Below are 50,954 nucleotides of genomic sequence, written 5' to 3' on the forward strand. Positions count from 1 at the left end.
GGCCAGCCGGTTCGGGGTCGTCATCAAGTCCGGGGCGGCCTTCGAACGCCTCGGCGGGGTCCGCCACCTCGCCGTGGACAAGACCGGCACCCTGACCCGCAATCAGCCCACCGTCACCGCAATCCTCACCATCGATGAGGTCTCTGAGCAGGACGTGCTGAGCTGGGCTGCCGCCCTGGAACGGCATAGCACCCACCCGCTGGCCGCCGCGATCACCGCAGCTGCTCCCACCACGCCTGCGGCCGCCGACATCACTGAGACCGCCGGGCACGGCATCACCGGCCGTCTCGATGGCGCCACGGTCACCGTCGGCAGCCCCCGATGGCTCAGCCCCGGTCCCCTCGCTCAAGACGTCCAGAGCATGGAGGGGCAGGGCATGACCGTCGTTATCGTCCACCGCGACGGGTCGCCGGCCGGAGCGATCGGTGTCCGCGACGAGCTGCGCCCCGAGGTCCCGGATGTCGTGACCACCCTGGCCGGCCAGGGCATCGGGCTGACGATGCTCACCGGCGACAACACCCGCACCGCTCAGGCGATCGCTGCTCAGGCCGGCATCGAGGATGTGCGCGCAGAGCTGCGCCCCGAGGACAAGGCGGCCGCCGTCAATCAGCTCTCCGGTGCCGGGCCGACCGCGATGATCGGCGACGGCATCAACGATGCCCCGGCCCTGGCCGCCGCCGATGTCGGCATCGCCATGGGCGCCTCCGGTTCGGATGCGGCTATCGAGTCTGCCGATGTCGCCTTCACTGGCCATGATCTGCGTCTGATTCCCCAGGCTCTGGCGCACGCCCGCCGCGGCCGTCGAATCATCAACCAGAACATCGTCCTGTCACTGTTGATCATCGCCGTCCTGGTGCCGCTGGCCATCACCGGCGTCCTTGGATTGGCCGCCGTCGTGTTGGTCCACGAGGTCGCCGAGGTCATCGTCATCCTTAACGGCCTTCGCGCTGCCACCGGACGACGCTCCACCCTGGAGCCCCTTACCGACCGGCAGGCTCAGCCCGCCACCGTGGGATGAACCTTCGCTGTGCCTGCCGGACAGAGACTCCGCAGACACGGTGAAGGCCTCCCTGCCAGCGCCCTCCAGTTCCTTTCAATGTCTTCACGCGTCGCGCGGGGGTTCAGCCGATTCACCCTGCGCCGGGAAACGGGCGCACCACGAAAGGTAACGAATGAAAGACCGACGCAGGTATCCCCTCGTGCTCCTGACTGTCGGGATCGGGGTCGGCGTAGCGGTCCTGGACCAGTCGACCAAGTGGTGGGCGGAGCACGCCCTTTCCCTGGGTGAGCGAGTTCCGATCCTAGGAGATCTGCTCGGGCTCCAGTTGATCTATAACCCTGGCGCGGCCTTCTCGCTCGGCACTGACGCGACCTGGATCTTCACCATCATCTCGGCTGTGGCCGTCGGGGTGGCGATCTGGTTCACCCTTCGGGTCCGAACTCTGTCCTGGGCCATTGTGATTGGGTGCCTCGGTGGCGCGGCGGTCTCCCACCTGGGTGACCGGCTCCTGCGCCCACCCTCGGTCGGGCAGGGGCATATCGTGGACTTCATCGCCTATGGAGACTGGTTCATCGGCAACATAGCGGACATCTTCATCGTCGGCGGGGTGGTGGCCGTGCTCATCTTGGCCACCACGGAGCACGACCGCGACACCGCAGAAGCCCCGCAGTAGCTGCCACCAGGACACCTGCGCCGCCTGCGTCGGACGGCAAGCCCTACGGAGCAGCCCGTCGATGCCGGACGGGACCACAGGGATGCAGCGCTGTCTTGCACACGGCGACCAAGATCTTCGCGGTGGCTGCCTGCGGCATATGACTGTCTCTTCGAGGTCGCGATGCCGTTCGATAGCCTGACCTCATGGAGATGTCATGTGCTGATTGTGGATGCATGGTCAAACGGGGCGAAATCGTGCGCGCTTGCAATCGCCATCCGGCTTGTTGTTGCCGGGGTGTGCCGGTCGCGCATCTCAGAGAAGCACGGGGCGAATAGCGCACATCGCGGAAGGATCTCAGGACCCCGTGAGCGCGGCGTAAGCCCAGCTGGCGGTCACCGCGATATCCCGAGTCAGACCCGGAGCTCCTGGTTGGGGCCGATTTCAACGTCAACCGCATCACAACCCGTGACGGCCATGGCCGCGTTGCCCTCGGCCGTTGAAGCATCCGACCTCTGATCTGGTATCAGCCCAGCCCGGCTCGAACCGTTCGCACCGGAGCGGTGAAAACGGCCACGGCACGCGAGGGCCCTATTAGGGCCGAGTACGGGCCGAGACCGGGATGAGTTGATGTGTCCACCACGAGAAGGCGGCAAATATGGAGGGTTTCGTCCTCGTTCTGGCCCTGGCCGCACTGCCGGCGGCCGGCAACTTCCTCGGCGGACTGACCGCCGAGCTGCTCACGGTCTCCGGACGGGCTCTGTCCCTGTCCCTGCACCTGGCCGCGGGCATCGTGATGGCCGTGGTCGGGCTCGAGCTGATGCCCGAGGCGCTGACCGCCTCGGACCCATGGGTGCCGATCCTGGCCTTCATTGGCGGCGGAGCCCTGTTCGTGGGCATCGAGTGGCTCATTGGCTCGATTCGGAAACGCCTCGGCGCCGGTGGCGAGGTCAGCGGGCCGCTGGCGATCTTCACCGGGGTGTCCCTTGACCTGTTCAGCGACGGGGTGATGATCGGCACCGCAACCGTCCTGAACCCCTCTCTGGGCCTGCTGCTGGCCATCGGCCAGGTCCCGGCCGACGTGCCCGAGGGCTTCGCGGCGATCGCCACCTTGCGACGGGCCGGCATCCGCCGCCGCACCCGCATCCTCATGGCGGCCGCCTTCGCGGCCCCCATCCTGATGGGGGCCACTCTGGGCTATTTCGCCCTGCGCCAGGCCCCGGAGATCTTCACCCTGGCCGTACTGGCCCTGACTGGCGGGGCTCTGACCAGCGTGGTGGTCGAGGAAATGATCACCGAAGCCCACGAACACCCCACCAGCAAATGGGAACCTATCGCCCTCACTGGCGGTTTCGCCCTCTTCGCGGCCATCTCCGCCTACACCTAGGCCCGCAACAGCGGGACGGCGGCCAGACACTTTGCCGGCCGTGGTTGGTGCCGGTTCAGCCCATGGCTGTGAGCAGCTCCGCGCAGGTGTGTTCGCACCGCCGGCAGGCCTCGGCGCAGATCCCGCAGTGTTCGTGCATCTGGGCGTGGGAAGCACAGTCGTCCCCGCAGGTCTTGCAGGCGCTCCGGCAGGCCTCCAGCAGCGCCCGGGTGGTCTCGATGTTGGTGCCGGTCTGGCGGGACAGTACCGCCCCGGTGGCGGCACAAATGTCGGCGCAGTCCAGGTTCTTGCGGATGCACTCTCTCAACTCGGCGACGGTGTCCTCGGCCAGGCAGGCATCCGCGCAGGCCGTGCAGGTCTGGGCGCATTCGAGGCAGGCGGCGATGCACTCGGCCAGTTTCTGCCGGTCGATGCTGCCCACCTCCTTCGGGTAGGCCTCCAGCATCTGCTGCACACGGTCGGTCATGACGTTCCCCTTCCTCGGTGGAGCTGTTATGGGGCGCCGGTCGGCTCGGGCCGACCCTGTCACCGACCGTAGGTCGTTGGCGCCGGCCGGATGAAGACCTCACCCGCGGCCACGTCGGCCATTGCTCAGCCAATCTCCCTCGGCGAAAGTTCGTGTAGCTTAACTTTCATGCGGGCACCATCGAGGATGACGACAAGGGCCGAGACCGTCTCAGAAGCGGCGGCCGGGCAGTGCTGGGTCCGGCGCCAGCCGGTGCCCTGGCTGTTGGGGCCGGCCTTCGTGGCGGCGGTGGCCTACGTGGACCCGGGCAATGTGGCGGCCAACCTCACCGCGGGGGCCCAGTACGGGTACCTGCTGGTGTGGGTGCTGGTGGCCGCGAACCTGATGGCCGTGCTGGTGCAGTACCTCTCGGCCAAGCTCGGGCTGGTCACCGGGTCCTCGCTGCCCGAGCTGCTGGGCAAGCGGCTGCCACGGGGCAGGCGGCTGGCCTACTGGGTGCAGGCCGAGGCCGTGGCCGCGGCCACCGACCTGGCCGAGGTGCTGGGCGGGGCGATCGCCCTGCACATCCTCTTCGGGATCCCCCTGCTTCTAGGCGGACTGATCATCGGGGTGGTCTCGATGCTGTTGCTGGTCATCCAGTCCCGGCACGGCCAGCGGCCCTTCGAGTTCGTCGTGATCGGCCTGCTGGTGATCGTGACCCTCGGCTTCGTCGCCGGCCTGTTCTTCGGCCCGGTCTCCTGGGGTGCGGCGGTGGCCGGGATCGTGCCGCGCTTCGAAGGCGTCCAGACCGTGCTGCTGGCCGCCAGCATGCTCGGGGCCACGGTCATGCCGCACGCGATCTACGCACATTCGTCCCTGGCCCGGGACCGGCACGGCAGCCCGCTCCCCACCGCGGCGCTGCCGCGGCTGCTGACCGCGACCCGCTGGGATGTGGTGCTGTCCCTGCTGGTGGCCGGGTCCGTGAATATCGCCATGCTGCTGCTGGCCGCTGGCAACCTGGCCGGGGTTCCCGGCACCGACAGCATCGAGGGCGCCCATGCAGCGATCACCACCGCGCTGGGCCCGGTGGTCGGTATCGCCTTCGGCCTGGGGCTGCTGGCCTCCGGGCTGGCCTCGACCTCGGTGGGCTGCTACGCCGGCTCGACCATCATGGCCGGGCTGCTGCACCGGAACATCCCGCAGGCAGCCCGCCGGGCCATCACCCTGATTCCGGCGCTGGCGGTCATTGCCGCCGGGGTGGAGCCGACGTGGGCGCTCGTGCTTTCCCAGGTGGTGCTGAGCCTGGGCATCCCCTTCGCCCTGATCCCCCTGGTCGCCCTGACCGGCAACCACACGGTGATGGGGTCCTTCACCAATCGGGCGCCGTTGCAAGTGGCGGCCTGGGTGGTCGTGGGCCTGATCGTGGCACTGAATCTGGCCCTGATCGGGCTAATGGCCACCGGCCAAGGCTGATGACCACCGGCAAGGCTGAGACCCCGGGGTTGGGTAGCGTGGCCGGTATGGACCCGAGCGAGCTCACCCCCGTGGCCCAGGACTACCTCAAGGTCATTTGGTCGGCCACCGAATGGGGAGACCCGCCCATCACCACCACCGCCCTGGCCTCCCGCCTCGGCACCACGGCCCCGAACGTCGCCGACACCGTCAAACGTCTGGCCGCCCAGGGGCTGGTGGAGTACCGCCCGTACAAACCGGTCAACCTCACCGCAGCCGGACGGGACTACGCCGTGGCCATGGTCCGCCGCCACCGGCTTCTCGAGACTTTCCTGGTCACCACCCTGGCCTACTCCTGGGACCAGGTCCACGACGAGGCCGATCGGCTCGAACACGCCGCCTCCCAAACGCTCATCGAACGTATCGACGCCCTGCTCGGCCACCCCGACCGCGACCCGCACGGAGACCCCATCCCGACCGTGGAGGGCCACACCCACCGACCGGCCCACGCCATCCGCCTGGCCGACGCCGCCCCCGACATCTACCGCATCGCGAGGGTCTCGGATGCCGATCCCGCCCGCCTGAATCGCTTCAGCGGCCACGGCCTGCGGCCTGGCCAGACGGTCCGGGTGGGTGAGCGTGAGGCCGGTGAACTGACCATCAGCCTCCCGGGCAACGACCAAGCCCCGCTGGTCCTGGCCCCGGAGGAAACCAAAGCGATCTGGGTCAGCCCGGCGGCATCCGCAGGTCTTCGAGGACCTGCGTCCATCTAGGCGGAACCCGGATTACGGGGTCCCGCTCCCGGGCGTGGAAGACTAGGCCGATGACAGCCAAGGCTCCCTGCAACCATGGATGAGGCCGGCATGGACGGACCGGTCTGGATCCCGACGGAGCCCCCCAGCCTGGAGAACTTCCTCGCTCCCACCTTGCAGCCGATCCCGCTGATCCCCGCCATCGCCGTGGTGCTGGGCTTGCTGTATCTGGCCGGGGCGCTGCGGCTCTGGAGCGCCAGACGTCGGTGGCCGGTGTGGAGGACCCTGTGCTTCTTGCTGGGGTGCGCGGTTATCGCGGTGACCATGGGCGCCGGAGTCGAAGGCTACGGGCTGAAGATGTTCTCCGTGTTCATCTTCCAACAACTGACCTTGATGATCGCCATCCCCCCGCTATTGGTGTTGGGCAGCCCGGGCACCCTGTTACTGCGGGCCACCCCTCACCGCGGACCTGGCAGGGCGGTGCTGCGACTGGCCCAAGCCGGCCTGCGCTCCCGGCTGGGCCGGATCGCCCTTCACCCGGGATTCACCATCCCGCTGTTCCTGATCACGTACTACGGGATCTACCTCAGTGGGCTGGACGACCGACTATTGCCCACCTGGTACGGCCACACGGGCCTGGAACTGCTGTTCTTGGCCTCGGGGGTCCTGTTCACCATCCCGCTGCTATCCAGCGACCCCTTGCCAGCCAGGCAGGGCTTTGGCGGCCGCATGTTCGATGTGGCCATCGAGATGCCGCTGCACGCCTTCTTCGGGGTGGTCCTGATGATGGCCACCACCCCGATCGTGGAGTTCTTCGCCACGCCCCCGGCCAGCTGGGGCCTCGATCCGATGGAGGACCAGCAGATCGCCGGTGGCCTGGCCTGGGCCTACGGCGAACTGCCCACCGTGCTGATCCTGGTCTTCATCGCCCACCAGTGGTTCCGCGCGGACACCCGCCAAGCCCGCCGTGCCGATGCCGAAGCCGACCTCAACGGCACCCCGGAGCTTGATGCGTACAACGCCTACCTCGAACAACTCGCCGCCGGAACACCTCCGGGCCCATCGCGGTAAAGCCCTTCTCCGGCCTGGACTATCCGCCGGCCCGCCCTTCGACTCGTGATCGCTCATGCTTTCCGACTCTGGCGCGATCCGTTGGTACGCTAAGGGCGTTTTCTACAGGAGGTAGAAGTTGTTGCGACGACAGGCCGTGCGGCCACTTGGCCCCATCCTGGCCTTCCTGGCAGTGCTGATGCTGGTCCTGCTGGCCCCCCTTTCCCCGGCCTCGGCTCATGATGCTGTGACGGGAACGAATCCTGACGACGGGCAGAATCTGGAGACGGTCCCGGAGGCCATCGACATCGTCTTCACCGATACCCCGCTGTCTCTGGGCTCACAGATCCTGGTCGAGGACGACCAGGGCGAGAACTGGGCTGCCGGGGAAGTGGAGATCTCCGGCAATACGGCTTCTCAGGCACTCAAGCCCGACACCCCCGCCGGTGAGTACACCGTGACCTGGCGTGTGGTGTCCTCGGACTCCCACCCGATCGAAGGCACGTTCAGCTTCACTGCGGCCGGGGCCGCCGCCGACCCATCCTCAACCCCCAGCACGCCGGCCTCGAGCCAGTCGCCGCCTGCCGCCACCACAACCGAGCCCACGACGGCCCCGATGACCGACACGGCGGCACCGGCCTCCGAGGATGCCGGACCGGGCTTCCCGATCGGCTTCGTCATTGCGCTGGGCGTGCTGCTTCTCGCTCTGGCGGTCGTCGTCGTGACTGTCCTGGCCCGTCGAGGTCGAACGGACGGCCCGGGGTCCAGTGAATGACTACCGACACGCCGGCCGGGGTTTCCATGGGTCAACCGTCGAGCGCTGATCATCCGGAATCCGCAGCCCAGCAACGCCGATCGGGACGGGCCTGGATCTGGCTGGTGGCGGCCTTTGTCCTCGCCACGGCCGTCGTCGCCGCCAGCGCCGCGTTTTCCGGGGCCGTCGCCGAACGCGAGACCCTGGACCCGGGCGCCTTCGCCCGGTGGGCCCTGCCGATCGTTCTGACCGTCCATCATCTCGCGGTCGCAGTGGTGGCCGGCTGCCTACTCTTCGCGGTCGCCCTCCTGCCGCCCTGGCGTGACCGGGCAGCAGGCGCTGCCGGTGACCGAGAACAGCGGCAGGATCCCCATCCAGCCTTCACCCGCGCCATGGCCACTGCCTCCGCCGTCTCGATTGTCTGGGTATTTTCTGCGGTGGCCGTCTTCGTGCTGACCTATGCCAATCTCTCCGGGCAGCCGGTGTCCGGCAGCGAGGCGTTCGCCCGCGAGCTGGTCTACTTCGGCACCGACCTGCTCGTCGGCCAGGCTTGGGCCACCGTCGTAGCGATCGCCTTCACCGTCTGTACCCTGACCTTTCTGGTCCGGTCTCCAGTCGCCTTGGTCGCCACCACCTTTCTCGCCCTATCCACGGCCATCCCGATCTCCCTGGTCGGGCACGCAGCCGGCAGCGACGACCACTTTGCCGGCGTCGGCGCCCTGGTTGTGCACTGGCTCGGCGTCCTGGTCTGGGTGGGTGGCGTGGCCGCCCTCGTGGTCGTGGTCCCGGCATTGACCGGTTCCCAGGCCGGGGCCAACACCTCCGGTGGTGTCCCGCTGGCCAGGACGGTGTTGGAACGCTTCTCGACGCTGGCAGGTGTGGCGTTCTTCCTCGTCTTCGCCTCCGGGGTGGTCAACTCCGTGTTGCGCCTGGGGGACTGGGAGGGGCTGTTTACCCGGTACGGCCAACTGATCCTGATCAAAGCCGCCGCGACCCTGCTGCTGGGAGCCATCGGCCTAGCCCACCGCCGATGGGCCATCGGACGGCTCGAGACCGTCTCGGCCGGCCGGACGGCCTGGCGACTGGTCATCGTCGAGCTGGGCATCATGGCCAGCATCATCGGAGTGACCGCGGCCCTGGGCCGGACCGCACCACCGGTGCCCCAGGAGATCGAACCGGCGATCACCCCGGCCGAGGTCCTCACCGGCTACCTGCTGCCCCCCGAACTGAGCTGGGACCGGTGGCTCACCGAGTGGCGCTGGGACTGGCTCTGGGTGGCCTTCGTTGCCGTCGCTGCCGCCGTCTACCTCCTCGGCGTGCGCAAGGCCCAGGTCTGGCCGTGGCAACGAACCGCCAGCTGGATGACGGGACTGGCCGTGCTGCTCTACGTCACCTGCTCGGCACCAACCATCTACGGCATGGTCCTCTTCAGCGCCCACTCCCTCATGCTGCTGGCCCTGGCCGTTCTCGTCCCGCTGCTGCTGGTCCTCGGTGCGCCCCTGCAGCTGATGGCCCGCACGGTCGCCCGTCGCACCGACGGCATCCGGGGCGCCCGCGAATGGGTGGACGTCGTACGCCCAGCGCTGTCATACCCGGCCCTCAATGCCGTCGTGCTGGCTGCCTCGCTCGGGCTGGTCTACTACACCCCACTCTTCCGCCTGGTGCTGGAATACTGGATCGTCCACCAAGTCGCGAACCTGTACTTCCTCGCCGTGGGATTCTGCTTCATGACCTCGGTGATCGCACCCTCCAGCGGGCGTCCGATACCGCGAACCGCTCAGATCCGCACCGCAGCGATCCTGGCCGGTGCGCTGTTGCTCTGGGCCATCGTGCTGGCCGCCGGAGTCCTCCCGGTGCTGGAGCCCGACTGGTTCGTCAACATGGCACGCACGTGGGGGCCACCGGTCACCCTGGACCAGCAACTGGCCGGAATCTCGGTGCTGGTGGCTGGGTTCGCCCCGATGGCTTTCCTGCTGACCGCATTGATCCTGTATCGGGCCCCACGCCATGAAAGCGCACCCAGCTCGACCTCTTGAAGCGACCCGGGTGCATACCGGTCCTGCATCACCATTACAGCGAGAGGTGGCCTTCCCGGTTCTTCCATGGGACCAGCATCCGAAAGCCCCAGAGGTCTGTCGGTTCGGCACGACGATTCCAAGTAACGCCGTACGGGGATATCATCGTCGTATGACGATTTATCCTCTGCATGCCGAGTCTGCGGGCTTGAAGGACCGTGGTGCCTATGCGGCGTTGTTCCACGCCCTGTCTGAGCCGACCCGTCTGGCACTGTTGGAGCACCTGGCCACCGGTGAGCACCGGGTGCGGGACCTCGTGGACCACATGCATCTGGCTCAGTCCACGGTGAGTAAGCACCTGGCCTGCCTGCGGGACTGCGGGTTGGTCACGGTACGCGCAGAGGGGCGGTCCTCGTGGTTCCGCCTGGCCGATCCGGGCCGGCTGGCCGAACTCATGGCGATTGCGGACGAGCTGCTCAGCGCCTCAGGTGTCGCACTATCGCTGCGCGACCATCACGATCACGATGAACTGGCCGCCGGGGAGGGCTGATGGGCGCCGGACACAATCATGGCCAGGTGCCGCAGCGAGCCGACCGGGGGATGCGCCGCCGGCTGCTCGTCGCTTTCGGCCTGACTGCGGTCATCGTGGTGGCCCAGGCCGTCGGCAGCGTGGTCACCGGCAGCCTGGCCCTCCTGACCGACACCGCCCATGCCGTGGGCGACGCCTCCGGGCTGCTGGTGGCCGTCATCGCCGCGACCATGATGCTGCGCCCAGCGAACAGCAACCGGACATGGGGATTCGCCCGGATCGAGGTCGTCGCCGCTCTCGGTCAGGCAGCTTTGCTGCTCGTGGTTGGCACCTATGCCGCCGTCGAAGGCATCCGCCGGCTCTTCGAACCCCAGGAGGTGCCCGGCACCGAACTGCTGGTCTTCGGCATCGTTGGGCTAGTCGCCAACATCGCCGCCATCGCGGTGCTGGCAACCAGCCGGGGTGCGAACTTCAACATGCGCGCCGCGTTCCTAGAGGTCTTCAACGACGCCCTTGGGTCGTTGGGGGTGATCATCGCTGCCATCGTCATCAACACCACCGGATTCCAACAGGCCGACACCATCGCTGCCCTGTTCATCGCCGCCCTGATCGTTCCCCGCGCCTTCATGCTTCTGCGAGAGACCGTGCGGGTGCTCATGGAGTTCACCCCCAAGGGGGTGGACCTGGACGAGGTTCGGACCCACATCCTGGAACTGGACCACGTCCGCGAGGTCCACGATCTGCACGCTTCAATGATCGGCACCGGCCAGCCAGTCATCACTGCCCACGTCGTCGTCGATGACCGGTGTTTCGAATCCGGACATGCCCCGCAGGTCCTGGAAACGATGCAGGCCTGTTTGCGGGAACACTTCCCAGTCTCTTTCGACCACGCCACCATCCAGCTCGAGACCGCCGAGCTGCGAGGACGGGAATCGGGCGCAGTCCAACATGCCTGAAACGAAATAATTACCCCCACGGGGTTCTCACCGACGCGACAATAAGCAGTCGATAATAGTCCGACGCTGACGTCCGCGACAGGCGAATCCGAGTCAAGGCCGGTGGGGTTCCTCGCCTGCTCGGAACACCACAGGCGGGCGGCCGCAAGCGGCCGGCTGTTTTGTCCTGGTCCGCCGGAACGGCGTCGACCAGGACGCCGGCCCTGACGGGCCGGATCTTCTTCGTTTTTTGCTGCTGTCCTTCGGATGATGCGCCCCGGCTCCACCGGCACAAGCCCCTCCTGCGTCGGGGCCGGTTCCCCCGGAAACTTCCGGTCGGCGCTCCCTCGTTCCTCGGTCGCTTCTTTCCTCCCGGAACTTTCCTCCTCCACCGCCCTACGGGTTGATGCCGGCTCCGTCCGGGGCAGCTCACTGCGTTTCGCCAGCAGGCAAAAAAATACGGGGGAACGACGAAGCGCGGGGCTGGCACCGCGACCCCCTTCACCTATCCGTGGAGGAAGAAATGACCACCTTTACCGCTACCACCATCGCTGATGTTCTCGACTACGCCGCCGGAGTTCTCGGCCTACGGCCCACCCATTCGCTGGTCGTGCTGCCGATGCAGGACAACGCCTTGGGCCCGGTGCTCCGCACCGATGCCCCCGGCACTGACGTTCCGGCGCAGACCGTGGCGGACTCGATCATCGAGAACCTGTCTCACGCCCTCGCAGATGGCGCGCTGTTTATCGGGTTCGACGCGGACCCGGCCGTGGTCCAGGCCGTGGCCGAGGCCATGACCAAGCGCGGCCTGCCAATCCACGAAACGATCCACGTGGCTGGCAACCACTACACCGCGTTCCACGGGACCGAGGGGGAATGGAACCCCGGACAGACCGCGATCGGCCTGGAAACCGCCTACAACCGGGACGAACGCGACCAGATCCCCGAGTTGCCCACCCCTGCAGGGTTGGCGGCAGAGCCCGCACTGACCGAGCGGGCCCGGCTGGTGCGCACGGACCATGCGGAAGCCATGACCGAAGTCCGGGGCCTGTGGGCTACCGTCCTGGCCGGAGCCGAGCCGACCCCCGCCCAGATCCGCACCTTGCGGGCCGCGTTCAGCCTCTACGAGTCCCGGGACCGCCTGCACGCAGACACCTACGGGGCCGGAGACGGGCCCGGGTGGGAAGCGATCTTCACCGGCGACCCGGGCGAGCCGGTGGTATGGGGGAAGGTCGAAGCCGGAGAGGCCGCCCTGCGCCTGCTGGTCACGCACGCCGACACCGTTGAGGCCGCACACCTGTTGGCCCTGCTGGCACACATCTACTGGATGCAGGGACGCGGCACCGCCGCCGGACGAACCGCAGATCGAGCCTGCGAATCCGACGCAGACAACACGTTCGCCCGACTGATCTCCCACCTGACGAACGCCGGAAAGCTGGCCCCGGTCGCCCGCGACCGAGACCGGGCATGGTCCACGAACCGGCCCCAGTGATCCCAACCCGGTAACCCGGGGGCGGGGTTATCCACAGGATGACCCCGTCCCCGGGCGCGACCACCGGGAACCTGCCTACGCTGGGAACAGCCCAACAGCAGGAGCACTAGCAGGGACCCCCCGCCCTCCCGGCGGGACTCCCTGCCAAGCGCCACCCACACCAGGAGCCCCCATGAGCGCCACCCCCCACACCATGGCAGGCATGGCCGCCGCCCGCGTCAGCGAGCTGCCCCTGGCGGCCATCACGATCTACCGTGCCGAACTGCGCGAGGCCCGACGCCCCTCCGGGGCACGGGCACGCACCGGCCTAGCGCTACGCCTGGAAGCAACGATCGCAACTCTCTTGGCCGCCGGCTACGCCGCCGCCCACGACCAACCCTGGGCGGCCGTTCCCCTCGGGCTCATCAACCTCGCGATAGTGGCTGGCCCCTTGGCGATCACCGCCCTACCAGACTGGATCGCGTGGACTGACAGTAACGGTCACGCCGTGACGATCACCGACCCCAACGCCAAGCCCATCGGGTACTGGAGTCTCGCTCCAGACCCGAGCGCAACCGGGAGCCAAGTCGAGGCGCACCTAACGGCCATGCTCGAGGGAACGTCACCCGCCGCCGCGACACGGGTGGATCTATTTACCGCCGAGCGGCACACCGCCCCACCATGGGATACCCGCCACCACACGAACTAAACTCAACCCTCCGTACCCCTCCACGGGTACCGGCCCCACAAGGGCCACCACCGGCCCCGGGTTTCGTCGCCCGGGGCCGGCCATGCGATAGACCCGGTGACACTGCGGCCACTCCTTGCAAGACACAGCAGCCACCACGGGGGAGCGCCCCCGGAGTTCCTCGAAGCCGGGGCCTAGGATTCCTCGTCAGGTAACGCGTCCAGAGCGGCGATGAGCTGGTCCTCCGCAGGGACCAGATTCCGGTCGGCCGCCGGCAGTTGATCGTAGGTGTAGGCGGAAACCGCCAGTGGTGACGTTGACCGACCCAAGGCGTATCGGACGGTGTGGTCGTTCTTGCTGCCGCAAATCAGGATCCCCACCGTGGGCGCGTGAGCCTCGCGCTTGAGCAGGTCATCAACCAGGGCGACGTAGAAGTTCAGCTTGCCGGCATACTCCGGTTGGAACTTGCCAGTCTTGAGCTCGATGACGAAGCAACGCAGCTGCTCGACGTGGAAGAACAACAGGTCGATGTAGAAGTCATCTCCGTCCACCTCGAGGTGCACCTGACGCCCCACGAAAGCGAAGCCGTGCCCCAGCTCCCACAACGTCTCGGCGATCCGGTCCATCAGGGCCTGCTCCAGATCACGCTCTGCAACAGCTCCGGACAAGCCCAAGAACTCAAAGGAATACGGGTCCTTGGCGACCTGCTGCGCCAACTCGGAATCCGGGGCCGCCAGATGGGTGCCGAAGTTCGACGGGGCGGTGCCGGAACGCTCCAGGGACCGGTTCATGATCATGTTCATCAACACATTCCGCGACCACCCATGCTCCACGGCCGCGGCAGCATAACGGTCCCGCGCCGACACGGCATCGAGCTTATCCAGCAGGACGCGGACGTGGCCCCACGGCAAATGTCCCACAGGCTGTGGGACATTTGGGTCCCAGTCCGGCCACGCCGCGGCGAAAGCCCGCATGTAGAACAGGTTGCTGCGGGAGAAACCCGTCATCTGGGGGAACTCAGCCCGCAGATCCTGGGCCAACCGGCCAATGACCCCGCTACCCCAGCCCTGGTGTTGTTGCCGGGTCAGGCTGTCCCGCCCGATCCTCCAGTAGAGCCCGAGCAGGTCCGTGTTGACCCGACGCAAAGTTTGTAGACGGGCGCCCCGGACGTGCTACTTCAGCCAGGCTAGAAAGGCCGGGTAATCATCGGGCAGGGCGAGCTCAGCGGGATCAGTCACGGACCGCATCCTATCGACGAAGGCCAGTGCCTAACCGTTGAGCTCCCGCGTAGTGCGATCAACATTTGGAACGCCACGAACAGTCAACAACCTGGACCGCTGCCGCCCACTAGAGGACTGTGGCGATCCCTCTCGAAAGAACGGCCGCTACAGTCCTCCAATGGTCAGCACCAGACAGAAGATGGTCAGGAGAGCAAAAGCTCGAACGCAAATGGACCGAGAAGAAAGATACTCGCCCCAGTCCACGTGACCCATCGGGGGAGAGGTAGGCGCCGGGCCAACATCAGATTGACCCACATGAAGACGGGCACAAGAATCAGCAGCCATGCTGCGCCGATACTCAACCCCAGACCCGGGGAATCCAACTGGCGATAACCGATAGGACCGAAATAGTGAAGCAGGGCGAGATAGGCCATCCCCAACGGAACATAACTCACCAGCCCGAACATCAGTGAATCGCCCTGGGTTTCTTGGAGACTCCTGACCTTGGAAACGAGGATGGGGTTATGCCGAAGGACATCTCGCAGGATCAGCCGACCACGCGTCGGTACAGCGCGGAGGAGAAGGCCGCGGCGGTACGCATGGTCCGTACCCTGCGCGCTGAGCTGGGTACCACTCAGGGCACCGTGAAGCGGGTGGCTGAACAGCTCGGTTACGGGACGGAGTCGGTGCGGACCTGGGTCAAGCAGGCCGACGTCGATGACGGCCACACTCCGGGCGTCACCACCGATGAGGCCGCGAGAATGCTGGCTTTGGAGCAGGAGAATCGCGAGTTGCGCCGCGCCAACGAAATTCTCAAGAGGGCTGCTTCTTTCTTCGGGGCGGAGCTCGACCGCCAACACAAGAGATAGTCGCCTTCATCGACGCCAACCGGCACGAGTTCTTCGATGGCCACAAGCTCGGAGTCGAGCCCATCTGCACCGCCCTGCGCCAAGCAGGAGTGCAGGTGGCTCCGAGCACGTACTACTCCGCGAAGTCCCGTGCACCCTCCGTGCGATCGAAACGGGATGCGGTGATGGCCCCGATCGTGCGGCAGCTGTGGGAGGAGAACTACCGGGTCTACGGGGCTCGGAAGATCTGGAAGGCCGCCCAGCGCGCCGGCCACCAGATCGGACGGGACCAGGTGGCCCGTCTCATGAGTGCCGAGGGAATCGAAGGAGTGCGACGAACCAAGAGGGTACGGACCACCCGCCCGGATCCTGAAGCGCCCCGTCACCCTGACCTGGTGGGCCGACAGTTCACCGCCGAGACGCCAAACCAGCTGTGGGTCACCGACCTGACCTATGTGCCGACCTGGGCCGGCGTCGCCTACGTGTGCTTCATCATCGACGCCTGCTCGCGCGCGATTGTCGGCTGGCGGGTCGCCTCGCACATGCGGACCTCCATGGTCCTGGATGCAATCGAGATGGCCCGCTGGTCCCGCGGCACCACACTGACCGGCTTGCGCTGCCATAGCGATGCAGGATCGCAATTCACATCGATTCGCTACGGGGAGCGGCTGGCCGAGATCGGGGCGGTGCCCTCGATCGGCACCGTCGGCGACAGCTACGATTGTCAGTCTGTTTCTGCCGCGTCCCGCAAGGATGAGGTAGTCCTGGCCGGAGTGTTCTGACCCTTGCTTACGATTGGCCCGTAGGGTGCCTTGGCGTTGATCTGTCGAGCCTCCGGCCGGGCGCAGTACCGCTGCCGCCGGATCGGGCGTGACCTGATAGGAGCCTGGAGCCTCGTCAAAGCGTCCCCATGACAGTCCTGTCCACCCGCCGGCGACAGCGTGAGACCACGCTAACCGGTGAAGGAGACAGCACCCCATGGAACAGATCGAGCCCGCCCGTTCCGGGCACGTCGTGATCGGCGTCGATACCCACAAGCACATTCATGTCGCCGCGGTGATGGACTCGATCGGCGGGGTCCTGGCGACCCTCACGATCGCGACCGACACTGCGGGGTTCAAGCAGTTGCTCGAGTGGGCGTCGTCATTCGGGAAGATCATCGCGTTCGGAATCGAAGGCACCGGCTCCTATGGTGCCGGGCTGACCTCGTTCGTCCGCCGGAACGGACACAAGGTCGTCGAGGTCTCCCGGCCCGATCGGCGGCTGCGCCGGCTGAACGGGAAGTCCGACACGCTCGACGCGGAGAACGCCGCCAGGGCAGTACTTGCCGGGTTCGCGACTGCGGTCCCGAAGACCGCTGACGGGGTGGTGGAGATGATCCGGCAGCTGAAAGTCGCCCACGATACCGCGGTGAAAGACCGCACCGGGGCGATGGTGACGCTCAAGGCGCTGCTCGTCCACTCGGACGAAGAGCTACGGCGCGAGACGGCACGGAAAACGCAGAAGATGATCGCCCGTCACTGCGCCGCGCTCCGCCCACGCGGATTAGAGACGCCAGAGGACGCGAACCGGCACGCACTCCGATCGATCGCCAGACGCTGGATTGCCTTGAACGAGGAGATCAAAGACCTTGAAGCGCAGATCGAGCAACTCGTCGCCCAACGCGCCCCGCACCTGCTGGACGAGTTCGGCATCGGCGTCGATACCGCCGCAGAGATCCTCATCGTCGCCGGGGACAATCCTGAACGGATCCGCAGCGAAGCCGCATTCGCGAAGCTCGCCGGGATCAGCCCCGTGCCGGCAGGTTCCGGGATGACCAGCGGGAAGCACCGCATCAATCACGGCGGGCACCGTCAACTCAATGCCGCGATCTACAGAACCGTGATCGTCAGGATGAGATTCCACGAGCCAACAATCGCCTACGTCACCCGCCGCACAGCCGAGGGCAAAAGCAAACGCGACATCATCCGCTGCCTGAAACGCTACGTGATTCGAGAGGTCTACCACCTCGTCAAAACCGACCCAAGAACGGGCGAAATCGCGAGTTGACAACTATAGGAGCATCAACGCCCTGGCCGAGACCGTGAATGGCTACTACAAGGCCGAACTGATCCGCGGGCCCGCCCGCGAAGGGCGCCCGTGGAAGACCGTCGAGGACGTCGAGCTCGCCACCCTCAGCTGGGTCCACTGGCACAACCAGACCCGCCTGCACGGCTACCTGAATGACGTGCCGCCAACAGAGTTCGAGGAAACGTTCTACGCTACGAAGCGGACCGACCAGACCTTGGTCGGAATCCAATAGAACGAGTCTCCATCAGACCCAGGGCGATTCACAGGTTCGCTGCGACCCACACGAGCGGTGCCCACAACCATGACTGCCACCAAGATGTTCTCAGCGATCCACTAGGTGTTGCTGGGCTTTGATCAGCCATGGTATCTACCTTGCTTTCCGCCTCGACACGTTGGCCAGCTCGCACTCGAGGCATGCCGCACATTCGACACCGGAGAACTGAAAGCTGTACTGCGTGGCTACCAAGCCGGCTACAACGCCAGGGCCAGCGAACTCGGGGACTACGTCGTCCGCTGGATCGAAATCAAATACGGCATCAACGGGGCTGCCGAAGAGGAAGCCCGGATCATCCTGGCCGCGCTATAGACCCCATTGATTGCCAGCATCTCACTGTTAAGATCCAGTCACGCCTTGGTCGTTGCACTCAACTATCGGGAATCGCGCATCAACGACTTTCAGGATTTCTGCAGTGAGTTCGCCTTCAGCTTCGCTCATGTCGCCGTAGCGTACATGTGTGCCATCAAGAGTGGCAGGTATATTCAAGGCATCAAGGATTTGCCAAAACCTACGCATGTACGCTTCGGGAGTTATGGAGTTTTCGACGTCATCAGAGGGTATCTGTAAAGTGACGCGTTTGTATTGTTCCGCCATGGCGCATCCCTCTTTGTGCGGTGTCAATGGACTACGGAGTATCTCGAAGCATGGGGCCCGCATCGCTGCAATAATCCGAGACGGTGGCGATATTTCCATTTGGCGTCGATATTTTCCAGTTGCCTTTGTACTTCCCTGGCGCAGTCTTGAGGTAGTAGTTCCCTGTGCTGTACTGCGTGTCCTGCGGAAGGCCGTTCAACGTCAGGCTAATGGTGCCGGGGGTTGTCATGTATCCGGTCACGATGATTCTCTGATTGGTCGAGGGGCAGGTCAGGGAGCCGGACGCGGACTTGACGGCCGCAGTAGCGGGCGGTGCCCAGAAAAGTAGCGCGAGGATGGTGAATAGAGGAATAAGCGCTTTGCGAAGGGGTGTCATTCTTGTCTCTCCAAGGTGCGTAATGAGTCCCAGGCTGTGTTTGTTTGCGAGTGAGAGTAACCACCTGGTGGTTATCTGGATATTTCCAGTAAGTGAGCTGGATCTCAAGGCCTGACGGACAAGTCCGCCGGCGCAGCGCATGAGCAAAAGGGCCCAGCATGACCCCGAGGTCCCCGGCCAGCTCACCAGCCTCATCAACGTCACCGCCCGAGCCGTTCAGTCCGTTCGAGAACTGCACAGCTGCCCGTGAGGCTGGCGCGGCCCCGGTCCACGCCGATTCGCTTGGGTATGCGCCCCATCTGGATGGCATTGGTGATGGAGTCGGCTGCGAGTAGTGACCGCCCAGGAAGGGTCGCGATTCGATTCAAGCCCAACCCACCATCTAAATGATTCGCGATAAACGATCGATAGACGGGAGTCCCGGCACCGCAGCGATTCCCGCTTCAGCCCATCCCGTCATCCGCGAGTTCTCAGCCCGTGAAATTCCTGAATAACGGGTATCAGTCAGGTTGGCCGCATCAAAGGGTGCCTCTTGGAGTTTTTGGGAGTGACGCGTGGCTCCATTGTGGCGGTGTCAGTTTCAGAAGTCGACGGCACTGATATCAGAAGTGGCCTTCACGGATCGCCATGGTGACGTCGGAGGTGTTCCGTAGGGGGATGCTCCAGCGGGTCTCCGCGGTTCAATTGGTCCAACGTTGCACGATTATTCGATGGACGATATGCAGCTGCTGGTCGCTTCCGTCGGTGTCGCTGGAACACTTGCTGGAGCGCTTTTGAGCCAGCTATTGGCGGGCAGGGCTGAGAAACAGCGACGTGTCGCGGAGAATCAATCTCGGTGGCTGGCCGATTCCCTCCGCGTCAACACCCGGCTTCTAGCCGGGTCGTTGAGCCTCGAACGGGACATGTGGTCCGCTGCTGCGCAGCTTGATCGAGATAATCGACCGGTGCGCATGCCTGCCCACACCACCATCCTGCTAACGCCCGAGCAAGGCATTCCCGGAGTATTCGACCGGGTCACACGCGCCATTCTCGTCGAGGCGGTCGAGGAAGCGTTCGAGCGTCTCGACGTGCTGGAAGAGGTGGCCGCCGAGATTGCTCTCGTCGGCACGGTAGAAGAAGTCAGCTCTGCCCACGCCCTGCACGAGGCGCTGTGGGATGTTGTCGGCGGACTGGAGAGCTATCAAGCATTCGATGTTGTAGCTGACGCCGTCGAGCGTGCTCGGGCGGCGCGCGACAACTTCACGAGAGCGTCGCGGATGGCGCTGCGCTCTAGCGGCGAGTCGATTCAAGTCGACTCGCGTCCTCGCCGTCTCATATGAGGAATCCCCACCGGTAGAACATCAGACCAGTCGATGGGCACGTGATCGAGCGTCCCGCAAGACCCGCCCGGTGGCTCGTCCCACAACGGTGCGCCATACGGGGCACCCATAGACAGGCCTCCCGTCAGGACTCCGCGGTGGTCATCGGCGCTGGGTCAGCACCTTGTTGCCGGCCTCGCGGAGTTCCCCGGTGGGCGAGACGTGACGGTAAAGCGTCTGGCGGGTGATGCCCAGTTCCTTGCACAGCGCGCTGACGTTGGTGTCCTTCTTCCCCATCGACGCCATGGCCAGGCGGATCTTGGCGGGGGTCATCTTGTAGGGCCTGCCGCCCTTGCGACCTCGAGCGCGGGCCGAGGCCAGGCCGGCCTTGGTGCGTTCGGAGATCAGCTCGCGTTCGAACTCGGCCAGGGCGGCGAAGATGCCGAACACGAGCTTGCCCGAGGCGGTGGTGGTGTCGATGGCCGCGCCCTGGCCGGTGAGCACCTTCAGGCCCACACCGCGCTCGGTGAGATCGTGGACGATGTTGACCAGGTGGCGCAGGTCCCGGCCGAGCCGGTCGAGCTTCCACACCAGCAGGGTGTCCCCGTCCCGCAGTGCCTTCAGGCAGGCGGCCAGGTGGGGGCGGTCGTCACTTTTGCCGGATGCCTTGTCCTCATACAGTGCCTCGGGCTCCACCCCGGCTTCAAGCAGGGCATCGCGCTGCAGGTCGGTGGCCTGGGATCCGTCAGCTTTCGACACCCGCATGTACCCGACCAGCACGCCATACCTCCGATGTCATTTATTCGATCGTTTACGTGACAGACGACTCGCAACTCGCGAAGTATTGCAAAGTTGTCACATAACCCGTCATCTATTCTACGTCTCGCAGACGGTGGCGTAGACGATCAATGTGATAGCCAATCCGGGGCAGTTTCAAACTCCTAGCATTTTCTCGCGCGAACCCGTGCGAGCGATCAGATGAGTATTCGGACTCTTCAGAGCCACCGATTATTGCGGTTCACAGGTGCTCGTAGACGAGGGTCAAAACGAAGCGTCAACAAACGGTCGATTGTCGACCGAGGCTGAAGAGCCCAAACTTCGACCTACGTCAGATCCTCAGCGGCTGAGTTCGCGACCTGCTTAGACGTTCAACGAGCGGTGAGTAGCTGTATATAGGATCACAGCTATGGATATGCAGAGGATGCTGAAGGCAACTGCCACGGTATGGATCACATGGGGCACATCCTTTGTTGCACTTCTGATTACGCTCACCCCCCTGATTCCGTCCATTGGGGGACAGATTGTGGCTTGCGTTGTAGTCGCAGCTCTCGCGGCGGTCAGCATCTTCCGAGACTTTCTGGTCCAGCGAGACAGGGACGCCTTGGAATCCTCTGCAACCAAACCGTTTGATGAATGGGAGAGGCAGTTCAATCGTTTGAACGATTCCATCAACGTTCACGACGACAACGTTGAGAAACGGGCGCAAGAATGGAGAAGTGCCGAGGCAACCTGGACCCTCGGGTCGTCGGACATGCGGAAAGTTCAACGCAAACTCGCTGACACGGCCAAGAAGCAGTGGAAAACCGCATTGCGAGACCGCGAGAATGCCCGGGCCGATCTGCGGAAGATGAGAAATAACCTAACGCGATTGACCGGAGTCGCGCTAGAAACTAATAGAAAGACACGACTTTCTGAAGAGGAAGCGTCCCCCGCAGGTGGCAACTAGGGGCGTTTTGCGGACGAAGGAGTGCCTCTCCTGGCACCGGTCAGCGACTCGCACGACGAATGTCATCGTTGCCGTTGTTGCGATACTGAAGTGTCGGCTCGGACCACCCGCGAGCTGGATTCGAGAAGGGAACCCGCACGGTGTCACGACTGACCGACCTTATCCGTCAGGCCAAGGAGAAGGACCCTGCCCTTGGCCAGGACCTTGAAGCTGAGTTCGCGGCGTTGTCGAGCCGTCGGCAGTTTGGCCTGAACTTCGAGCGTCACCAGCCCGAAGCCGTGGAGCTTCCGGGACGCATGCCCCGAAAAGGCGACAAGGTCCGGGTCCTCCCGCCGCGCGGTTCCACTATTGCCGGGGACCAGCGACTCTGGAATGTCGCCGGCATCGCGTCAGTGGATGGCATGGATCTTGCTCGCCTCCAGATCACGGACGACAACGGCGCTGTGCTCGAAAGTGCAGACCAGCCCGTTGACGACGTCATAGTCGTAGCCGAGTTTCGCGATCCCATCTATCCAGGACTCGTATCCACTGGGCGGGTGGAGCGCGGTGGCGGCAAACCCCATCACGCCGTCATCAACGCAGAGAACTTTCACGCTCTCCAGACACTCCAGTTCACCCACCGCGGCAAGGTCGACGCGATCTACATCGACCCGCCCTATAACACCGGAGCTAAGGACTGGAAGTACAACAACGATTACGTTGACGGCGAGGACATCTATCGCCATTCCAAGTGGTTGGCGTTCATGGAACGTAGGCTCAAAGTCGCCCGCGAGCTTCTCAATCCTGATGACTCTGTCCTTATCGTCACGATTGATGAGAAGGAAATCCATCGCCTAGGGCTCCTTTTGGAGCAAACCTTCCCAGAAGCCTCAGTTCAGATGGTCAGTGCAGTGATTGCTCCGCAGGGGAGCAGCCGGGGTGTCGCTTTCAAACGGTCTGAAGAGTACATTTTCTTTGCCCTGTTCGGTGCTGCCAGCGTGACACCCCTGCGTCTCGGACCCGAGTGGGGAGGGTCTAACCCCACCAAGACCGTACGCGGAGCGATTCACTGGGCAAGTTTGAAGCGTACTGGCACCGGAGCCACCAGGGCAGATCGACCTGGGATGTACTATCCCATATTTGTTTCTGAGAATGGCGCTGGATTCCATTCCGTCGGCCACCCTTTGGGATCCCACGAGGCGCGTGAAGACATCCCTGTTCCACCCGGCTGCGTAGCTGTCTGGCCGATTCGACGAGATGGTTCAGAAGGTCGGTGGCAGGTCGGGCCGGATTCCCTCGAAGAACTGTTTTCCGTGGGCCACGCCAGGCTAGGGAAAGCTAATGGCGAGAACACTGCTATCGCCTACCTAAAGAGTGGGGAGCGTAAGAAGATCCTCTCCGGCGAGTACATAGTGACCGGTCGTCGGAGCGATGGCTCCGTAATAACTGACCATGAAGAGAACTCAGACTTTGGAGCGGAGCATCGTCCAACGACAGTCTGGAATGTAGGCAGCCATAGTGCGGGTCACCACGGTTCCAATCTGCTTAGGGTTCTCCTGCCGGGGCGCAAGTTCCCCTTCCCTAAGTCCCTCTACGCAGTCGAGGATGCGCTGCGTTTCTTCATCAAGAACAAGCCGAATGCCGTGGTGCTGGATTTCTTCGCGGGATCAGGGACTACGGCACACGCAGTGATGCGCCTCAACAAGCAGGATGACGGGCAGCGGCAGTGCATCTCGGTAACTAACAATGAGGTGAGCGCCGACGAACAGGGGCGCCTCCGGAGAACAGGCCTTAGACCCGGAGACTCCGAGTGGGAGGTGCACGGAATCTGCGACTACATCACGAAGCCGAGAATTGAAGCTGCCATCACGGGCCGCACGTCGAGCGGAGATCCAATCAAGGGCGACTACAAGTTCACCGATCAATTTTCCATGGCTGAGGGCCTTGATGAGAACGTGGAGTTCTTCACGCTGACCTATGAGTCGCCCTGGCGTGTGGCAAGGGGTCGGGCCTTCGACGCAGTGGCGCCGTTGCTGTGGATGCGTGCCGGGTCCGAGGGGCAGCGGATCGACGAGATTCCGGCGGCGGGCTGGGACATGGTCGATGTGTACGGCGTCATCGCGGACCTGGACCAGACAGGACCGTTCCTGGAGGCGGTGACGTGCTCGGAGCGGGTGCGAATGGTGTTCGTCGTGACCGATGACGACCGGGCCTTTCAGTCGGTGTGCGCGGTACTTCCGGAGCGGGTGGAGCCGGTGCGGTTGTACGAGTCGTATTTGCGGAATTTCGAGATCAAGGGACGGGACTGAACCGGTGCGGTACACGCTGAAGGACTACCAGGCCGACGCAGTCCGGGACGTGCTGTCCAACCTGGCCGATGCGCGCAAGCGTTTCCATCTGCTCGGGGACCGGTCCCAGTTCGCCCTGACCGCCACCACGGGAGCGGGCAAGACGGTGATGGCCGCGGCCGCGATCGAGGCTTTGTTCTACGGGGACGAGGAGTTCGACGTCGCTCCGGACCCCTCGGTGGTGGTGTTGTGGTTCTCGGACGACCCGAACCTGAACGAGCAGACCCGGTTCCGGCTGATGGCCGCCTCCGACAAGCTCAAGCACTCGGACCTGGTCACCATCCAGCACCCGTTCTCGGTGGAGAAGCTGCGACCGGGCAAGGTCTACTTCCTGAACACCGGCAAGCTCACCAAGACCTCTCTGCTGACTCGCGGCCACGATCAGGGCGATGAGACCACCCAGATTCCGGGGCTGCGGGAGCTGGCGGCCCCGGACCTGCAGGGGTACACGGTCTGGGACACCCTGGCTAATACCATCGAGGACTCAGAGCTGACCCTCGTGATGGTCCAGGACGAGGCCCACCGGGGCTTCGGGACCAAGGCGACCCGGGATAAGGCCACCATCGTGCGCCGGCTGATCGACGGCCACGCGCACGTGCCGCCGATGCCGGTCGTGTGGGGGATCTCCGCGACCGTGCAGCGCTTCGAGGCCGCCATGGACGAGGCCAAGCTGACCGGACACCGGTTCCCGCTCCCGCGGGTGTCGGTGGACCCGGCCCGGGTGCAGGAGTCCGGGCTGCTCAAGGACACCATCGCTCTGGACATCCCCGCCGAGACCGGGTCCTTCGACACCGTTCTGCTGGCCCGGGCCACCCGCAAGGCCGTGGAGTCCACCCGGGCCTGGGCCGAATACGCGGCTTCCCAGCCGGCGGACGCTGCAGGGTCCACCGCCGACCCGGTGGTGCCGTTGATGGTGCTGCAGGTGCCGAACACCCCGGACGAGGAGCTGTACGTCCGGGCCTTGGACACGATCTTCGAGCAGTGGCCGGGACTGTCCGAGGACGCCGTCGCCCACGTACTCGGCGACCACTCCATCCAGCAGTGGGGCCCCTACCAGGTCCGCTACGTCGCCCCGGAGCGGGTCCAGGACACCACCGAGGTGCGCGTGCTGATCGCCAAGGAGGCGATCTCCACCGGCTGGGATTGCCCGAGGGCCGAGGTCTTGGTCTCCTTCCGGCCGGCCAAGGACGCCGTGCACATCACCCAGCTGCTCGGGCGCATGGTCCGCACACCGCTGGCCATGCGGATCCCCGGCAACGAAAAGCTCAATGCCGTCGAGTGCCTGCTGCCGCACTTCGACCGCCGGACCGCCGAGACGGTGATCAAGGTCCTCACCGCCGGCTCCGAGGACTTCCCCGACTCCGGTGGGGAACGCAAGGTGTTGATCGACCCGCAGGAGTTTGGGCCCAACCCGCACCTACCCGAGGCCGTCTGGGAGGCGCTGGACGCCATCCCGTCCCAATCGTTGCCGCGCAAGGGTGCCAAACCGATCAAGCGTCTGCTGGCCTTGGCGCACGCGCTGGCCACCGACGGGATCCGCCCGGATGCCGGCAAGCAGGCACTGGCCGAGCTGTGCGCTGTCCTGGACGGCTGCGCCGCCCGCTACCGGACGGAAGTGGACCAGGCCGTGTCGGATGTGTGGACCGTGGAGGGCGAGACCGTCGTCGGGACCTACGGGGCCGCCTCCACCTCGATCGAGCGGTTCACCGCGGCCGCCGACGATCGGGCCATTATGGCCGCGTTCCGGGATGCCGGCCGGGTGCTGACCCAGGCCGTGGCCGGGGCTTACGTGGACCGGTTGGCCGGCCCGGAGGACCCGAACACGGACGACGACGGGCTGCGCGACGCCCACGCCACCACCGCGGCGCTGGCCCTGGTGCGTCAGGTCCGCGAGGACCTGGACCGGGAGGCCGATGCTCTCACCATGAAATGGTTCGACGAACACCGGGTGGCCATCCTGGACGTCTCCGATGAACGACTAGCGGAGTACAACGAGATCCGGGCCATGTCCACGGACCCGCAGCGCATGGTGATCAGCCGGCCCAAGAACGTCATCGCTGAGACCAAACGGCCCGGTCTGGACGGTGCCGAGCCCGAACCGGTTCCCACCCAGCGGCTGCACCTGCTCTCCGACGGGCAAGGGGATTTCCCGGTCGGGGACCTCAACGACTGGGAACTCAACGTCCTGCACGCGGAGATGGAACGCCCCGGGGCCGTGGCCTGGTACCGCAACCCGGCCCGCAGCGCCCAGGAGGCGGTGTCCGTGGCCTACCAGGACGGCACCGGCGACTGGCGCACCCTGCGCCCGGACTTCGTCTTCTTCGACACCGCCCCCGGCAGCGAGACCCTAAGGGCCTCCCTGGTGGACCCACACTCCCACCACCTCGCCGACGCCCTGCCCAAGCTCCGCGGCCTGGCCCGCTTCGCCGCCGAATACGGCGACGAGTTCCACCGCATTGAGGCCCTGACCCAACTGGAGGGCAAGCCGCGGGTACTGAATATGAAGGACGAATCGGTCAGGGACGCCGCGGAGAAGGCGACCTCGGCACAGGCGCTCTACGAATCGGTCTGGGCCCAGAACTACTGACACGTCACTTCAGCAGCACCGCCGACTGATTTGGGGCCGGTTCCGAGATTTGCTTAGGAATCGACCATCTCGTAGTCGTCCCGCTCGATCGCCTCGAACCAGGCGTTGCCTGAGTCGACGACCTCTGCGTAGTACTCGTTGCCCGCTGTGCCGTCTTCGATCAGGACATGGGTGGCCAGCACCTGGGACTGGAACTGCAGCTCCGCCAATTCCACGTTTCCCCGACAAGGGCCGACAGAGTTCTCGTTGGAGTCAAAGGCGTCTTTCACGGACTCGTTGAAGCTCTCTACCATGTCCCCGTGGTCGCCAGCCCCCTGGGAGGCCACGACCAGTTCCCAGCCCATCGAGATGATTCCCACGCGCATCTCCCCCAGGCACTCATTCTCGGCACGGGATGACTCCGCCACCGGTTCGGCCGGGGTGCTAGCAGGTGTGCTGGAGGCCGAGGGTCTCGGGGACACGGAGGACGACGCCGAGGAAGGCGCGGCAGCGTCAACGGTGTCACTGCCCTGACTACACCCTGCGGCGGACAGAGTCACGGCCAGGGCTGCGGCGGACAAGATGATCGGACGAATGAACTTCATGAGTGATGCCCCTCTACGGTGCCCGGGTGGGGATACGTGCGCACACCGTCCCCGGACTCAAGCGATGGCGAATCGTGCCGTGATTCGGCGTCCTTGATACCGGAAACACGAAGCGGACAGCCAGGATTCGGACGGCACATGATCAGGCCAGGCCCAGGCCCAGACACGTTTAGCTGGCACCTCCCTCCATGACGATCGTCCTTCGGCCATTCGAGTGGCGGATCACCACATTGCTGAACGTGTTCCCTGCTGCTTCGTCACGGACGACGTCCCACCAGCCGTGGGACTTGGAATCGATCTTCGGCTTGCCGATGGCGCCGATGCGGGTGATGCGAGTAATGCCGGCAGCGTAGGCGCGGGCGTGCCGGGCTGAGCGGGGCCCGTAGCCCGCGTGGCCGCGGTGGCGGAGCATCCTAACGACGATCACAAGGCCGAGGCCATTCTTGATGGTGGACCAGACCCGGACAGGCCCCCTGGGTGCTGGGCACGACGGCGGACTCTCCCGCGGGGTCCGCCCAGAGCTTCCATCCCGGCACGACGAGGACGTTGACGATAGGCAGCGGAACGGACGAACTCACCTCCGGGAGCGCCAGTTCCCTACCTGTGTGCGGGGACCCTGATCACGACTTAGGGGCGTCGTACCAGCGCACGACGCCGTTGGCGGAGTGGGCGGCCATGATGGCTTGGGTGGCGTCGGCCAGCGCGGACGCTGCCTGCCGGAGCTGCTCGGCAGCGGTCACGGTGCCGGTGGCGCCGTCCCCGCGGTCGTCCTCTCCCTCGTAGTGGGTGCCGTCAGCCACACCGTCATGCCAGGTGGCGAGTTGCTGGCAGACCTGGGAAAGGTGGTCGGTGGTGGCGTTCAGTTCTCCCAGCAAGCGGTACGAGTCGCTGGGGACCGGGACGGTGCGGGTGGAGTGCGCCAGGACACGGGCGGCTTGCTCCAGTTCGGCTGCGATCTCGGCCTGACGGTGGTCTTCATTGATGGCCATCGGTATTTACTCCCTATCGGTTGGGTCTACTGCTGTGGCCTTGGGCCAGATGTACCGTTGCCGTCCACCGCCCCCCAAATGCGGCGGCTGGTCGCCAGTCTAGGAAGCACGGCGGACACCGGAGGGGGCGGCGGGGGCGGCGGGGGCCTGCATGGCGAAACTCCTAGTCGAGCGGCTGGGGTTTGATTGCTTCGATGATGGCGCGGGCTTCTTCGTCGGTAGCCCCGGGCAGCGCCCACTCGATCCCGTTCGCAATTTCGGGCCAGCGGACCACGTAGTCCCCGAGGTCGGCGGCGCGCGCGTTGTAGCCGCCCTGATAGCCGCGCACCACGGCGAGCATTTCCTCGGCCCCATAGGTCCGGTATGCCTCAAGGACCAGCCTGCCCGTGTCGTCTCCGGGATGATGTGCGTCGCCCACGGTGGATGCCGGGGCTCCCTCGGAAGCATGTGCAAGGTCGGCTGCGTATTGGCCCACTTCCTGGGCTCGCACGATCAGATTATTCAGCGATGACATCGGGCTTTCCTCACGTTCTGTCTTGATCCGTTTCCTGTTGATGGCTCCGACGGCCACGACGCTAACGGAGTGCCCTCCGTCGTCTGCGTCGGTCCATCTGAAGGGGGCCCCGGCAGGAATCCGCTCTGGTGCATGAGCCCAGATGGCCTGCTCGGCCTCCATGTACTCTTCCGGCGTCCCCCACGACGGAGGGGTGAGAGGGCCGAGACTCGGCCTCAGGTTCCGAGCGACCGTACTTTTCGGCACCCGGAGCTTCGCGGCTGTCTCCCGCACGGACATTCCAGCCATGTACGCGGCGTGAACGGCCTGTCGCAGTAGCCGAGCCTCCTGGTATTGCCCGATACTGGCGCGTCGGCGCGCGACCTCGAAGGCCTGCTCAATCGTTGTGAAATCTGACATGACAGCCACCCCCATTCCTTCTGTCCCACCGTGGGACAGTATTAATGTCCCACGGTGGGACAGTAATGGTCAACGGTGGGTCAATGGGTTTCGGGGGGGTGCTGGTAGTGCGGGCACTCGGGGTTGGCGACTCCGATGCTGTAGCCGGGGCTGGCCGAATCGAACGGACCGGCGGCGCTGCTGTGGCTTCGGGTTGCGGCGGCGGAGTGCCGGCAATCCCTCCACGGCGCTCCGGCGGCCTGCCACGCGGCAGGGTAGTCATCCGGGACGAGGTAGCGGGGTTTGTCCGGGCTCTTGCCCGGGCACAGCACGGGCAGGGCGTCCCAGCCCGGCCAGCAGTGGTCCAGGTACTCGGCCACGGCATCGGCCTCTGCCTCGTGGACTCCACTCCACCACTGGCACCCGTCGCACCACACCCGGTGGTAGTAGCCACCCACGTCCTGCAGGCGTTCCCTAATGCTCTGGCGCTGGGCTGCGACGGCGCGGAAGAGCCGGGCGGACCGCAGGTCGGCCGTGAACATCGCGGATGCGTGCGGGTGGCCCTTGCCGCCGTTGACGCTGGTCAGGTCCAGCCGCCAGCCGCGCCAGGGTCGCCAGGCGTCCCCGCGCAGTCGTCCGTAGTCGGCCCTCCACTGGTCTTCCAGCTCGGCCAGCTCGGCCGGGGTGAGCTCGAGGCGGAACCCCTCGGCCGGCCCCGTCGGAGTCGGCAGCAACTCGGTCAGCAGCTGCAGCGCGTCGAGTTGTCCAACCACCGCCGTCCGCTTCATGCCTTCACCACCTGGGCCAGCTCTTCGATCTTGTCCGGGCGGAAGCCGGACCAGTGATCGCCGGTCGCGGTCACGACCACGGGGGCCTGCATGTACCCCAGGGTCCGGATCCGCTCCAGGGCGTCGACGTCCTGAGACAGGTCTACGGTTTCGTAGTCGATGCCCTTCTTCTCGAGGGCGCGGTAGGTGGCGTTGCACTGTACGCAGTCGGGCTTGCTGTAGACGGTCACGGTGGTCATGGTCTGGTCCTTTCCAGTATTGACTGTCGCGGTCAGTGACTGCGGATGAGGTCGGGGTCGATGCCGTCGCCGAACTCGGCTCCGGGGTAACAGCGGGGGTGAATGCCGCTGATGATTTGTTCACGGAGCCGGTAGTCGAGCTCGGGTAGAGCGTCCTGGACGGGCTGGCCGTCCATGAGTGCGTCCGCACCGGTCTGGGGGATGGTGATCCATCCCTGCTGGTGGCAGAACGGGCACACCGGGGTCAGGATGTCGGCGTAGCCCTCTTGCATGCTGTCGTAGATCGCGTGGTGACTCATCTGGGGTTCCTCTCGCCGTGGGGGGGTGTGGGTCGTTCCTCTCCCCCGTTGTTTTTTGCCTGCTGGCGAAACGCAGTGAGCTGCCCCGGACGGAACCGGCATCAACCCGAAGGGCGGGGGAGGAGAAAAGCTTGGGGAGGAAAGAAGCGACCGAGGAACGAGGAAGCGCCGACCCCAGGTTTTCGGGGGGAGCCGGCCCCGGAGCGCCAGCGGAGGGGCTTGTGCCGGTGGAGCCGGGGCACATAATCCGCAGGACAGCAGGCAAAAAATGGAGGTCGGCCCGCTAGGGCCGGCGTCCTGGTCCGTCGCCGTTCCGGCGGACCAGGACAAGCAGCCGGCCGCTTGCGGCCGCCCGCGAGTGGGGTTCCGAGCGAGCGAGGGACCCCATCTGCTCTGGCTCGGTCCGAACACATGCGGCGTCTTGGCGTTGATCGTTATTGAGCCGGAACTGATAGCGAGGCCGGGCAGGTTTGGGTCGGCCGCTACCCCGTCCGGGGGTTGAAATACCATGGCAGCCATGGCCAGATCGCGTTTCCCGCTGAAGCAGCTCTCCTGGGAAAGCGCCAGGGTGCTCGCCAGCGACGATCCGAACCGAGAGCTGGAGCGCCTCAACCAACAAGACCGGGCGCGGGTGGCCCGTGAACTCGCCGCGGATCACGCCCAGTGCATCCAGTGGTTCAGGGCCTTCGTCGTCCTTCTCGTTGCTTCAGTCGTGCTGGTCCCGCTCGTGGTCCTGCTGGATCGGTCTATCTCGTGGGCATTCCTGATCCCGTGGGCGACACCAGCCGTGATCTCGGCCTTCCTGGTGTACCGCCTCTGGCCTCTGCGGGCCTCGCAGTTGCGCTTGAGCCGTGTTGTGCACGACGCGTTCTAAGGTCACCTGATCACCATCCGACGCCAGCTAAGGAATGCCGGCCCGCCAGGGCCGGTACCTGGTCCGTCGCTGTCCCGGGGGACCAGGGAATCACCGTCCGCGTTCTGCCGCCCGTGTTGTCCACAGGCCCCGGCCGAACAGGACCTGGCGACAGACACTGACGTTTAGGCTCGTGTCCATGGGTCAGGTCAGACGGGCGCACCCGGAATGGGTGATGATGGCCGATGCCGGCGTGCCGATCGCGGTGATCGCCCGACTCAATGAGGCCGATCCCAGCTATGTGCGGAGATACATTCGCGAGAGGGGCGAGGCGTTGCGTGGCGGGCCCGCTCCGGCACGGTTGTTCTTGCATGATCGGCCCCGGCCGCGGCCGGCTTCCATGCCGGATCTGGATCGGCGGTGGCGGGCCCGATTGGAGGAACTGCAGAGGTTCTTGGACACTCACCAGCGCCGGCCTCATGCCAGTGAGCACGACACGAAGCGTTGCGTGGGGGATGAGTGGTCGTTGGCGCATTGGCTCACGATGCAACGCTCCCAGGATCACCTCGGCCGCCTGGCCGAGCACCGGGCCCGACGACTGGACCAGACACTGCCGTCCTGGCGTATCGATGACCGGGCCCTGGCCGCCGAGGCCGCATGGCGGCTGAAACTCGTCGAGGTACTGCGCTTCCTCAACGCGCAAGGGCGCCTGCCGCGCCGCAGCAAGAGCGCGAGCCCTGACGAAACCGTGCTGGCCTCGTGGATCGAAGGACAACGCGACCGCGACCGAGACGGCACGCTCGATCCCGAACGCGCATTCTGGTTAGACCGCCAGGTGCCGGAATGGAAGGACGCACCTCGGAAGTGGGCCACGTCCAGACCGGTACGGTCGGCCTGAACCGGGTGCTTGCGCTACAGACTTCGGCACTGACAGAGTCTGTGAGTAGGGCCACCATGGGATTCGTCCACATCCTTATCGAAGAGCGTCCTGCAAGGCCCCGTCCTCGAGTTCACCGATATTCACAAGATTCACAGATGTTCACCGGAACAAGGCCGGAGCGTGCTCCGGTAGGAACCGGCCTTCTCGGGTTCCACGTCGGTCGGAGACGCCCCGGAAGGGCCGCGGGCACTCGTGAACGGTGCGCTCAAGTGGCGGCGACCTCGCAGATGGTCCCCTCGTAGATTCGCTCATCCGCGCTCGGGGACGACACGGTCGTCAGTTGTGGTGGTTGGCTTTAGCTGGGGTCCAGAATGGCCACGTTGAGCGGGTTCAGCTGGCGGGTGAGCCAGTCCAGGTACTCGGGCCGGCTGAAGGTGCGGGCGGTGACCTGGCCCGGGTGCACCCCGACGGTGTCGGGGGAGTGGGGCCGGTCGTAGCAGATGCGACGGTTGTCAACCTGTTGTGAACCGTTTATTGGGTAATGAGTGTTTGAAGGGTCGGTGGGATCTCGAGTCGACTGCCATCATTGGTGATGTTGATGGTGGCTCGTTGCGGCGGGGTCTTCACCGTTGGAGGTCGACGGTAGCGTCCTGGGTGGGCTTGGTAGTGCTCGTCGAGGCGTAGCTGGCGTGCTCGAGCCACCTCGGTCCAGGTGCCGTCGTGCACGCTGGCAGGGGTGTAGCCGCCGATACCGGTGTGCCGATGGTGGTGATTGTAGTTTTCGATCCATCCGGTGATCCACTGCCCGGCTTCGTCCAGGTCCTCGAAGGCTCCGGGATAGGTGCGAGAGTACTTCACGGTGCCGAACCAGGATTCGATATATGCGTTGTCGTTGCTCACGCCGGGACGGATCAGGGATCGTTCCACGCCCCGGTCGGTGAGCACCCTGGCCACCTTGTGCGATTTCATCGCGGCTCCGTTGTCCGAGTGCACCTTTTGCACCGGGCCGGTGGCAGCGTCGATGGCCTCGGCCAGCAGTTGGGCGGCGATCTGCCGGTCCTCGCCGGGCTGGACGGTGAAGCCCACGATCATCCTCGAGTACAGGTCGATCACCGAGTACAGGGCGTAGTGCTGACGGGAGAGCCAGCCGGGCAGGAAGGTGATGTCCCAGCAGTAGACCTGATCCGGCCGGACCGCCTCCAACTGGGGCGTCGTCGTGGAACGCGGCGGTGACGGCCGAGCCGGCGCCGGCCGTGGCGGGCCCATGGTGGCGGCCAGGCGGTGGAACGTCGCGGCGCTAGCCAACACCGGCCCGGCGTCCAGATGACGCAGATGGACCTGCTCCACACTGAGCCCGATCTGCCGGCCGGCCGTGAGCAACCCGAGTACCTGCCCGCGCTCATCGGCCTGGAGCGCGTGCGGCTGGTGCCGGTCCCGTTGCGGCACCGGATCCGGCACCGGTGGCCGCGGCTTGGCACGGTAGTGGTGCGAGCCCTTGGACAACCCGATCAGCGCCAGCGTCTGGTTCTGTGACCGGCCGGCGGCCTTCAGCTCGCCGATCAGTTCCTGCTCGGCGTCGATCAGCTGCTGGTGTTCTGCCCGCTCGTCCTGGGCCCATCCGGGTCCTCCGCGTCGTCGGCCACGCCAAGTGAGTGCATGACCGATATAGCTTTTCCCAGGGCATCGACCACCTTGCGCTCGGAGGCCAGCTGCTCATTGAGCCGGTCCACCTCGGCCTGCAACCGGCGGACCTCGGCGGTATCACGGCAGGTCATCGCCCCAGTCTTCCGAGGGAACTGACCGGTGTCCAGATCCCCGTCGGCCAACGCCGACCGCCACCGGCGGAACTGATCTCGGTCCAGCTGGTGTTCCTCCAGGAACGCCGCCTTGGACCCGAACGGCTGCTCCAAGTACTCCAGCACCAGCCGACGCTTCTCATCGGCAGAGAACTGCTTCGAGGGGATGACCACAGTCATGACCTGCTCCATCTGTCAGGGAACCAACCGGTTCACAACCATCCTGCCAACCAGGGATGCCGCGCAGATACTGGTCTCGATCCTGGAAAAGGTCGAAGGAGGGCTACTCAAGATTTGCCGCTCGGCAAGCGCAACCCTGCATTGCGGCCTGAAAAGACTCGCCACGGGGAGCACGGCGGACTTCTAGACGCGTCCGGCTGTGGTTCTGGCCCATTTCAGCCCGAATAGCTCAAGGGCCTGCAATAGTTCCGGGGTCGTTTCAGTGAGCTTGAATTGGTTGAGAGAGGTCAAGTGTTTGCTCACACGCCCCTCATGAGGTTGCTCGTAGACACACCAGAGCATGAGCTCGTCTCCGTGTCGGGAGACGAACTGGATACCGTCTACGCCGGGTTCGTTATAGAGGTAGGACGACACTGCCTGGGTGATCTTCCGGGCACCGGTCGATGCGCTTTTGAGCAGCGCCGCATCGAAATCGTTGTGACCAGCCTTAATGGCTTCTGAGATGAACACAGGACGCAAGGCGGCGATCGACCCGCTGGCGGTGATATTGCAGTAGCTGCCGTACAGGACGGCTTGGGCGCCCATTCTCGGTTCCAGCCAGGCAGGGTCCAGGTGGCCGGGCACGGCCGTGGGGTACTCCTGGGCATCCTCTGCGTCCTCTTCAATATCGTCGAGCTCGTCCGCGACAGCGGTGTCCTTCCGCGCAAACGCGAGAACCTCCAGCAGGCACGCGTAAAGCGAAGCGCCCAAGTAGGTAGTGCGGAACTCGCCGTTGGCGTCATCCCACCGCCCTGAGAACCGACCGTCTTTGGCGTACTCCCAGCCGGCCCATGCCAGCGGCTCAGGGGCAAAGCCGACCCGCCAGACGGGTTGGGAACTGACGGGTGATAGATCCAGAAGCGCCACTAGCCGGCCGTCGCAATGAAGGCACGGGCCGCACCGAGGACCTCGGTGGCCGCCTCGGGCCCACCGTCACGGAGCAACCGAGCCGGGGCCCGGTCGCCGAGCTGCGGATTCATGCCGGTGAACCAGGCCTGGACGACGCCCGGGGCATCGACCTCGTTGAGCATCGCAGCAACTTGGTATGCATCACGAAGCCGCCGCCGGACGAGATCGGAGCTGGGAGACCGTTTACCCTCGACCCACTCCCGAACGGTCCGGGTCTCCTTGACCCCACCCAGGTAGGCAACCAGGCGGGCGCCAAGAATCTCACGCAGGCCGGAGACAATCTCGGGAATCTCTAACCTGCTGGCATTGGCGGAGGCCTCGAGTCCAACGCGGGGCGTCAAGGGAGCGGTGGTCATGACGCCATGATACTCCTTCCCACCCCAGATAACATGATCAATCCCAACCCAGATCCCATGCTTCGCACCACTATTGAAAGGGCGCAGGAGAGCTGTCCGGGCCTCCGATTTCGCTTCTTTCGCGAATATGTCGCCTCCTAGTTGACATAATCTGTGTTATCGGCGTTTAGCCCAGGAGGAACGGCGACGCGCCGGCCCGCCTGTCATTTTCCGAAGTCGCCTGCACATCCGGCCCCGTGTTCTCGGGGGTTGTGCAGTCGGCTGTTGAACGCTGGCCGTTCAGTAGTCGTGTGCACTAAAGTCGTTTTTGCTCAATAGTCCTGTTCTCAAAGGAGAGGCAGGGATGGACGAAGAACCATACGGGATCCCGTCGCCGGGGCATTTAACGATGTCGGATGCTCAGTGGGAGCAAACTCGGTTGCGTGCTGAAGTGATCGGCAATCTCGCCGAGCGTGACCATGTTGGGGTGGCTGCTGCCGATGAAGCCGCCGTCGAGCTGGGAATCTCTCGCCGACAGGTGTACGTGCTGTTGGAACGCTACCGTCAGGGCTCTGGTCTGGTGACCGATCTCGCCAGCCGACGGTCCGACGGTGGCAGGGGTGGTAATCGGCTGTCGGAGCCGGTCGAGCAGGTCATTCGCGAGCTTGTCCGCACACGGTACTTGACGCGACAGAAGCGAAGCATCGCTTCGCTGCACCGCGAGATCGCCCGAGTCTGTGCTGTGCGGGGGTTGCCGGTGCCGGCGCGGAACACGGTCGAGACGCGAATCGCACGGATGAATCCGATAGCAGTCGGTCGGCGACGAGAAGGGCCCGACAGTGTGCGGCCCTTGCAGTCGGCCGGTGATGACGTCCCAGCGATCGGATCCATCTTGGACCAGGTACAGATCGATCACACCGTCATTGATCTGATCGTCGTCGATGAGCGGGAACGGAAGCCTGTCGGCCGCCCATATCTGACGTTGGCGATCGATGTGTGCAGTCGCTGTCTCGTGGGCATGGTCGTGACTTTGGAGCCGCCCTCGGCGGTGTCTGTGGGCTTATGCCTAGCTCACGCAACCGGTGATAAACGGCCCCGGCTGGAACGACTCGGGATCGAAGCAGACTGGCCGATGAGCGGGAGGCCGAAGGCGTTGTTCGTCGATAACGCCGCCGAGTTCAAGAGCGAGGCACTCACCCGTGGGTGTGAGCAGCACGGCATCGCACTGGACTACCGGCCGCTGGGCCAGCCGCATTACGGCGGGATCGTAGAACGCGTCATCGGCACGGCAATGCGCGAGATCCACGAGCTGCCAGGCACGACGTTCTCGGACCCAGGTGAGCGTGGCCGGTATGACTCCGAGAAAATGGCTGCACTGACTCTTGCCGAACTGGAGAAGTGGCTGAGCCTGGCAGTGGCTGCGTACCACGGCACCGTCCACAGCACGCTGGGCCTGACTCCGGCTGGGCGCTGGGCTGAGGGTGTCCTCGCGGACGGCTCTCCTGTGGTCACGGCGAATCCGACAGCGTTCTTGGTGGATTTCCTGCCGGTGATCCGGCGGAAGCTGACGCGTACCGGATTCGTCATCGATCACGTGCGTTATTTCGCCAACGTGCTCAAGCCCTGGATCGCGCGTCGCGAGAGTCTCGAACAGTTCATCATCCGCCGAGACCCGCGCGACATCAGCCGAATATGGGTGCTGGACCCTGAGGGCGAGGAATACCTAGAGGTGCCCTATCGGACGTTGTCGAATCCTGCTGTCAGCGTGTGGGAGCACCGGCAGGCGCTGGCACGACTGCGTGAACGCGGTGCCGCCGAAGTCGACGAGGTCGCGTTGTTTCGGATGATCGAACAGATGCGTCACATCTCTGAGACCGCCGAGAAGACCACCAAGCGGACCCGCCGGGAAGCTGAACGCCGTAATCACGCGGGAACCACGAGAAAGGCGTCTCCCGCGCCGACACCGGCTCCGCCGGCGACTGCGCCGGAACCGGGCGCGATGCGGCCTGCGGCCCGCTTCGAGGAGATTGAACAATGGTGACAGTCGACGAGGACCAGCCACCGGATCTGTCGCATCTGCATCCATCTGCACAGTCGACGGCGCGGCTGCCAGCTGCCGAGCGGGTCCACAGGATTCGAGCCGACCGCTGGATCGGCTACCCGAAAGCCGTCGAGGCTGTCGGGCGGTTGGAAACGCTGCTCGGGTGGCCACGGAAGCAACGCATGCCCAACCTGCTGCTGGTGGGGCCGACGAATAACGGCAAGTCCATGATCATCGAGAGATTCCGTCGACAGCACCTGCCCACGACTGAGTTGGATCGGGAACACATCCCGGTGCTGTGCGTTCAGATGCCCTCGGAGCCGTCCCCGTTGCGGTTCTATACAGCAATCCTCGCAGCCCTCGGCGCGCCGCTACGGCCGCGCCCTCGTGTGATCGAGCTCGAGCGCCTCGCACTCTCCCTACTGCGCGAGGTCGGTGTGCAGATGCTGGTGATCGATGAGCTGCACAATGTGCTTGCTGGACGTGGTGACGTCCGTCGAGAGTTCTTGAACCTCTTGCGATTCCTTGGCAACGAGCTGCGCATCCCGCTCGTGGGAGTCGGCACCCGTGAGGCATACCTGGCGATACGCTCGGACGACCAACTGGAGAATCGGTTCGAGCCGTTCGTGCTGCCTGTCTGGAAGGCAGGCGAGGACGCCCGGTCGCTGTTGGCCAGCTTCGCGGCGGCCTTCCCATTGCGGCGGCCCTCCCGCATCGAGACCGACGACATGACGCAGTACTTGCTCGCCCGCAGTGAAGGAACGATCGGTGAGCTTGCGCACCTGCTGACCGCGGCCGCCGTCGCGGCCGTCGAGTCCGGCGCTGAGACGATCAACCACCGGACGCTGACGATGGCCGACTACGTTGGCCCCACAGAGCGGCGGCGATTGTTTGAACGCGAGCTGATGTGACCGCCCGCTGGCCGATCCATCCGCGGCCGATTCCGGGTGAAGCCCTCACCTCATGGCTGCACCGGATCGCCGACGGGTATGGGATCACCGTCGATGATCTTGCATTCGATATCGGCTACTCCCTCGACCGCGATACGGATCTCGACCTGGCCCCACCGGAGGGGTTGATCGAGCAACTAGCGATCCAAACCGGAGTCAGCTCCGATCGGATTCACGGCATGAGCATCAGCGGGTACACCCCGTGGCTCTTGGACGACGTCGAGCCTGGCCCCGACGCGTTCTGAATATTCGGCGTTCTGAGCGCCACCCGTATTGGGTTTGAGAGCCAGTGACGGTTGGATGCGTTGGACGCCTCGGGAGCCATCGTTATTCTCGTTCAGAGCCACCTGCTTAGGCTCCTTCCGCTGGGTGTAAAGGGCACCCGGCGGAAGGAGCAGTTCAATGGTAAGGAAGATCAAGGCCAAGCTCGTGCTGCAGCTACGAGCTGAGGGCCTGTCCGGCAGGGCGATCGCCGCGTCGCAGCAGATCTCGCGGAACAGTGTTGCCGAGGTGCTGGAGGCCGCCGACACGGCAGGGGTCCGGTGGGACGACATCGCCGACCGTCCTGACGCGGAGGTCTACGCGTTGTTGTTCCCCGGGCGTGGGGAACACGAGAGCGTCTTCGCCGAACCCGATTGGCCCCGGGTTCACCGGGAGATGGCCCGGGTCGGGGTAACGATGAAACTGCTACACGGTGAATACGTGGACCAGTGCGCCCAGGATGGATCCCCGGCGATGGGCTACGACCGGTTCTGCAAGTCCTACCAGCGGCACGTGATGGTCACCGGGCTGGCTTCCAGGATCGGACACAAGGCCGGCCAGACGGTCGAAGTCGACTGGTCCGGGCCCACAATGCAGCTCCTCGACACGGCGACCGGGGAGCTGAGCCGGGTCTACCTGTTCGTGGGGTGCCTGCCGTTCAGCCGGTACTCCTTCGTCGAGCCGACCACGGATATGAAGCAGGACACCTGGCTGCGAGCCCACGTGGCCATGTTCGAGTACTTCGGCGGTTCGGTGCCCAGGATCGTGCCGGACAACCTCAAGACCGGGGTCATCCAGCACCCCAAGGAGGGCGAGATCGTCTTGAACGAGGCCTACCGTCAGATGGCCGCGCACTACTCGGCGGCGGTGCTGCCGGGCAGAATCCGGGCACCGAAGGACAAGGCCAGCGTGGAAAACACGGTCTGGCATGTGGCGATGCGCGTCATCGCCGACCTGCGGAATCAACAGTTCGCCACGTTGGCCGAGCTCAAGGTGGCCGTCACTGACCGCGTTGACGCCTACAACGCGGAGCCGTTCCAGAAACGCGCCGGTTCCCGCACCAGCGTGTTCGCCGCGGAGGAGAAGGCGCTGCTGCGCCCGCTGCCGGCCGTCTCCTATGAGATCAGCCGGTGGGTGTACGGCCGCAGGGTGGGACGCAACGGGCACGTGGCCTACGCCCGGAACTACTACTCTGTGCCCTACACACACGTCGGGGCCAAGGTCGACCTGCGGGTCACGGACACCATGCTGGAAGTCCACCGCGGACACCAGCGGATCGCCAGCCACCTGCTGGTCCCGGAGAACGTGGTCAATGAATACCGCACCCACGACACCGACCTGCCAGCCGGACCGAAGTACCGGCAATGGGACCAGCCCCGGGTACGGGAATGGGCCGCGCGCGTGGGGCCATCGACGGCGACCGTGGTGGACAGGGTCTTCGAATCCGTTCCGGTCGCCGAGCAGGGCCTGAATCCGGCGCTGGCCGTGTTGCGGCTGACGCGCCGGTTCTCTGCCGAACGGGTGGAGGCCGCCTGCAGTATCGCGTTGGCCGGCCCGATCCGCTCCCCACGGTATGCCCATCTGCGCCCGATCCTGGACACCGGCCAAGACAGACCAGGAGCACTCACCAGCAGCCCGCCCGGGACCCCGCCAGCAGAGGAATCCGGTGGCTACGTTCGTGGGGCCTCCTACTACGCGGCAGGAGGCCCCCGGTGACCCGGATCGATACCGAGACCAAACGCAAGCTGCGCGAGATGGGAGCCACCGCCCTGCTGGAGTCCCTCGAGGCCCGAGACGAGACCCTCATGCTCGGCCTCGGCTTCGAGGACCAGGTCAGGCTCGTCGTGGACGAGGCCCACACCTCCTTCACCCATGCCAAGGTCGAGGGTCTGATCCGGCGGGCAGGATTGCGTTACCCCAACGCTGACCTGCGCCGGTTGGACCTGCTCTCCGAACGTGGCCTGGACCAAGGGGTGATCGCCCAGCTCGGGACGTGTTCGTTCATCGACCGACAGCAGAACGTCGTCTTCCAGGGCTTCACCGGCTCTGGGAAGTCGTATCTGGGGTGCGCGTTGGCCAAGCAGGCTTGCCAGCACCGGATCCGGGCGCACTACATCCGGATGCCGGACCTGGCCGAGGCCTGGGCCTTGGCCCGGGAAAAGCCCCACGGACAGCGGACCTTCCTGAAGAAATACGCCGCCTTCACCCTTCTGGTCATCGACGAGTGGTTGCTGGACCACCCAGATGAGGGGATGCGTAGCATGCTGCTGGAGCTGCTCGAGCGTCGGTACGGGAACACCTCGACGGTGTTCTGCACCCAGTACGCCCAGAAGGACTGGCACCAGCGGCTCGGCTCCTTCAGTCCACGCCGACGCCATCATGGACCGCATCGTGCACAACACCCTCTGGATCGAGACCGGTAGCTTCAACATGCGCGAACACACCGCGATAAACGGTCTCTAGAAACCCGTTGAGAGCCGGTGGCTCCCACACCATCAGCCACTGGCTCTCAACGGCAATACAGGTGGCTCTGAAAGGCAATACTGGGTGGCTCCCAGACCCTCAAATACTCAGTTCAGCACCTACATCCGGCAATTGACCGTTCTCTTGCCCGAGAGGAACCGTCGTCGCCGGACGGTGAGCTCGTGGCGAGCATGGGTCCCGACCGCCGCTGTCCGACACCACCGAACCTGCCCACAATGTGTGCGAGATTCCACGTCTCCTCACCCCTACCTCGTGGTGTGGTCGCTGCCACTGATGCTCTCCTGCCCCGTCCACCACTGCTGGCTTGAGCACCACGACGGTCCGCCCGGCCATTACTACGCATGGCGCGACCCATCGAGCGCCCCCGAACCGCAGAGAGCCTCGCTGGCGATCCGGCGCATGGACGACCGGACGTGGCAAGCCCTGACAGCCGGAGTAGTCGACCTTCCACGGCATCGCATCCACGCCGGCACGTGGTTCCGGCTGCTGCGCACTGTGGTCGATGAGCTTGGTGCAACCATGAGCGAGTGCGGTGCCGCGCAGCGGCTGACGCGCGAGGTGTGGCAGCGCGCGGGATATCCCGTGCGAGCCGGTCAAGCGATGTGGCGGCCCTTTGAAGCGCAGACCCTGCAGAGGCAGACGCGGACCCTCGAAGCCGCAGCCATCGCAATGCGCGTGCTCGAGAACGGTCACCTGACGGGTCTGGGCCGCGATGCCGCATTGTTCCTCCCGGAACCCGACACCTCTCTTGATCCTGGCAAGCCACTGGTAACAACAGGATGCCCGAAATCCCTTAACGAAGCCCTGCACGACGCCGTCGAGGATGCCAAGCAGAACCCGGACAGCGCACGCCAGCTATTCAATCTCATGACGCTCTACCGCAGCGACGACGACGAGCACGTCCACCGAGTTCGGAACGATTTCGCCGAACTTGGCATCCCTCTCGAATTTCTGTCACATTAACTGCTTTTAGCGGGGTCTGCACGACATAGAATAAGTAACGGGTAAAGTGACAAATTTTATGTGGCGGCGATACTTCGGTTCTCATGTCACGTAAACGAACGTATAAATGATGGAGGAGAAACCTGATGCTGGTCGGCTACATGCGCGTTTCCAAAGCCGACGGCTCCCAAGCCACTGACCTGCAGCGCGACGCGCTCCTTGCCGCCGGCATCGAGCCTGCGCAGCTGTATGAAGACAAGGCCTCCGGCAAGAAAGAGGACCGCCCCGAGCTGGTCTCTTGCCTTCGGTCCCTGCGGGACGGGGACACTCTAATGGTGTGGAAGCTGGACCGGCTCGGTCGGGACCTGCGCCATCTGGTCAACATCGTCCACGACCTCACCGAGCGCGGCATCGGGCTCAAAGTCCTCACCGGTCAGGGTGCAGCGATCGACACCACCACCGCCTCCGGCAAACTGGTCTTCGGGATCTTCGCCGCCCTGGCCGAATTCGAACGCGAACTCATCTCCGAACGAACCATGGCCGGCTTGGCATCGGCCCGCGCCCGGGGCAGAAAAGGCGGCCGGCCCTACAAAATGACGTCCGCCAAAGTCCGCCTGGCGAAAGCGTCCATGGGTCAGCCCGACACCAAGGTTGGTGATCTCTGCAAAGAACTCGGCATCACCCGGCAGACGCTGTACCGGCACGTCTCGCCCACTGGAGAACTAAGGCCTGACGGCGCTAAATTGCTCTCCCGAAGCCGGGCGCAGTGAATATTGAGTACGACTGTATGGGCCGGCGCCCAGCGGCACGGAGGGTCCCCTTCACAGGCAGGTGTCTCTCTACCGCTTGCAGGTCCGACACCGCACCCAGTTGCTTGAAATCCAGTGCCAGGTTTGCTTACTAGTTGCAGATGCGGTTGGTGCATCGATCAACCCCGGTGGCGGTTACGGCACTGGGACAGTCGCTGAGCGCGGTGGAACGAAAGGAGCGGCGAATCGTCAGCCGCCGATGATGCCGATAATGGTGCTCACCGCCACGATGGCGGCGACGGCGAACACGAGGATGGCGAAGGCGGTGCGAACGTGTTTGCTGTTGAGTTTGTGTGACAGGCGGCTCGCGGCGAGCGAGCCGGCGATGGCGGGAATTGCGAAGGCCAGTGTTGGGACCCAGTCGATGGTGAAGCCGGTGGCGTGGGCACTGAATCCTGCTGCTGCGTTGATGGTGATGATGACCAGTGATGTTCCGACGGCCTGCGACATCGACAGACCGAGGAACAGCGTCAGTGCCGGAACGATGAGAAAGCCACCGCCGACGCCGAGCAGTCCGGTGAGAAAACCGATCCCAAGTCCGACGGCGGCTGCCTTGGGTAAGCACGATCGCAGGAAGGATCCCTGATCGGAGCCACAGTGTCCGGTTATCTCTGGTGTCTTGGTGAGCATCCGGGCCCCGGCGGCCACCATGATGGCGGCGAAGGCGAGAAGGAGCACCTCTTCGTTCAGGAGCCGGCCGGCGGCGGCTCCGCCCCATGCCGCTGGAATGCCGGCGGCCCCAACCGGCAGTGCGATACGCCAGCTGATACCGGTGCGGATACGGGGGATGACGGCGGCTATGGAGGAGAGTCCGACGACGAGTAGTGAGGTGGGGATGGCGTCGTGGGTGCTCATTCCCACGCCGTAGACAAGCGCGGGAACGGCAATGATGGAACCGCCGGCCCCGACCAGGCCCAGGACCGCTCCGACGAGCAGTCCCAGGGCCAGGGCGGCGGCGATCATGAAGCCTGGGTCTGCGGTGCCGGTCCCCGGGAGGGCAGTTGCAGGATGACTGCTTCGCGGGTTGGCTCCTGAGCCGCGCGGTTCCAGGGCATTGCGGCCAGTGCTTTGCCCATGGCGCAGGTGTTGGTCGCGGCGGAGAAGGTCAGTCCGGTGCCGATGGCCCCGGCGAGCATGCGGAATTTCGGTGAGAGGAACTTGCCGCCGGCGAGCCCGGTCACGACGAGGGAGCCGGCGACCAGGCGGACCTGGCGTTCGAGGTCCCAGCGTTGGGTGCCGTGGACGACGTCGCCGCCGGCGGCCGCGTAGGCGGGAATGCCTCCGGTCAATACATGGGCGGCTTCCACGCCGGCGCCGTTGAGGCGCTGCCGTGCCTGTTCGGCACGCGTGCCGGATTGGCAGACCAGTACGGTGCGTCGGCCGAGCCGCCCTGCGAGCTCATCGGCGTGTTCGGAGAGCAGCGGCAGCGGCACGTTGTATGAGCCGCGGATATGCACCGTTTCGAATTCGGCTCCGCTGCGCACGTCCAACACGATCAGGTCATCGTCGGTGTCGATCCAGGACTGCAGCGTTGCCGCGCCCACGGTATCGATCGTGGGTTTAGGTTGTGTTGAAGTAGTCATACTTTCCTTTGTGCTCAAGGTGTCCCCGCCGCCGGCAAGGACCGGCAGCGGACCGCCGGGATGGGTGGATGCGCCTTTTTAGGGCTTGTGGGTGGGTCGACCTTCGGTTTCCCAGGCGGTCATGCCGCCGGCCATCGTGTCTGCGCGGAAACCTGCGACCAGCAGGTCCACGGCCGCGTGGGCGCTTCGGTTTCCGCTGGCGCAGACGGTGATGACCGGCCGGCCCGCATCGAGTTCTCCAAGACGGGATGCCAGTTGGCCGAGCGGGATGTGCACTGCGCCGGGGATCATGCCTTCGGCGGTTTCAGCCTCTTCACGTACGTCCAGGATGGTCGCAGTATTGCGGCGTGCATTGGCCTCTGCGGTGGTGATTTCGGACATGGCGGTATTTCCTTTCCGGTGATGGTGCTGCCCGGTGTTCTTAGGCGTTGGATGGTTCGTGAGTGGCTGTCCAGGCGCTGTAGCCACCGGTCAGATCCTTAACGTTGGTGTGGCCGAGGGCTCGCAGGGTGCTGGCGCCGACGCTGGAGCGCCACCCGCCGGCGCAGTGTACGAGGACGGGCCGGTCCGCGGGGACTTCGTTGTGGCGCTGCGCCAGTTCTGCCAACGGAATCCGCACGGAACCGGGCACCGCGCCGTCTTCGATTTCACCGGGATTGCGGACATCGAGAACCGTGGCCCCTTCGTTTTGGCGTTCTGTGTCGAAGGTTTCGACGTCGACGCGTTCTCCCCGCTGGACAATGTCGCCGAGTTCGGTGAAGGCGCGTGCCGGTTCGTTGAGGTAACCGGCCACCCGGTCGAAGCCGATCCGGCCCAGCCGCATCGCGGCCTCTTCTTCACGTGACGCGTGGGTGATAAGGACGATCTCCTCATCTGATCCGATGACCATGCCGGCCGTCTCGGCGAAGCGTCCGTCGAGTCCGACGTTGAGAGATCCGGCGAGGTGGCCTTCGGCGAAGTCCTCCGGTGAGCGGGTGTCGAGGATCCGAGCGCCGCGGGCGGCGGCATCCTGCAGGTCCCGTACGGACAGTGCACGGAGGTCACTGGCGGCGCCGATCAAGGGGCGGTCCTGACGGTTCAGTACGGCATCGACGGCAAAGTACTCCGGGATGGCCGGCTGTCCACTGCGGATCATGGCAACGAATTCGTCTTCACCCATCGGCTGGACGGAGAGGTTCATCATCCGCTGCGCACCGATAGTGGACTCGAGTTCATCCGAAAGGTTTTTGCCGCATGCGGAACCGGCGCCGTGGGCCGGCAGCACACGCACGTCGTCGGGAAGCTTCATCAGCACATCATGGATCGACGCGTAAAGGGCACGTGCCAGCTCGTCCGGGTCGGCGCCGACGGCGGCAGCCAGGTCGGGGCGGCCGACATCGCCGATGAACAATGCATCGCCGGTGAGTACCGCATCCGGGCTCGCACCGGACTGTTCGCGTACCAGTACGCTGATCGACTCCCAGGTGTGCCCGGGAGTCTCCAGGATCTCGAGTTCGACCTCACCGAGGGAGACCTTATCGCCGTGGCTGAAGGTGCGGATCTCGTATTCGGTTTCTGCTCGGCGGCCGTAGCCGATCCATGCGCCGGTGGCCTGGGCGAGTTCAAGGTGGCCGGCGACGAAGTCGGCGTGGAAGTGGGTATTGATCACCCCGGTGATCGTCAGGTTGTTCGCCGCCGCGTCGGCGAGGTACTCGCCAATGTCGCGCCGCGGATCGACGACGACCGCCTGACCGCTTCTCTCATCGCCGATCAGGTAGGAGCCATGGGACAGGCAGCCGAGGTAGTACTGATTCACGATCATTATCGTCCTCCAAAGGATTGTCGTTGGTGGGAATGAAGCCAGTCTTACACATACCCTAGGGGGTATGCAATAAGCCCCTGGGGGTATACAATTGAAGGCAAGCACGAAAGACTATGGAGGAACAATGCAACTCGACACCACAGATCTGGGCCCGGTCGTGAACCGGCTCAAGCGTGCACAGGGACAACTTGGTGCCGTCACACGGATGCTCGAAAACGGCAGTGACTGCAAGGATGTGGTGACTCAGCTTGCCGCCGTATCGCGGGCGCTGGATAAGGCTGGATTTGCCATCATCGCCAGCGGGCTTCAGCAGTGCATGAGCCAGGAGGACCCCAGTATCGATAAGAAGGACTTGGAAAAACTGTTCCTCTCCCTCGCCTAACAGCACCCCCGCCCGCACGAATCGTCAAGCAGCACTGCAGGTACAACCAGCAAGGAGCAGCAGATGAGCTACACCCACACGATCACCGTCGACCTTTCCTACACCGACGCCGTGGAACGGACCAAGGAGGCCCTCTCTGAACAGGGGTTCGGCGTCCTGTCGGAAATCGACGTCCGCTCCACCTTCGAGAGCAAGCTGGGCGCTGAGGCCGCAGAGGCGCTCGGCGATTACGTCATCCTGGGTGCCTGCAACCCCGGCCTGGCCCAGCGCGGCCTCACCGCCGAGCCGGATCTGGGGGCGCTGCTGCCGTGCAACGTCGTCGTGCGCCGCGGCCCATCAGCCGGCACCACGGTGGTCCAAGCCATTGACCCGCAAACCATGGTCGAGCTCAGCGACACCGATGCTGTCCGCGAAGTGGCCGACGATGCCGATACCCGGCTGCGCGCCGCATTAGCTCAATTGCCGGCCGCCGCCGGAGCGTAGGAACCCCACCTATTCCATCAGCGTGAACAGTGCCCATAGTGAAGGAGCATCCCATGGACGTCATCACGATCGACACCCCGCAACTGGGCGACCGCAGCTACCTGGTCCACGACGGCACGAGTGCACTGGTGATCGACCCGCAGCGCGATACCGACCGGCTCGAAGCCGCCGTCCGGAATGCGGGGGTGAAAATCACCCACGTTGCCGAAACCCACATCCACAACGACTACCTCACCGGCGGGCTGATGCTCGCCAAGGCTCACGGGGCAGAGTATCTGGTCAACGCCGCCGACCCCGTCGACTACGAACGGACCCCGGTTGCCGACGGGGAGGTCTTCCAAGTCGGCGATCTATCCGTCAAGGCGGTGGCCACGCCCGGGCACACCCACACCCACCTGTCCTATATCGTCAGCGATGGTCAAGGGCAGGCGGTTTTCTCCGGAGGGAGTCTGCTGTATGGCTCCGTTGGGCGCACCGACCTGGTCAGCGACGATGACACCGAGACCCTCACCCGGAACCAGTACGCCTCGGCGCGGCGGCTCGTTGCCGAAGCCGTCCAGGACGCCCCGCTGTATCCCACCCATGGGTTCGGTTCCTTCTGCTCCAGCGGACCTGCCGCCCAGGTTGATTCGTCCACTATCGGCGAGCAGGCCCGGGACAACCATGCTCTGACAGATCCGGACGAGGACCACTTCGTTTCGGAATTGATCGCCAACCTCAGCGCTTACCCTGCCTACTACGCACACATGAGCCCCCTGAACATTGAAGGCCCCGGTCCCGCGGACCTGACAGTGCCAGAGTCGGTCGACGCCGGCGAACTCGGCCGCCGCCTCAACGACGGCGAATGGGTCATCGACCTGCGCAACCGGGTCGCTTTCGCCAGCAACCATCTGGATGGGTCCGTCAGTTTCGAATATGGCGACGGGTCCAGCTTCACCGGATATTTGGGCTGGGTGCTGCCCTGGAACGACAAACTGACACTGCTCGGTACGCACGAAGATGTGGAGAACGCGATCCGGGACCTGTCCCGGATCGGCATCGATTCCCCCGATACTGCCACCGGCGGCGGCCCGGCCGAATGGGCCCATGGAGTGCCAACCGCCAAGTATCCCCGGGTTGGCTGGGATGAGGTTCCCCGCGGCAGCACCGGTGACGAAGTCATTCTTGACGTGCGGCGCACCGACGAGTTCGAAACCTCCCACATTCGAGGGGCCGTCAACATCCCCGTCCATGACCTGCCGTCCCGGATGGGCGACGTCCCGCCACAGCGGCTGTGGGTGCACTGCGCCTCCGGCTACCGTTCCGGCATCGCCGCGAGCCTGCTGCAGCGCGCCGGCAAAGACGTGGTCCACATCGACGCCATGTTCAACGAGGCCGAAAGTGTCGGCCTGCCCATGGCCGAATCGTAACCGCTCCTCACAGCGACAGCCTTCGCGCTGGCTCACCAGGCTCTGCTGTTCCGTGCCCGATTCGCTGCTGCTGCGCTTCGGACAGGCCCAGCCCGGTTAGCGACCGCGATCGAAGAAGCCACCGAAGCTGGGATCGCCGCCGTCTCCATCGGCGGGGCCCCTGCAGCACACGGTCCATCCCGGTGGTGGTGAGCAGGAAATGCCCGCTGCCCAAGGCTTGAGAGGTCAAAACTGGGTTGACACATACCGGCAAGAGACACATAGGACTGAAGATCTGACCATGCACGACCAGAGAGAAGGAGCACGATCATGATGAACGGCGGCGGTATGGGTGGTATGGGATTGATGTGGGTCTTCGGGCTGCTGGTGCTCGCCGGGGTAATCGTGCTGGTGGTCGTGCTGGTAAAGACCCTCTCCGGCAGATCCTCGAACACCGGCGCACCCGATCACGGTCGTGCCCCCGGCGCGGATCCTGGCCGGGGGCGGGAGATCCTCCAGGAGCGCTACGCCCGCGGCGAGTTGAGCGCCGAGGAGTACCGCGAACGGTTGCAGACCCTCGAAGATGACGGCCGGTGAGCCCGCTGACCCGCCGGCAGCTGCTGGCGCTTGGCGCGGCAGGGGCCGGTGCCACCGTCGTCGGCGGGACCGGGCTGTGGTGGACCGCCACCGGCGGCCGCGGGTACACCGGTGGTGAGGACCTGATCGAACCGCAGGTGCTGGCCAGCCGCGAAGACGTGCTGGAACTGGACCTGACCGCCGCCCAGACACGCATCCAGGTCGGCGGACGGCAGGCATCCGTGAAGGCTTTCAACGGCTCCCTTCCCGGCCCGACTCTGCGCGTGGCACCCGGAGATACAGTGCGGGTTGCGATGACCAACCGTCTGGAGGCGCCGACGAACCTGCACGTGCACGGGATGCACGTTTCCCCGGAAGGCAACGGCGATAACCCGTTCGTGAGTATCGCACCCGGTGGGTCCTTCAACTATGAGTTCGCCTTGCCCGCCGACCATCCGCCGGGCACCTACTGGTACCACCCGCACCGCCACGGCCACGTGGCCGATCAGGTCGCCGCTGGACTCTACGGGGCCATCATCGTTGAGGACACCGAGCCGGTCCCGGTCACCCGGGAGCGGGTCATGGTGGTCTCGGATCTGACCCTGGATGCTTCGGGCAACCTCGCCGAGGTGAGTCAGATGCAACAGATGATGGGCCGGGAAGGTGAGGTCGTGCTGGTCAACGGAGCGGTCCGCCCGCAACTGAACGCCGCGCCCGGGGAGCGGGAACGGTGGCGAATCGTGAACGCCTGCCCCTCCCGGTACCTCCGACTGCGGTTGGAGGGCCAGCAGGTGCGGGTGCTCAGCCGCGACCTCGGCCGCCTGCCGACCCCCGAGGACATCACCGAAGTGGTGCTGGCCCCCGGCAACCGCATCGAGATGCTCGTGGAAACGACCGAGGGCTCCTCCACGCTGGTCGCCGCACCGGTGGACCGCGGCGGCATGGACGCCATGATGGGCGGGACCATGATGGGTGACAACGAGACCGGTAGCGGCGAGCCGGTCGAGCTGCTCACTCTGACAGTGTCCGGAGCACCCGTCCAAAAACCTCCACCTGTGCCTGAAGGACCGGGCCTGCGAGATCTGCGCGGGGAGCCGATCACCGCCCGCCGCACCCTGGACTTCGCCATGGGCATGGGCGGCGGGGCCATGATGGGCAGTGGGGGCGGTGAGGGGGACACCACGATGATGGCCTTCACCATCAACGGCCAGGAGTTCGGCCCCGACCGGGTCGACACCCCCGTGGCGGCCGGGACCGTGGAGGAGTGGACCCTGAAAAACTCCAGTCCCATGGACCACCCCATCCACCTGCACGTATGGCCCATGCAGATCGTCCAGGACGGAAACCGCGACCTCTCCGAACCGAGGTGGCAGGACGTAGTGAACGTCCCGGCCCGCAGCCAGGTAAAAGTCCTCATCGCCTTCGAGGACTTTCCCGGGAAGACCGTCTACCACTGCCACATCCTCGACCACGAGGACCAGGGCATGATGGGCACCGTAGAAGCCCGCTGACCGCGACGTGCGGTGACGACCGTGGCGACACAGTGCTCCGTGCCCTGCGCCGCCAGGCGAAAAAATGAGGGAAGCGCCGAAGAACAAGATCAGCAGGGTCGTCGATCAGAGCGCGGCCTCCAGCAGATAGTGCAGCCGACTTCGGACATTCCGTGCAGCCGACTTCTGAAAATGACATTTGATCCGTGGGAGGGATCCTCTGACTCGGTCAGAAGTCATGTGCGAAACGTGCTTGCTGGTCCCGAGGGTATAGAACGGATTCTGACCTGGCTGGAGTGCACAGATAGGTGGACATCACCCATGGACACCGACAAGCTCACACGTGCGAAGCGAGAGCTCCGGCATCTACTGCGATTCCCGTTGGCTTAACGCCGATAAGCTATCTTATGTCAAGTGGACCATGGCATGTTGGCGATTTCTGCGAATCCGCCGGTTGGGACGACTCCCCCATGACGGAGCGCTGGAGATCGGTTTCTGAGCGGGCCGCGGAGCACTTGCAGTACACCG

At 64.9% G+C, this 50,954-nt stretch carries 51 protein-coding genes, 4 pseudogenes and 1 other annotated feature; of the genes and pseudogenes, 35 read left to right on the plus strand and 20 right to left on the minus strand.

Annotated features, from left to right (window positions below):
• The 3 genes from IEX49_RS15975 to IEX49_RS15985 all read left to right on the plus strand — a co-directional run.
• Positions 1–1,018, plus strand: a 1,018-nt coding sequence (locus IEX49_RS15975) for a heavy metal translocating P-type ATPase (protein ID WP_188807191.1), incomplete at its 5' end; no start/stop codon positions are given.
• Positions 1,019–1,172: 154 nt separating this feature from the next.
• Positions 1,173–1,673 carry a signal peptidase II gene (locus IEX49_RS15980; protein ID WP_159555371.1) on the plus strand — a complete coding sequence of 167 codons (501 nt, stop codon included), beginning with the start codon at positions 1,173–1,175 and terminating at the stop codon, positions 1,671–1,673.
• A 637-nt stretch (positions 1,674–2,310) separates the two neighbouring features.
• Positions 2,311–3,039: a ZIP family metal transporter gene (locus IEX49_RS15985; protein WP_159555369.1), complete on the plus strand. Its 729-nt coding sequence runs from the start codon at positions 2,311–2,313 to the stop codon at positions 3,037–3,039.
• Between the two features lie 55 nt (positions 3,040–3,094).
• Here the strand turns inward: IEX49_RS15985 and IEX49_RS15990 are convergent, their stop codons facing one another.
• The gene (locus tag IEX49_RS15990; protein ID WP_159555367.1) at positions 3,095–3,505 is read right to left on the minus strand and encodes a four-helix bundle copper-binding protein; all 411 of its coding nucleotides are present in this window, start codon (positions 3,503–3,505) and stop codon (positions 3,095–3,097) included.
• A 186-nt stretch (positions 3,506–3,691) separates the two neighbouring features.
• Here IEX49_RS15990 and IEX49_RS15995 point away from each other — a divergent pair, with 186 nt between their 5' ends.
• From IEX49_RS15995 to IEX49_RS16035, 9 genes are all read left to right on the plus strand, one after another.
• Positions 3,692–4,957 (plus strand): Nramp family divalent metal transporter, encoded by a 1,266-nt coding sequence (locus IEX49_RS15995; protein WP_159555365.1) that lies wholly within the window; start codon positions 3,692–3,694, stop codon positions 4,955–4,957.
• Positions 4,957–5,709 (plus strand): metal-dependent transcriptional regulator, encoded by a 753-nt coding sequence (locus IEX49_RS16000; RefSeq protein WP_229672823.1) that lies wholly within the window; start codon positions 4,957–4,959, stop codon positions 5,707–5,709. The genes IEX49_RS15995 and IEX49_RS16000 overlap by 1 nt, the downstream gene beginning before the upstream one ends.
• Positions 5,710–5,784: 75 nt before the next feature.
• Positions 5,785–6,759, plus strand: a complete 975-nt coding sequence (locus IEX49_RS16005) for a cytochrome c oxidase assembly protein (RefSeq protein WP_159555363.1) — start codon at positions 5,785–5,787, stop codon at positions 6,757–6,759.
• 121 nt (positions 6,760–6,880) lie between these two features.
• Positions 6,881–7,513: a copper resistance CopC family protein gene (locus tag IEX49_RS16010; protein ID WP_229672824.1), complete on the plus strand. Its 633-nt coding sequence runs from the start codon at positions 6,881–6,883 to the stop codon at positions 7,511–7,513.
• Complete coding sequence (locus IEX49_RS16015; protein ID WP_229672826.1) at positions 7,510–9,528, plus strand: bifunctional copper resistance protein CopD/cytochrome c oxidase assembly protein; 2,019 nt, start codon at positions 7,510–7,512, stop codon at positions 9,526–9,528. The genes IEX49_RS16010 and IEX49_RS16015 overlap by 4 nt, the downstream gene beginning before the upstream one ends.
• Positions 9,529–9,679: 151 nt before the next feature.
• Positions 9,680–10,057, plus strand: coding sequence for an ArsR/SmtB family transcription factor (locus tag IEX49_RS16020; RefSeq protein ID WP_159555361.1), 378 nt, complete (start codon positions 9,680–9,682; stop codon positions 10,055–10,057).
• Positions 10,057–10,992, plus strand: coding sequence for a cation diffusion facilitator family transporter (locus tag IEX49_RS16025; RefSeq protein WP_159555359.1), 936 nt, complete (start codon positions 10,057–10,059; stop codon positions 10,990–10,992). Before IEX49_RS16020 ends, IEX49_RS16025 begins: the two co-directional genes overlap by 1 nt.
• Before the next feature lie 502 nt (positions 10,993–11,494).
• On the plus strand, positions 11,495–12,463 hold the full coding sequence (locus IEX49_RS16030) for a DUF4192 family protein (protein ID WP_159555357.1): 969 nt from the start codon (positions 11,495–11,497) through the stop codon (positions 12,461–12,463).
• 172 nt (positions 12,464–12,635) lie between these two features.
• Entirely contained in the window at positions 12,636–13,151 is a 516-nt protein-coding gene (locus tag IEX49_RS16035) for a hypothetical protein (RefSeq protein WP_159555355.1), read from the plus strand.
• Between the two features lie 173 nt (positions 13,152–13,324).
• Here the strand turns inward: IEX49_RS16035 and IEX49_RS17165 are convergent, their stop codons facing one another.
• The gene (locus tag IEX49_RS17165; protein ID WP_236558212.1) at positions 13,325–13,933 is read right to left on the minus strand and encodes a PDDEXK nuclease domain-containing protein; all 609 of its coding nucleotides are present in this window, start codon (positions 13,931–13,933) and stop codon (positions 13,325–13,327) included.
• Positions 13,913–14,287 (minus strand): annotated as a pseudogene (locus tag IEX49_RS17170) (DUF1016 N-terminal domain-containing protein); the annotation flags it as partial. The pseudogene IEX49_RS17170 and the gene IEX49_RS17165, both read right to left, overlap by 21 nt.
• Positions 14,288–14,874: 587 nt before the next feature.
• Here IEX49_RS17170 and IEX49_RS16045 point away from each other — a divergent pair.
• The 4 genes and pseudogenes from IEX49_RS16045 to IEX49_RS16060 all read left to right on the plus strand — a co-directional run.
• Positions 14,875–15,920, plus strand: a pseudogene (locus IEX49_RS16045) (IS3 family transposase); the annotation flags it as partial.
• Positions 15,174–15,323: a sequence feature (AL1L pseudoknot), on the plus strand. (Overlaps the previous pseudogene by 150 nt.)
• A gap of 256 nt (positions 15,921–16,176) precedes the next feature.
• On the plus strand, positions 16,177–17,247 hold the full coding sequence (locus IEX49_RS16050; RefSeq protein WP_159555556.1) for an IS110 family RNA-guided transposase: 1,071 nt from the start codon (positions 16,177–16,179) through the stop codon (positions 17,245–17,247).
• Between the two features lie 16 nt (positions 17,248–17,263).
• Positions 17,264–17,500: pseudogene (locus tag IEX49_RS16055) on the plus strand (integrase core domain-containing protein); the annotation flags it as partial.
• A 105-nt stretch (positions 17,501–17,605) separates the two neighbouring features.
• Entirely contained in the window at positions 17,606–17,854 is a 249-nt protein-coding gene (locus IEX49_RS16060) for a hypothetical protein (protein ID WP_188807193.1), read from the plus strand.
• Positions 17,855–17,881: 27 nt separating this feature from the next.
• Here the strand turns inward: IEX49_RS16060 and IEX49_RS16065 are convergent, their stop codons facing one another.
• Entirely contained in the window at positions 17,882–18,139 is a 258-nt protein-coding gene (locus IEX49_RS16065; RefSeq protein ID WP_159554332.1) for a hypothetical protein, read from the minus strand.
• A 534-nt stretch (positions 18,140–18,673) separates the two neighbouring features.
• On the opposite strand from IEX49_RS16065, the gene IEX49_RS16070 reads away from it, so the two are divergent.
• Positions 18,674–18,850 (plus strand): excalibur calcium-binding domain-containing protein, encoded by a 177-nt coding sequence (locus IEX49_RS16070; protein ID WP_159554336.1) that lies wholly within the window; start codon positions 18,674–18,676, stop codon positions 18,848–18,850.
• Positions 18,851–19,225: 375 nt separating this feature from the next.
• A complete protein-coding gene (locus tag IEX49_RS16075) occupies positions 19,226–19,834 on the plus strand; it encodes a hypothetical protein (protein WP_188807195.1) in 609 nt (202 codons plus the stop codon).
• 141 nt (positions 19,835–19,975) lie between these two features.
• On the opposite strand, the gene IEX49_RS16080 is transcribed toward IEX49_RS16075, so the two are convergent.
• A complete protein-coding gene (locus IEX49_RS16080; protein WP_188807197.1) occupies positions 19,976–20,593 on the minus strand; it encodes a recombinase family protein in 618 nt (205 codons plus the stop codon).
• A gap of 406 nt (positions 20,594–20,999) precedes the next feature.
• Here IEX49_RS16080 and IEX49_RS16085 point away from each other — a divergent pair, with 406 nt between their 5' ends.
• The 3 genes from IEX49_RS16085 to IEX49_RS16095 all read left to right on the plus strand — a co-directional run bounded on the left by IEX49_RS16085 (position 21,000) and on the right by IEX49_RS16095 (position 26,453).
• Positions 21,000–21,539 carry a hypothetical protein gene (locus IEX49_RS16085; RefSeq protein ID WP_188807199.1) on the plus strand — a complete coding sequence of 180 codons (540 nt, stop codon included), beginning with the start codon at positions 21,000–21,002 and terminating at the stop codon, positions 21,537–21,539.
• A gap of 140 nt (positions 21,540–21,679) precedes the next feature.
• Positions 21,680–23,827, plus strand: a complete 2,148-nt coding sequence (locus tag IEX49_RS16090; protein ID WP_188807201.1) for a site-specific DNA-methyltransferase — start codon at positions 21,680–21,682, stop codon at positions 23,825–23,827.
• A 4-nt stretch (positions 23,828–23,831) separates the two neighbouring features.
• Positions 23,832–26,453, plus strand: a complete 2,622-nt coding sequence (locus IEX49_RS16095) for a DEAD/DEAH box helicase (RefSeq protein ID WP_188807203.1) — start codon at positions 23,832–23,834, stop codon at positions 26,451–26,453.
• A 53-nt stretch (positions 26,454–26,506) separates the two neighbouring features.
• Here the strand turns inward: IEX49_RS16095 and IEX49_RS16100 are convergent, their stop codons facing one another.
• The 7 genes from IEX49_RS16100 to IEX49_RS16130 all read right to left on the minus strand — a co-directional run bounded on the left by IEX49_RS16100 (position 26,507) and on the right by IEX49_RS16130 (position 30,244).
• On the minus strand, positions 26,507–26,812 hold the full coding sequence (locus IEX49_RS16100) for a hypothetical protein (RefSeq protein ID WP_188807205.1): 306 nt from the start codon (positions 26,810–26,812) through the stop codon (positions 26,507–26,509).
• Between the two features lie 394 nt (positions 26,813–27,206).
• On the minus strand, positions 27,207–27,464 hold the full coding sequence (locus IEX49_RS16105; RefSeq protein WP_188807207.1) for a hypothetical protein: 258 nt from the start codon (positions 27,462–27,464) through the stop codon (positions 27,207–27,209).
• Between the two features lie 193 nt (positions 27,465–27,657).
• Positions 27,658–28,026, minus strand: coding sequence for a hypothetical protein (locus IEX49_RS16110; protein WP_188807209.1), 369 nt, complete (start codon positions 28,024–28,026; stop codon positions 27,658–27,660).
• Positions 28,027–28,189: 163 nt separating this feature from the next.
• On the minus strand, positions 28,190–28,702 hold the full coding sequence (locus IEX49_RS16115; RefSeq protein WP_188807211.1) for a hypothetical protein: 513 nt from the start codon (positions 28,700–28,702) through the stop codon (positions 28,190–28,192).
• Positions 28,703–29,019: 317 nt separating this feature from the next.
• Entirely contained in the window at positions 29,020–29,706 is a 687-nt protein-coding gene (locus tag IEX49_RS16120; protein WP_188807213.1) for a DUF6349 family protein, read from the minus strand.
• Positions 29,703–29,945 (minus strand): glutaredoxin-like protein NrdH, encoded by a 243-nt coding sequence (nrdH, locus tag IEX49_RS16125; RefSeq protein ID WP_188807215.1) that lies wholly within the window; start codon positions 29,943–29,945, stop codon positions 29,703–29,705. Before nrdH ends, IEX49_RS16120 begins: the two co-directional genes overlap by 4 nt.
• A gap of 32 nt (positions 29,946–29,977) precedes the next feature.
• On the minus strand, positions 29,978–30,244 hold the full coding sequence (locus tag IEX49_RS16130) for a hypothetical protein (protein WP_188807217.1): 267 nt from the start codon (positions 30,242–30,244) through the stop codon (positions 29,978–29,980).
• A gap of 517 nt (positions 30,245–30,761) precedes the next feature.
• Here IEX49_RS16130 and IEX49_RS16135 point away from each other — a divergent pair.
• Positions 30,762–31,118 carry a hypothetical protein gene (locus IEX49_RS16135; RefSeq protein ID WP_188807219.1) on the plus strand — a complete coding sequence of 119 codons (357 nt, stop codon included), beginning with the start codon at positions 30,762–30,764 and terminating at the stop codon, positions 31,116–31,118.
• Positions 31,119–31,296: 178 nt separating this feature from the next.
• A complete protein-coding gene (locus IEX49_RS16140) occupies positions 31,297–31,995 on the plus strand; it encodes a helicase associated domain-containing protein (protein WP_188807221.1) in 699 nt (232 codons plus the stop codon).
• Between the two features lie 513 nt (positions 31,996–32,508).
• On the opposite strand, the gene IEX49_RS16145 is transcribed toward IEX49_RS16140, so the two are convergent.
• The 4 genes from IEX49_RS16145 to IEX49_RS16160 form a co-directional block, all read right to left on the minus strand.
• Entirely contained in the window at positions 32,509–33,480 is a 972-nt protein-coding gene (locus tag IEX49_RS16145; protein ID WP_188807223.1) for a DDE-type integrase/transposase/recombinase, read from the minus strand.
• A gap of 77 nt (positions 33,481–33,557) precedes the next feature.
• Positions 33,558–33,953: a hypothetical protein gene (locus IEX49_RS16150; RefSeq protein ID WP_188807225.1), complete on the minus strand. Its 396-nt coding sequence runs from the start codon at positions 33,951–33,953 to the stop codon at positions 33,558–33,560.
• Positions 33,954–34,136: 183 nt separating this feature from the next.
• Positions 34,137–34,859 carry an RES domain-containing protein gene (locus tag IEX49_RS16155; RefSeq protein WP_188807227.1) on the minus strand — a complete coding sequence of 241 codons (723 nt, stop codon included), beginning with the start codon at positions 34,857–34,859 and terminating at the stop codon, positions 34,137–34,139.
• Complete coding sequence (locus IEX49_RS16160; protein WP_188807229.1) at positions 34,859–35,257, minus strand: hypothetical protein; 399 nt, start codon at positions 35,255–35,257, stop codon at positions 34,859–34,861. Before IEX49_RS16160 ends, IEX49_RS16155 begins: the two co-directional genes overlap by 1 nt.
• Positions 35,258–35,600: 343 nt before the next feature.
• On the opposite strand from IEX49_RS16160, the gene IEX49_RS16165 reads away from it, so the two are divergent.
• The 7 genes and pseudogenes from IEX49_RS16165 (at position 35,601) to IEX49_RS16195 (ending at position 42,684) form a co-directional block, all read left to right on the plus strand.
• Positions 35,601–37,277, plus strand: a complete 1,677-nt coding sequence (locus IEX49_RS16165; protein ID WP_188807231.1) for a TnsB C-terminal domain-containing protein — start codon at positions 35,601–35,603, stop codon at positions 37,275–37,277.
• Positions 37,271–38,188 (plus strand): TniB family NTP-binding protein, encoded by a 918-nt coding sequence (locus IEX49_RS16170; RefSeq protein ID WP_166826448.1) that lies wholly within the window; start codon positions 37,271–37,273, stop codon positions 38,186–38,188. The genes IEX49_RS16165 and IEX49_RS16170 overlap by 7 nt, the downstream gene beginning before the upstream one ends.
• Positions 38,185–38,472 carry a TniQ family protein gene (locus IEX49_RS16175; protein ID WP_188807233.1) on the plus strand — a complete coding sequence of 96 codons (288 nt, stop codon included), beginning with the start codon at positions 38,185–38,187 and terminating at the stop codon, positions 38,470–38,472. The genes IEX49_RS16170 and IEX49_RS16175 overlap by 4 nt, the downstream gene beginning before the upstream one ends.
• Before the next feature lie 157 nt (positions 38,473–38,629).
• Positions 38,630–40,204: an IS21 family transposase gene (istA, locus tag IEX49_RS16180; RefSeq protein ID WP_188807235.1), complete on the plus strand. Its 1,575-nt coding sequence runs from the start codon at positions 38,630–38,632 to the stop codon at positions 40,202–40,204.
• Positions 40,201–40,951: pseudogene (locus IEX49_RS16185) on the plus strand (ATP-binding protein). Before istA ends, IEX49_RS16185 begins: the two are co-directional and overlap by 4 nt.
• An 84-nt stretch (positions 40,952–41,035) precedes the next feature.
• Positions 41,036–41,935 carry a TniQ family protein gene (locus IEX49_RS16190; RefSeq protein ID WP_268237740.1) on the plus strand — a complete coding sequence of 300 codons (900 nt, stop codon included), beginning with the start codon at positions 41,036–41,038 and terminating at the stop codon, positions 41,933–41,935.
• Between the two features lie 125 nt (positions 41,936–42,060).
• Positions 42,061–42,684 (plus strand): recombinase family protein, encoded by a 624-nt coding sequence (locus IEX49_RS16195; protein WP_119296828.1) that lies wholly within the window; start codon positions 42,061–42,063, stop codon positions 42,682–42,684.
• Positions 42,685–42,912: 228 nt separating this feature from the next.
• Here the strand turns inward: IEX49_RS16195 and IEX49_RS16200 are convergent, their stop codons facing one another.
• The 4 genes from IEX49_RS16200 to IEX49_RS16215 all read right to left on the minus strand — a co-directional run bounded on the left by IEX49_RS16200 (position 42,913) and on the right by IEX49_RS16215 (position 46,107).
• Complete coding sequence (locus IEX49_RS16200; protein WP_062862459.1) at positions 42,913–43,686, minus strand: sulfite exporter TauE/SafE family protein; 774 nt, start codon at positions 43,684–43,686, stop codon at positions 42,913–42,915.
• Positions 43,683–44,306: a rhodanese-like domain-containing protein gene (locus tag IEX49_RS16205; RefSeq protein ID WP_062862458.1), complete on the minus strand. Its 624-nt coding sequence runs from the start codon at positions 44,304–44,306 to the stop codon at positions 43,683–43,685. The genes IEX49_RS16200 and IEX49_RS16205 overlap by 4 nt, the downstream gene beginning before the upstream one ends.
• A gap of 78 nt (positions 44,307–44,384) precedes the next feature.
• Positions 44,385–44,687, minus strand: a complete 303-nt coding sequence (locus tag IEX49_RS16210) for a rhodanese-like domain-containing protein (RefSeq protein WP_119296827.1) — start codon at positions 44,685–44,687, stop codon at positions 44,385–44,387.
• A gap of 40 nt (positions 44,688–44,727) precedes the next feature.
• The gene (locus IEX49_RS16215) at positions 44,728–46,107 is read right to left on the minus strand and encodes an MBL fold metallo-hydrolase (protein ID WP_062862456.1); all 1,380 of its coding nucleotides are present in this window, start codon (positions 46,105–46,107) and stop codon (positions 44,728–44,730) included.
• Between the two features lie 124 nt (positions 46,108–46,231).
• On the opposite strand from IEX49_RS16215, the gene IEX49_RS16220 reads away from it, so the two are divergent.
• The 5 genes from IEX49_RS16220 (at position 46,232) to IEX49_RS16240 (ending at position 50,447) form a co-directional block, all read left to right on the plus strand.
• On the plus strand, positions 46,232–46,489 hold the full coding sequence (locus tag IEX49_RS16220; RefSeq protein ID WP_062862455.1) for a metal-sensitive transcriptional regulator: 258 nt from the start codon (positions 46,232–46,234) through the stop codon (positions 46,487–46,489).
• A 63-nt stretch (positions 46,490–46,552) separates the two neighbouring features.
• Positions 46,553–46,972 (plus strand): DUF302 domain-containing protein, encoded by a 420-nt coding sequence (locus tag IEX49_RS16225; protein WP_062862454.1) that lies wholly within the window; start codon positions 46,553–46,555, stop codon positions 46,970–46,972.
• 53 nt (positions 46,973–47,025) lie between these two features.
• Complete coding sequence (locus IEX49_RS16230) at positions 47,026–48,381, plus strand: MBL fold metallo-hydrolase (RefSeq protein WP_062862453.1); 1,356 nt, start codon at positions 47,026–47,028, stop codon at positions 48,379–48,381.
• Between the two features lie 309 nt (positions 48,382–48,690).
• Positions 48,691–48,957 (plus strand): SHOCT domain-containing protein, encoded by a 267-nt coding sequence (locus IEX49_RS16235; protein WP_062862452.1) that lies wholly within the window; start codon positions 48,691–48,693, stop codon positions 48,955–48,957.
• Positions 48,954–50,447 carry a multicopper oxidase family protein gene (locus tag IEX49_RS16240; protein ID WP_188807239.1) on the plus strand — a complete coding sequence of 498 codons (1,494 nt, stop codon included), beginning with the start codon at positions 48,954–48,956 and terminating at the stop codon, positions 50,445–50,447. The genes IEX49_RS16235 and IEX49_RS16240 overlap by 4 nt, the downstream gene beginning before the upstream one ends.
• Positions 50,448–50,954: the final 507 nt, after the last annotated feature.

It is taken from the genome of Citricoccus zhacaiensis, from assembly GCF_014645315.1.
Taxonomy (GTDB): domain Bacteria; phylum Actinomycetota; class Actinomycetes; order Actinomycetales; family Micrococcaceae; genus Citricoccus; species Citricoccus zhacaiensis.

Coding starts and splice junctions, on each gene's coding strand:
- IEX49_RS16150 (WP_188807225.1), bottom strand. CDS start 33,953: ATGACTGTGGTCATCCCCTCGAAGCAGTTCTCTGCCGATGAGAAGCGT.
- IEX49_RS16110 (WP_188807209.1), bottom strand. CDS start 28,026: ATGGCCATCAATGAAGACCACCGTCAGGCCGAGATCGCAGCCGAACTG.
- IEX49_RS16115 (WP_188807211.1), bottom strand. CDS start 28,702: ATGGAGGCCGAGCAGGCCATCTGGGCTCATGCACCAGAGCGGATTCCT.
- IEX49_RS16215 (WP_062862456.1), bottom strand. CDS start 46,107: ATGATCGTGAATCAGTACTACCTCGGCTGCCTGTCCCATGGCTCCTAC.
- IEX49_RS16070 (WP_159554336.1), top strand. CDS start 18,674: ATGACCCCGAGGTCCCCGGCCAGCTCACCAGCCTCATCAACGTCACCG.
- IEX49_RS16220 (WP_062862455.1), top strand. CDS start 46,232: ATGCAACTCGACACCACAGATCTGGGCCCGGTCGTGAACCGGCTCAAG.
- IEX49_RS16160 (WP_188807229.1), bottom strand. CDS start 35,257: ATGACCACCGCTCCCTTGACGCCCCGCGTTGGACTCGAGGCCTCCGCC.
- IEX49_RS16170 (WP_166826448.1), top strand. CDS start 37,271: ATGGTGACAGTCGACGAGGACCAGCCACCGGATCTGTCGCATCTGCAT.
- IEX49_RS16200 (WP_062862459.1), bottom strand. CDS start 43,686: ATGATCGCCGCCGCCCTGGCCCTGGGACTGCTCGTCGGAGCGGTCCTG.
- IEX49_RS16210 (WP_119296827.1), bottom strand. CDS start 44,687: ATGTCCGAAATCACCACCGCAGAGGCCAATGCACGCCGCAATACTGCG.
- istA (WP_188807235.1), top strand. CDS start 38,630: ATGGTAAGGAAGATCAAGGCCAAGCTCGTGCTGCAGCTACGAGCTGAG.
- IEX49_RS15995 (WP_159555365.1), top strand. CDS start 3,692: ATGACGACAAGGGCCGAGACCGTCTCAGAAGCGGCGGCCGGGCAGTGC.
- IEX49_RS16030 (WP_159555357.1), top strand. CDS start 11,495: ATGACCACCTTTACCGCTACCACCATCGCTGATGTTCTCGACTACGCC.
- IEX49_RS16085 (WP_188807199.1), top strand. CDS start 21,000: ATGGATATGCAGAGGATGCTGAAGGCAACTGCCACGGTATGGATCACA.
- IEX49_RS16000 (WP_229672823.1), top strand. CDS start 4,957: ATGACCACCGGCAAGGCTGAGACCCCGGGGTTGGGTAGCGTGGCCGGT.
- IEX49_RS16005 (WP_159555363.1), top strand. CDS start 5,785: ATGGATGAGGCCGGCATGGACGGACCGGTCTGGATCCCGACGGAGCCC.
- IEX49_RS17165 (WP_236558212.1), bottom strand. CDS start 13,933: ATGAACATGATCATGAACCGGTCCCTGGAGCGTTCCGGCACCGCCCCG.
- IEX49_RS16120 (WP_188807213.1), bottom strand. CDS start 29,706: ATGAAGCGGACGGCGGTGGTTGGACAACTCGACGCGCTGCAGCTGCTG.
- IEX49_RS15980 (WP_159555371.1), top strand. CDS start 1,173: ATGAAAGACCGACGCAGGTATCCCCTCGTGCTCCTGACTGTCGGGATC.
- IEX49_RS16015 (WP_229672826.1), top strand. CDS start 7,510: ATGACTACCGACACGCCGGCCGGGGTTTCCATGGGTCAACCGTCGAGC.
- IEX49_RS16075 (WP_188807195.1), top strand. CDS start 19,226: ATGGACGATATGCAGCTGCTGGTCGCTTCCGTCGGTGTCGCTGGAACA.
- IEX49_RS15985 (WP_159555369.1), top strand. CDS start 2,311: ATGGAGGGTTTCGTCCTCGTTCTGGCCCTGGCCGCACTGCCGGCGGCC.
- nrdH (WP_188807215.1), bottom strand. CDS start 29,945: ATGACCACCGTGACCGTCTACAGCAAGCCCGACTGCGTACAGTGCAAC.
- IEX49_RS16140 (WP_188807221.1), top strand. CDS start 31,297: ATGGGTCAGGTCAGACGGGCGCACCCGGAATGGGTGATGATGGCCGAT.
- IEX49_RS16235 (WP_062862452.1), top strand. CDS start 48,691: ATGATGAACGGCGGCGGTATGGGTGGTATGGGATTGATGTGGGTCTTC.
- IEX49_RS16135 (WP_188807219.1), top strand. CDS start 30,762: ATGGCCAGATCGCGTTTCCCGCTGAAGCAGCTCTCCTGGGAAAGCGCC.
- IEX49_RS16130 (WP_188807217.1), bottom strand. CDS start 30,244: ATGAGTCACCACGCGATCTACGACAGCATGCAAGAGGGCTACGCCGAC.
- IEX49_RS16230 (WP_062862453.1), top strand. CDS start 47,026: ATGGACGTCATCACGATCGACACCCCGCAACTGGGCGACCGCAGCTAC.
- IEX49_RS16205 (WP_062862458.1), bottom strand. CDS start 44,306: ATGACTACTTCAACACAACCTAAACCCACGATCGATACCGTGGGCGCG.
- IEX49_RS16225 (WP_062862454.1), top strand. CDS start 46,553: ATGAGCTACACCCACACGATCACCGTCGACCTTTCCTACACCGACGCC.
- IEX49_RS16025 (WP_159555359.1), top strand. CDS start 10,057: ATGGGCGCCGGACACAATCATGGCCAGGTGCCGCAGCGAGCCGACCGG.
- IEX49_RS15990 (WP_159555367.1), bottom strand. CDS start 3,505: ATGACCGACCGTGTGCAGCAGATGCTGGAGGCCTACCCGAAGGAGGTG.
- IEX49_RS16050 (WP_159555556.1), top strand. CDS start 16,177: ATGGAACAGATCGAGCCCGCCCGTTCCGGGCACGTCGTGATCGGCGTC.
- IEX49_RS16020 (WP_159555361.1), top strand. CDS start 9,680: ATGACGATTTATCCTCTGCATGCCGAGTCTGCGGGCTTGAAGGACCGT.
- IEX49_RS16065 (WP_159554332.1), bottom strand. CDS start 18,139: ATGGCGGAACAATACAAACGCGTCACTTTACAGATACCCTCTGATGAC.
- IEX49_RS16195 (WP_119296828.1), top strand. CDS start 42,061: ATGCTGGTCGGCTACATGCGCGTTTCCAAAGCCGACGGCTCCCAAGCC.
- IEX49_RS16035 (WP_159555355.1), top strand. CDS start 12,636: ATGAGCGCCACCCCCCACACCATGGCAGGCATGGCCGCCGCCCGCGTC.
- IEX49_RS16165 (WP_188807231.1), top strand. CDS start 35,601: ATGGACGAAGAACCATACGGGATCCCGTCGCCGGGGCATTTAACGATG.